General features: G+C 74.7%; 54 protein-coding genes and 1 pseudogene (1 of these 55 cut by a window edge). 21 read left to right on the top strand and 34 right to left on the bottom strand.

Annotation, left to right across the window (positions count from 1 at the left end):
- Positions 1 to 2394: the 5' portion of a BTAD domain-containing putative transcriptional regulator gene (locus ACWGJO_RS09790; protein ID WP_452182941.1), read on the bottom strand. The gene continues 93 nt to the left of window position 1, outside the view; 2394 of the gene's 2487 nt are visible here — the first part of the coding sequence; its start codon is at positions 2392 to 2394; its stop codon lies off the left edge, out of view.
- Positions 2391 to 3191, bottom strand: a complete 801-nt coding sequence (locus ACWGJO_RS09785; RefSeq protein ID WP_452182940.1) for an AfsR/SARP family transcriptional regulator — start codon at positions 3189 to 3191, stop codon at positions 2391 to 2393. The genes ACWGJO_RS09790 and ACWGJO_RS09785 overlap by 4 nt, the downstream gene beginning before the upstream one ends.
- 466 nt (positions 3192 to 3657) lie before the next feature.
- Between ACWGJO_RS09785 and ACWGJO_RS09780 the strand changes: the two genes are divergently transcribed.
- Entirely contained in the window at positions 3658 to 3858 is a 201-nt protein-coding gene (locus ACWGJO_RS09780) for a hypothetical protein (RefSeq protein WP_387692873.1), read from the top strand.
- 185 nt (positions 3859 to 4043) lie between these two features.
- Here the strand turns inward: ACWGJO_RS09780 and ACWGJO_RS09775 are convergent, their stop codons facing one another.
- The 3 genes from ACWGJO_RS09775 to ACWGJO_RS09765 form a co-directional block, all read right to left on the bottom strand.
- Entirely contained in the window at positions 4044 to 5087 is a 1044-nt protein-coding gene (locus tag ACWGJO_RS09775; protein ID WP_452182939.1) for an isopenicillin N synthase family dioxygenase, read from the bottom strand.
- A gap of 349 nt (positions 5088 to 5436) precedes the next feature.
- Complete coding sequence (locus ACWGJO_RS09770) at positions 5437 to 6084, bottom strand: response regulator (protein ID WP_380538753.1); 648 nt, start codon at positions 6082 to 6084, stop codon at positions 5437 to 5439.
- Positions 6036 to 7484: a histidine kinase gene (locus ACWGJO_RS09765; RefSeq protein ID WP_452182938.1), complete on the bottom strand. Its 1449-nt coding sequence runs from the start codon at positions 7482 to 7484 to the stop codon at positions 6036 to 6038. Before ACWGJO_RS09765 ends, ACWGJO_RS09770 begins: the two co-directional genes overlap by 49 nt.
- A 304-nt stretch (positions 7485 to 7788) precedes the next feature.
- Between ACWGJO_RS09765 and ACWGJO_RS09760 the strand changes: the two genes are divergently transcribed.
- Positions 7789 to 8502, top strand: coding sequence for an ABC transporter ATP-binding protein (locus tag ACWGJO_RS09760; RefSeq protein WP_452182937.1), 714 nt, complete (start codon positions 7789 to 7791; stop codon positions 8500 to 8502).
- Positions 8499 to 10892: an FtsX-like permease family protein gene (locus tag ACWGJO_RS09755; protein WP_452182936.1), complete on the top strand. Its 2394-nt coding sequence runs from the start codon at positions 8499 to 8501 to the stop codon at positions 10890 to 10892. The genes ACWGJO_RS09760 and ACWGJO_RS09755 overlap by 4 nt, the downstream gene beginning before the upstream one ends.
- 113 nt (positions 10893 to 11005) lie before the next feature.
- Here the strand turns inward: ACWGJO_RS09755 and ACWGJO_RS09750 are convergent, their stop codons facing one another.
- From ACWGJO_RS09750 to ACWGJO_RS09735, 4 genes are all read right to left on the bottom strand, one after another.
- A complete protein-coding gene (locus ACWGJO_RS09750) occupies positions 11006 to 11764 on the bottom strand; it encodes a MerR family transcriptional regulator (protein WP_452182935.1) in 759 nt (252 codons plus the stop codon).
- A 167-nt stretch (positions 11765 to 11931) separates the two neighbouring features.
- Positions 11932 to 12999, bottom strand: a complete 1068-nt coding sequence (locus ACWGJO_RS09745; RefSeq protein WP_452182934.1) for a DUF2332 domain-containing protein — start codon at positions 12997 to 12999, stop codon at positions 11932 to 11934.
- 188 nt (positions 13000 to 13187) lie between these two features.
- A complete protein-coding gene (locus tag ACWGJO_RS09740) occupies positions 13188 to 14339 on the bottom strand; it encodes an SUKH-4 family immunity protein (protein ID WP_452182933.1) in 1152 nt (383 codons plus the stop codon).
- 160 nt (positions 14340 to 14499) lie between these two features.
- A complete protein-coding gene (locus ACWGJO_RS09735; protein ID WP_452182932.1) occupies positions 14500 to 15519 on the bottom strand; it encodes a hypothetical protein in 1020 nt (339 codons plus the stop codon).
- Between the two features lie 58 nt (positions 15520 to 15577).
- Here ACWGJO_RS09735 and ACWGJO_RS09730 point away from each other — a divergent pair, with 58 nt between their 5' ends.
- On the top strand, positions 15578 to 16138 hold the full coding sequence (locus tag ACWGJO_RS09730; RefSeq protein WP_452182931.1) for an ATP/GTP-binding protein: 561 nt from the start codon (positions 15578 to 15580) through the stop codon (positions 16136 to 16138).
- Positions 16139 to 16142: 4 nt separating this feature from the next.
- On the opposite strand, the gene ACWGJO_RS09725 is transcribed toward ACWGJO_RS09730, so the two are convergent.
- Complete coding sequence (locus ACWGJO_RS09725) at positions 16143 to 16733, bottom strand: DinB family protein (protein ID WP_452182930.1); 591 nt, start codon at positions 16731 to 16733, stop codon at positions 16143 to 16145.
- Positions 16734 to 16905: 172 nt separating this feature from the next.
- On the opposite strand from ACWGJO_RS09725, the pseudogene ACWGJO_RS09720 reads away from it, so the two are divergent.
- Positions 16906 to 17369 (top strand): annotated as a pseudogene (locus ACWGJO_RS09720) (methyltransferase type 11).
- 157 nt (positions 17370 to 17526) lie between these two features.
- Here the strand turns inward: ACWGJO_RS09720 and ACWGJO_RS09715 are convergent.
- The 5 genes from ACWGJO_RS09715 to ACWGJO_RS09695 all read right to left on the bottom strand — a co-directional run bounded on the left by ACWGJO_RS09715 (position 17527) and on the right by ACWGJO_RS09695 (position 20864).
- Positions 17527 to 18099: a dihydrofolate reductase family protein gene (locus ACWGJO_RS09715; protein ID WP_452182929.1), complete on the bottom strand. Its 573-nt coding sequence runs from the start codon at positions 18097 to 18099 to the stop codon at positions 17527 to 17529.
- A gap of 55 nt (positions 18100 to 18154) precedes the next feature.
- Positions 18155 to 18970: an SRPBCC family protein gene (locus tag ACWGJO_RS09710; protein ID WP_452182928.1), complete on the bottom strand. Its 816-nt coding sequence runs from the start codon at positions 18968 to 18970 to the stop codon at positions 18155 to 18157.
- On the bottom strand, positions 18967 to 19686 hold the full coding sequence (locus ACWGJO_RS09705) for an ArsR/SmtB family transcription factor (protein ID WP_452182927.1): 720 nt from the start codon (positions 19684 to 19686) through the stop codon (positions 18967 to 18969). Before ACWGJO_RS09705 ends, ACWGJO_RS09710 begins: the two co-directional genes overlap by 4 nt.
- A 258-nt stretch (positions 19687 to 19944) precedes the next feature.
- Positions 19945 to 20301, bottom strand: coding sequence for a hypothetical protein (locus ACWGJO_RS09700; RefSeq protein WP_452182926.1), 357 nt, complete (start codon positions 20299 to 20301; stop codon positions 19945 to 19947).
- 20 nt (positions 20302 to 20321) lie between these two features.
- On the bottom strand, positions 20322 to 20864 hold the full coding sequence (locus ACWGJO_RS09695; protein ID WP_452182925.1) for an RNA polymerase sigma factor: 543 nt from the start codon (positions 20862 to 20864) through the stop codon (positions 20322 to 20324).
- A gap of 496 nt (positions 20865 to 21360) precedes the next feature.
- On the opposite strand from ACWGJO_RS09695, the gene ACWGJO_RS09690 reads away from it, so the two are divergent.
- Genes ACWGJO_RS09690 through ACWGJO_RS09680 form a run of 3 tightly spaced genes read left to right on the top strand, consistent with a single transcriptional unit; the run spans position 21361 to position 27126 of the window.
- Positions 21361 to 22089: a hypothetical protein gene (locus tag ACWGJO_RS09690; RefSeq protein WP_452182924.1), complete on the top strand. Its 729-nt coding sequence runs from the start codon at positions 21361 to 21363 to the stop codon at positions 22087 to 22089.
- Between the two features lies 1 nt (position 22090).
- A complete protein-coding gene (locus tag ACWGJO_RS09685) occupies positions 22091 to 23821 on the top strand; it encodes a DNA polymerase Y family protein (RefSeq protein ID WP_452182923.1) in 1731 nt (576 codons plus the stop codon).
- A 59-nt stretch (positions 23822 to 23880) separates the two neighbouring features.
- The gene (locus ACWGJO_RS09680) at positions 23881 to 27126 is read left to right on the top strand and encodes an error-prone DNA polymerase (RefSeq protein WP_452182922.1); all 3246 of its coding nucleotides are present in this window, start codon (positions 23881 to 23883) and stop codon (positions 27124 to 27126) included.
- Positions 27127 to 27138: 12 nt separating this feature from the next.
- Here ACWGJO_RS09680 and ACWGJO_RS09675 read toward each other — a convergent pair whose 3' ends face one another.
- Positions 27139 to 27963, bottom strand: a complete 825-nt coding sequence (locus ACWGJO_RS09675) for a TIGR03084 family metal-binding protein (RefSeq protein ID WP_452182921.1) — start codon at positions 27961 to 27963, stop codon at positions 27139 to 27141.
- A 161-nt stretch (positions 27964 to 28124) separates the two neighbouring features.
- Here ACWGJO_RS09675 and ACWGJO_RS09670 point away from each other — a divergent pair, with 161 nt between their 5' ends.
- On the top strand, positions 28125 to 28901 hold the full coding sequence (locus ACWGJO_RS09670; RefSeq protein ID WP_452182920.1) for a LuxR C-terminal-related transcriptional regulator: 777 nt from the start codon (positions 28125 to 28127) through the stop codon (positions 28899 to 28901).
- On the opposite strand, the gene ACWGJO_RS09665 is transcribed toward ACWGJO_RS09670, so the two are convergent.
- From ACWGJO_RS09665 to ACWGJO_RS09655, 3 genes are read right to left on the bottom strand one after another with little or no spacing between them, the layout of a single operon-like run.
- Complete coding sequence (locus tag ACWGJO_RS09665) at positions 28894 to 30429, bottom strand: AMP-binding protein (protein ID WP_359900140.1); 1536 nt, start codon at positions 30427 to 30429, stop codon at positions 28894 to 28896. The two genes, ACWGJO_RS09670 and ACWGJO_RS09665, sit on opposite strands and share 8 nt — an antisense overlap.
- A 51-nt stretch (positions 30430 to 30480) precedes the next feature.
- Positions 30481 to 30876 (bottom strand): MerR family transcriptional regulator, encoded by a 396-nt coding sequence (locus ACWGJO_RS09660; protein ID WP_387730683.1) that lies wholly within the window; start codon positions 30874 to 30876, stop codon positions 30481 to 30483.
- 20 nt (positions 30877 to 30896) lie between these two features.
- Positions 30897 to 31661 (bottom strand): SDR family NAD(P)-dependent oxidoreductase, encoded by a 765-nt coding sequence (locus ACWGJO_RS09655; RefSeq protein ID WP_452182919.1) that lies wholly within the window; start codon positions 31659 to 31661, stop codon positions 30897 to 30899.
- A gap of 134 nt (positions 31662 to 31795) precedes the next feature.
- On the opposite strand from ACWGJO_RS09655, the gene ACWGJO_RS09650 reads away from it, so the two are divergent.
- Genes ACWGJO_RS09650 through ACWGJO_RS09640 form a run of 3 tightly spaced genes read left to right on the top strand, consistent with a single transcriptional unit; the run spans position 31796 to position 33193 of the window.
- Positions 31796 to 32254 (top strand): group II truncated hemoglobin, encoded by a 459-nt coding sequence (locus ACWGJO_RS09650; protein WP_452182918.1) that lies wholly within the window; start codon positions 31796 to 31798, stop codon positions 32252 to 32254.
- Positions 32251 to 32796, top strand: coding sequence for a GNAT family N-acetyltransferase (locus tag ACWGJO_RS09645; RefSeq protein ID WP_452182917.1), 546 nt, complete (start codon positions 32251 to 32253; stop codon positions 32794 to 32796). Before ACWGJO_RS09650 ends, ACWGJO_RS09645 begins: the two co-directional genes overlap by 4 nt.
- A gap of 10 nt (positions 32797 to 32806) precedes the next feature.
- Complete coding sequence (locus ACWGJO_RS09640) at positions 32807 to 33193, top strand: VOC family protein (RefSeq protein ID WP_380538805.1); 387 nt, start codon at positions 32807 to 32809, stop codon at positions 33191 to 33193.
- A 10-nt stretch (positions 33194 to 33203) separates the two neighbouring features.
- Here the strand turns inward: ACWGJO_RS09640 and ACWGJO_RS09635 are convergent, their stop codons facing one another.
- Together ACWGJO_RS09635 and ACWGJO_RS09630 are read right to left on the bottom strand one after the other, a co-directional pair.
- Complete coding sequence (locus ACWGJO_RS09635) at positions 33204 to 33797, bottom strand: maleylpyruvate isomerase N-terminal domain-containing protein (protein ID WP_452182916.1); 594 nt, start codon at positions 33795 to 33797, stop codon at positions 33204 to 33206.
- A gap of 126 nt (positions 33798 to 33923) precedes the next feature.
- Positions 33924 to 34706, bottom strand: coding sequence for a dioxygenase family protein (locus ACWGJO_RS09630; protein ID WP_452182915.1), 783 nt, complete (start codon positions 34704 to 34706; stop codon positions 33924 to 33926).
- A gap of 118 nt (positions 34707 to 34824) precedes the next feature.
- Here ACWGJO_RS09630 and ACWGJO_RS09625 point away from each other — a divergent pair, with 118 nt between their 5' ends.
- Both ACWGJO_RS09625 and ACWGJO_RS09620 read left to right on the top strand, forming a co-directional pair.
- A complete protein-coding gene (locus tag ACWGJO_RS09625; protein WP_359900199.1) occupies positions 34825 to 35289 on the top strand; it encodes a MarR family winged helix-turn-helix transcriptional regulator in 465 nt (154 codons plus the stop codon).
- Between the two features lie 129 nt (positions 35290 to 35418).
- Positions 35419 to 35937 carry a GNAT family N-acetyltransferase gene (locus ACWGJO_RS09620; RefSeq protein WP_452182914.1) on the top strand — a complete coding sequence of 173 codons (519 nt, stop codon included), beginning with the start codon at positions 35419 to 35421 and terminating at the stop codon, positions 35935 to 35937.
- 36 nt (positions 35938 to 35973) lie between these two features.
- Here the strand turns inward: ACWGJO_RS09620 and ACWGJO_RS09615 are convergent, their stop codons facing one another.
- Positions 35974 to 36996, bottom strand: coding sequence for a LacI family DNA-binding transcriptional regulator (locus tag ACWGJO_RS09615; RefSeq protein WP_452182913.1), 1023 nt, complete (start codon positions 36994 to 36996; stop codon positions 35974 to 35976).
- A 168-nt stretch (positions 36997 to 37164) separates the two neighbouring features.
- On the opposite strand from ACWGJO_RS09615, the gene ACWGJO_RS09610 reads away from it, so the two are divergent.
- Together ACWGJO_RS09610 and ACWGJO_RS09605 are read left to right on the top strand one after the other, a co-directional pair.
- Complete coding sequence (locus ACWGJO_RS09610) at positions 37165 to 38124, top strand: DUF4436 family protein (protein WP_452182912.1); 960 nt, start codon at positions 37165 to 37167, stop codon at positions 38122 to 38124.
- A gap of 128 nt (positions 38125 to 38252) precedes the next feature.
- Complete coding sequence (locus tag ACWGJO_RS09605; RefSeq protein WP_452182968.1) at positions 38253 to 39017, top strand: GNAT family N-acetyltransferase; 765 nt, start codon at positions 38253 to 38255, stop codon at positions 39015 to 39017.
- Between the two features lie 50 nt (positions 39018 to 39067).
- On the opposite strand, the gene ACWGJO_RS09600 is transcribed toward ACWGJO_RS09605, so the two are convergent.
- From ACWGJO_RS09600 to ACWGJO_RS09580, 5 genes are all read right to left on the bottom strand, one after another.
- Entirely contained in the window at positions 39068 to 39313 is a 246-nt protein-coding gene (locus tag ACWGJO_RS09600) for a hypothetical protein (RefSeq protein ID WP_452182911.1), read from the bottom strand.
- 66 nt (positions 39314 to 39379) lie between these two features.
- Positions 39380 to 40132: a GNAT family N-acetyltransferase gene (locus tag ACWGJO_RS09595; protein ID WP_452182910.1), complete on the bottom strand. Its 753-nt coding sequence runs from the start codon at positions 40130 to 40132 to the stop codon at positions 39380 to 39382.
- A 77-nt stretch (positions 40133 to 40209) separates the two neighbouring features.
- Entirely contained in the window at positions 40210 to 41304 is a 1095-nt protein-coding gene (locus tag ACWGJO_RS09590) for a WD40/YVTN/BNR-like repeat-containing protein (RefSeq protein ID WP_452182909.1), read from the bottom strand.
- A 182-nt stretch (positions 41305 to 41486) separates the two neighbouring features.
- Positions 41487 to 42929, bottom strand: a complete 1443-nt coding sequence (locus ACWGJO_RS09585) for a dihydrolipoyl dehydrogenase family protein (RefSeq protein ID WP_452182908.1) — start codon at positions 42927 to 42929, stop codon at positions 41487 to 41489.
- Positions 42930 to 43155: 226 nt separating this feature from the next.
- A complete protein-coding gene (locus tag ACWGJO_RS09580) occupies positions 43156 to 43890 on the bottom strand; it encodes an alpha/beta fold hydrolase (RefSeq protein ID WP_452182907.1) in 735 nt (244 codons plus the stop codon).
- A gap of 329 nt (positions 43891 to 44219) precedes the next feature.
- Between ACWGJO_RS09580 and ACWGJO_RS09575 the strand changes: the two genes are divergently transcribed.
- On the top strand, positions 44220 to 45182 hold the full coding sequence (locus ACWGJO_RS09575; protein ID WP_452182906.1) for a helix-turn-helix transcriptional regulator: 963 nt from the start codon (positions 44220 to 44222) through the stop codon (positions 45180 to 45182).
- 108 nt (positions 45183 to 45290) lie between these two features.
- Here ACWGJO_RS09575 and ACWGJO_RS09570 read toward each other — a convergent pair whose 3' ends face one another.
- Entirely contained in the window at positions 45291 to 45680 is a 390-nt protein-coding gene (locus ACWGJO_RS09570; protein ID WP_387692801.1) for a thioredoxin family protein, read from the bottom strand.
- Between the two features lie 196 nt (positions 45681 to 45876).
- Here ACWGJO_RS09570 and ACWGJO_RS09565 point away from each other — a divergent pair, with 196 nt between their 5' ends.
- Genes ACWGJO_RS09565 through ACWGJO_RS09555 form a run of 3 tightly spaced genes read left to right on the top strand, consistent with a single transcriptional unit; the run spans position 45877 to position 47808 of the window.
- A complete protein-coding gene (locus ACWGJO_RS09565; protein ID WP_452182905.1) occupies positions 45877 to 46512 on the top strand; it encodes a hypothetical protein in 636 nt (211 codons plus the stop codon).
- Entirely contained in the window at positions 46499 to 47071 is a 573-nt protein-coding gene (locus ACWGJO_RS09560; protein ID WP_452182904.1) for a sigma-70 family RNA polymerase sigma factor, read from the top strand. Before ACWGJO_RS09565 ends, ACWGJO_RS09560 begins: the two co-directional genes overlap by 14 nt.
- On the top strand, positions 47068 to 47808 hold the full coding sequence (locus ACWGJO_RS09555; RefSeq protein ID WP_452182903.1) for a zf-HC2 domain-containing protein: 741 nt from the start codon (positions 47068 to 47070) through the stop codon (positions 47806 to 47808). The genes ACWGJO_RS09560 and ACWGJO_RS09555 overlap by 4 nt, the downstream gene beginning before the upstream one ends.
- Here ACWGJO_RS09555 and ACWGJO_RS09550 read toward each other — a convergent pair.
- From ACWGJO_RS09550 to ACWGJO_RS09535, 4 genes are all read right to left on the bottom strand, one after another.
- The gene (locus ACWGJO_RS09550; protein WP_452182901.1) at positions 47776 to 48507 is read right to left on the bottom strand and encodes a hypothetical protein; all 732 of its coding nucleotides are present in this window, start codon (positions 48505 to 48507) and stop codon (positions 47776 to 47778) included. The two genes, ACWGJO_RS09555 and ACWGJO_RS09550, sit on opposite strands and share 33 nt — an antisense overlap.
- On the bottom strand, positions 48504 to 49151 hold the full coding sequence (locus tag ACWGJO_RS09545; protein ID WP_452182900.1) for a hypothetical protein: 648 nt from the start codon (positions 49149 to 49151) through the stop codon (positions 48504 to 48506). The genes ACWGJO_RS09550 and ACWGJO_RS09545 overlap by 4 nt, the downstream gene beginning before the upstream one ends.
- Positions 49152 to 49314: 163 nt before the next feature.
- Positions 49315 to 49824, bottom strand: a complete 510-nt coding sequence (locus ACWGJO_RS09540; protein WP_452182899.1) for a DUF1990 family protein — start codon at positions 49822 to 49824, stop codon at positions 49315 to 49317.
- The gene (locus ACWGJO_RS09535; RefSeq protein ID WP_452182898.1) at positions 49821 to 50753 is read right to left on the bottom strand and encodes a YndJ family protein; all 933 of its coding nucleotides are present in this window, start codon (positions 50751 to 50753) and stop codon (positions 49821 to 49823) included. Before ACWGJO_RS09535 ends, ACWGJO_RS09540 begins: the two co-directional genes overlap by 4 nt.
- Before the next feature lie 168 nt (positions 50754 to 50921).
- Between ACWGJO_RS09535 and ACWGJO_RS09530 the strand changes: the two genes are divergently transcribed.
- Positions 50922 to 51191 (top strand): DUF1876 domain-containing protein, encoded by a 270-nt coding sequence (locus ACWGJO_RS09530; RefSeq protein ID WP_359900185.1) that lies wholly within the window; start codon positions 50922 to 50924, stop codon positions 51189 to 51191.
- Positions 51192 to 51362: 171 nt separating this feature from the next.
- Here ACWGJO_RS09530 and ACWGJO_RS09525 read toward each other — a convergent pair whose 3' ends face one another.
- Together ACWGJO_RS09525 and qcrB are read right to left on the bottom strand one after the other, a co-directional pair.
- Positions 51363 to 51803 (bottom strand): PPOX class F420-dependent oxidoreductase, encoded by a 441-nt coding sequence (locus tag ACWGJO_RS09525; RefSeq protein WP_452182897.1) that lies wholly within the window; start codon positions 51801 to 51803, stop codon positions 51363 to 51365.
- Positions 51804 to 51833: 30 nt separating this feature from the next.
- Positions 51834 to 53444: a cytochrome bc1 complex cytochrome b subunit gene (gene qcrB / locus ACWGJO_RS09520; protein ID WP_452182896.1), complete on the bottom strand. Its 1611-nt coding sequence runs from the start codon at positions 53442 to 53444 to the stop codon at positions 51834 to 51836.
- Between the last annotated feature and the right edge of the window lie 179 nt (positions 53445 to 53623).

Genomic DNA, 53623 nt, shown 5'->3' with positions numbered 1-53623 from the left:
GAGTAGTCCGACGTCCACCAGCGCTTCGGTGAGCTCGATCGTCTCCGCCTCGGGGCGCCGCAGGCGGGTAGCGGCGGCGGCCAGGGTGATCGGCGACTCCTCGACCAGGGCGAGCAGACGGAAGGCCTCGGCCTGGTCGGGCGGAAGCCGACGGTAGGAGGTGTCGAAGGCCGCGGCGAGGGCGTCCCCGGGCAGCCGGTCCGCGCCGGCCCGGGCGAACCGCCGAACCACCTCGGCCAGTGGCCGGGCCGGGTGCCGGACGAGCCAGGTGCCGAGGAGACGAAGAGCCAGCGGCAGGCCTCCGCAGGTTTCCACGAGTTCGACCGCCGCTTCCCGTTCGGCGTCGATGCGGCCCTGGCCGATGGACCCGGCCAGCAGCTCCAGCGACTCGACCGGGGACAGCGGGCCGACCGCCACATGTTCGGCGGCCGACAGGTGGGGGAGCCGGAAGCGGCTGGTCACCAGCACCGCGCACCCCGGTTCCGAGGGCACCAGGGACCAGAGTCGTTCGGCGTCGTGGGCGTCGTCCAGCAGGAGCAGGATGCGGCGTCCCGCCAGGGCGGACCGGAGCATCGCGGTGCGGGCGTCCAGATGCGGGGGGATCCGGTCCGGTGGCGTGCCCAGCTGCCGGAGCAGGTGAGCCGCGGCCTCGGTGGGGCCGTCCTCCTCGCCCCACCGGTAGAGCGGGATCCGGAGCATGCCGTCCGGAAAGAGCTCGCGGAGCCGGTTGGCGACCGTGAGTGCCAGCGCGCTCTTGCCGATGCCGGCGAGCCCGTGCAGGGCCAGGACGGTCGGCCCGTCCGTGCGGCCCGCCCGCAGCGCGGCCGTCAGGCGCCGGAGCAGGTCCTCGCGGCCGACGAAGTCCGCGGGCGGGGCGGGCAGTTGCGGCACCGCCGGGAGCTCGGCCGGCGGGGTGATCGCCCCGGCGGCGCGGAACGGAGGCAGGCCCTCGGCCAGGAAGCGGTGGTGCAGGGCGACGAGTTCCGGGCCCGGACCGATGCCGAGTTCGGTGGCGAGGAGCCGGCGCGTGCTCTGGAACACCCGCAGCGCCTCGGTGCGCTGCCCGCTGCGGTGCAGGGCCAGCATCAGCAGGGAACGGGGTCGTTCGCGCAGCGGATGCGCGGCCACCAGCTCGCGCAGCCCGGCCAGGGCCTCGGCGGGGCGGCCGAGTTCGACGAGTGCGCCGAAGCCGAGCTCTGCGAGGTCGGCGTGCTGTTCCACGAGTTGTCGGCGCCAGTGGGCGGCGAGCGGTCCCGGGATGCCGTGCAGCGGGTCGCCGTTCCACGACGCGGCCGCGGCCTTGACCGCGGCGAGGACCTCCTGGTGGGCGCCGGCCGCGTGCGCGGCCGTGGCCTCGGCCAACCGGTCGGCCAGCCGCCAGGCATCCACGTGGTCGTCGGGCACGTCCAGCCGGTAGGCGGAGCGGAATCGCCGGACGGTGGCGCTCGGTCCGGACCCGGGACGCATCCCGGCCAGGGCGGTGCCCAGCCGGGCGATGTACCCGCGGAGCATGGCGGTGGCCTGGGGCGGTGGCCGGTCGCCCCAGAGATCGTCCACGAGCGCGTCGGTCGGGACCATCCGGCCCCGGTAGTAGGCGAGGATCACCAGGACGGCGGTCTGCTGGGGGGAGCCGAGCGGGAGCCGGACGTCGCCGTCGAAGGCCTGGGGAACGCCGTCGAGGAAACGGAGCACCGGAGGGGCCGCCGCGCCGGCCGGCTGGAGGAGCGCGGGGACCTCCGGTGCGGACCGCACCCCCGGCCCGGGCTCCGCATGCCCGAGGCTGATGCTGAGCCGGTGACGGGTGTGCTCGTCCCGGTGGGTGGCCGTCCGGGAGAGCTCCGGCAGGGAGGTGGTGCGGTCACCGAGCCGGGACTCCAGGTCCAGGTGCAGGGTCACGGCCTCGATCCGGGCCTGTTCGAAGGCGCGCTGGGCCTCGCCGAGACGGCCGTGAGCGGGGACGCCGGCCAGTGCCGGGCCCTGCCAGAGGGCCAGGGCCCGGACCAGCCCGTCCCGGGACTCCTGGTCCCGCCCGGCGTCGGCGGACCGCCGGGCGGCATCGACCAGATCGGTGAACAGGCACGTGTCGACCCGCTGCTCGTCGATCTCGATCCGATACCCGCCGGGCAGCGCGACGAGCGCGGGCGCCTGCCCCGCCCCACCCAGCGAACGCAGCAGGACGCGCAGCCTGGAGACGTGCGTGTGCAGCTGCTGGCGCGCCCGGTCCGGGAGGTCCCGGCCCCAGACGTCGGCGGCCAACTGCTCGACGGGTACCGGCTCGTTGGGCGTGAGCAGCAGGGCGGCGAGCAGCGTGCGGGGCCGGACGCCCCGCGCGGTGGCCTCGACGCCGTCGCGGTGGAAGCCGACCGGGCCGAGCAGCCTGGCCCGGTAGCTCATCGGTGGGCCTCGCGGCCGTCCGACCGGAGCCGCTCGCGCAGGTGCAACAGCCGCTCGGGTGGCGCGGTGTGCTGCGGGGCCTGCTGCCGGGAGCGGTGGAGCGCGCCGTCCAGCAGGGGGAGGGCCTGGTCGGCGGCGCCGGCCCGGCCCAGCGCGGTGCAGAGCCGCAGGACCAGACCCTCGTCGCGGGGATGGTCGAGCAGGAGCTGCCGGACCAGGGGGAGCGCCGTTCCGACCGCGCCCAAGGACAGTTCGGTGGTGGCCAACTGCTCACGGGCATCCCGGTGGAGGTCGGCGAACCCCTGGCGGACGGCGGCCAGGTAGGGCGTGGTGGCGAGGTCGACCAGCGGTTCCCCGTGCCACAGCTCCACCGCTGCGCGCAGGGCCCGGCGGGCGCCCTCGGAATCCCCGGTGCGCCGCAGATCCCGGCCGAGGTCGGTGAGCCGCCGAACCTCGTGGACGTCCACCGCCCCGGGGTGGGTGTGCAAGGCGTAGCTGGCCTGGTCGCGCGAGTGCCCCGGGAAGGCGAGCACCCGGGGCGCGTCCGCCCCGGTGCCGGCGTGGGCGGCCAGGAATCGCCGCAGGTGGTGGACGTGCACCTGGATCGCGGTGACCGCGCTCGCCGGCGCGGCGCCCGCCCAGAGGCGCTCTCGCAGGACGGCGACCGGGACGGCCTGGCGCTGGGCCAGGAGCAGCACGGCCAGCAGGCAACGCCGCTGGGGAGGCCCGATGGTGACGATGTGTCCCCTTGCCCGGGCCGTCACCGGGCCGAGGAGGGCGAACGAGAGGTCGGTCATGGTGCTGTTCCCCACCGCTGGGTCTGGTGCCGGTCTGGTGCTGGTCTGTCGGGATGCCGGGCCGTCGCTCCGCTGGTTCGTTTCGTTGGTTCGTTGACGTGCGGGGCCCGAGGCCTGCAGACTAGCGAGGTGCTTAGCATCTGTTAAGTGGCTAGGCAGCCATGACGTTTCGCCGATGTTTATCGGTGGGAGCTTTCATGGCCCAAGCGGAGAATTGTGGACTGCCCAGTCCCGCAACGCTGCAGGTGGGGACCCCGGGGGTGGTAGCCCGGGGATCCCGCCGCTTTTCCTTGCCGATTTTCGGTCCGGTAACCCTGTCCTGGTGGACAGGAGTTGAGCTATCGTCAGCCTCAGGCCGAGGCTGTTCGAGCGATGGCACTGTCCCTCCTACCAAGGGACGCCTGTGAGTTGTCCTCGATCGCGCGCTTCGGTGGGGACTGGGCACGTCTATCCACAGGGATTCGCCATGCAACTTCAGCAGTCTGCGCTGCTCGCGGCCGGGGTCGTCACCCTGGCCTTCTTCGTACTCGTCGGTTATTTGGTCCGGCTGTTGCGCCACACGCGCCGTCCGGCCGTGGTGCTGGCAGCGGTCACCACGCTGCTCGGGGCGCTGCCGGCGATCCTCTACGTGATGTCGACCGTGTCGGTCGTGCCGCCGCTCCGATAGCGCCGGGGCGGCGGGTCCTCCGGCCCGGGCACCCCGAGTGGGGTACCCGGGCCGGAGGGCTGCCGGTGGGGAGCATCGCTGCGGTGCGGGCTCGGGACCGTCCGGCCCGGCGCCGCGTGGGCCCCGTGCGGTGTCGACCCCGTACGGTATCGAGTCCGCGCCATGCGGGCTCCGCGCCGCGTGGGTCAGGCGAGGGCGGCGTGGTGGCGGCGGGTGACTTCGGGGTGGGCCCTGGTGTAGCCCTTCCACTCGTTGAGGCCGAAGTCGGCGAAGAGCGGGTTGGCCGGGTCCTCGGTGGCGCCGGGGGCGTGGTGGGCGAGCGGGAAGTCGAGCGGCTCGATGTGGGCGTCGAGGCGGGGGTTGTAGAAGAACGGCACCGAGAAGCGCTCGCGGGCGCCGGGCGGGCTGACCACGCGGTGGCTGGTGGCCTTGAGGTAACCGTCCGTGGCCACCTCCAGCAGCTCGCCGAGGTTGACGACGAAGGCGCCGTCGAGCGGCGGGACATCCAGGAAGGTGCCGTCCGCGCGCTCGACCTGGAGGCCGCCGACGGTGTCCTGCAGCAGCAGGGTGATGAAGCCGTAGTCCTTGTGGGTGCCGACGCCCTGGCCGGTGCCGTCCGGGGCGCTGCCGGGGTAGCGGACCAGCTTGAGGCGCAGGTGGGGGTGGCCCGCGAAGGCCTCGTCGTAGAAGTCGGGGCGGGCGCCGATCGCGGTGAGCAGCTCGTGCAGCAGGCGGCGGGCGACCCCGCCGAGGTGGTCGATCCAGCCGAGCGCGGCGGTGCGCAGCTCGGGGAGCGCCTCGGGCCACTGGTTGGGCCCCTCCAGCCACCAGTACGGGGGCTCGCCGGTACCGGGGACGTGCGCGGGCAGCTCGGCGCCGATGTCCAGCTGGTCGCGCCAGTCCTGGCTGCCGCCGGTGCGCTCGTCGCCGGTGCGGGTGTAGCCCCGGTAGTGGGGGGAGTTGAGGTTGCTCACGGCGAGCCGGTCGGCCTCGGGGAGTGCGAAGAAGGCGCGCATGGCCCGGGCGAGTTCGGTGGTCTCGTCCGGGGTGACACCGTGGCCGATGAGCTGGAAGAAGCCGACGCCGGTGGCCGCGTCGCGGAGCTCGTCGTGCAGGCGGCGACGGTCCTCCGGGCTGCCGTCGGCGAGCGACAGGTCGATCACCGGGAGGGCGTCCGCCGGGGCGGAGTCGGTGCCGGTCTCGGATATGGGCGTGTACTGCTGCGTCATGTGTGACATCCGCTGGGTCTCGTCCCGGCTGGTCCCGGTGGTCGACCGGGGACGGCCGGAGCAGCGCCTGGTGCGGCGGGTGCTCGGGGAGCCGGGAGGTGGTGGCGGCCGGGCAGGGGCCGCCGGTGAGGGTGGGTGGCGCGAGGTTCAGCCGGAGCGTCGACAGGACATGGTCGTCACGCGGAGCAGGTCCACGTGGCGGCGGCGAACAAGGATGAGCACCTCACCAGCCTAATTGACCCGTTCTGCGGCAGGCGAGCCCCGTGCAGCGGAGGGCGACTCGCCACTTGTCGGTGATCTATCAAGTTGTGCGGGGTCGGTGCCGGAGCGCGGGCGATGGCGGCTCCTTTCAGGAGTTGTTGAGGTAGGCCAGGACGGCCAGGACCCGACGGTTGTCGTCGTCGGAGGGCTGGAGGTCGAGCCGGACGAAGATCGACGCGGTGTGCTTGGCGACCGCCCGCTCGGTGATCACCAGCTGCTGGGCGATCGCCGCGTTGGACCGGCCCTCCGCCATCAGCGCCAGCACCTGCCGCTCACGCGGCGAGAGGGTGGAGACCGGGCCGGCCGAGGAGTTGTGGGTGAGCAGTCGGGTGATCACCTCCGGATCCATGACGGTGCCGCCCTGGGCGACCCGCCGGACGGCGTCGATGAACTGCGTGCCGTCCATCACCCGGTCCTTGAGCAGGTAGCCGATCCCGCCGGTGCTGCCGGCGAGCAGCTCGCGCGCGTAGAGCTGCTCCACGAACTGCGACAGCACCAGGACGGGCAGGCCCGGGTGGGCCCGGCGGGCCGCGAGCGCGGCACGTAGCCCCTCGTCCGTGAAGCCCGGCGGCAGCCGGACGTCGACCACGGCGATGTCGGGGCGGTCCGCGGCCACCGCGGCGAGCAACTGCTCTCCGTCCTCCACCGCCGCGGTGACCTTCATGCCGTTGGCCTCCAGCAGCCGGGTCAGGCCGTCCCGGAGGAGGAAGAGGTCTTCGGCGATGACAACGCGCACGGGATCTCCAGGTTCACAATGGTCGGCCCACCGGACGGGCTGCTGATCGCGAGCACCCCGTCGAAGGCGGCCAGTCGGCGTTCGGTTCCGCTGAGGCCGGTTCCCCGGGACGGGTCGGCGCCGCCGCGCCCGTCGTCGGTGACCGATATCCGCAACAGCCCGTCACTGTGCCCTATCTCGATCCACACCTGCGAGGCCCCGGCGTGCTTGACCACGTTGGCCAGCAGCTCCGTCACCGCGAAGTAGGCCGCCGACTCCACCGGGGCGGATGCCCGGCCGGGCAGGTCGCCGCTGAAGCCGACCGGCAGCGGCATGTCCAGCGCCGTCGCCCGAACCGCGTCGGCCAGGCCGCGGTCGGCGAGCACCGGGGGGTGGATGCCGCGGACCAGGTCCCGCAGCTCTCCCAGCGCCTTCACCGAGGACAGCCGGGCCTCGGCCAGCAACGGCCCGAGGGCGTCCGGATCGTCCTTCAGCTGCTCGGCCACGGTCAGCAGCATGCCCAGGGCCACCAGCCGGGCCTGCGCCCCGTCGTGCAGGTCCCGTTCGATCCGGCGCAGCTCGGCCGCGCCGGCGTCGATGGTGTCCGCCCTGGTCCGCGCGAGGTGGCTGACCCGGCGGGCGAGCTCGGCCCGCCGGGAGGGCCCGAGCAGGGCCCGGGCGGCCTTCTCGTGGAACCGCAGGACCGGTGGGGCGGCCCACAGCAAGGCCAACGGGGCGACGGTCAGACCCATCGCGTAGACGACGCCCAGGGCGAAGAACCGTCCGTTCCGGCCGAAGACCTCCAGGGCGACCGGGGTCAGCAGGACGATCGCGGCGGTGAGCAGTACGGCGGCGCCGGTGAGCAGGGTCCAGGCGAAGTCCCGCCAGGTCGCCGGGTCGGTGAGCCAGCCGCCGGAGCGCAGCCGTCGCCAGGGCCCGGCCCCGACCGGCCGACGGTACGGCACCGGGATCGGCCGCCCGCTCCACTTCCCGACCGTCCGCCTGCTCTCCGTCGCGGCCCAGCGGGCCCCGAACAGCCCGAGCACCAGCAGCGAGGGCGCCAGCCAGAGCGAGCCGGACCGGCCGCCGGGCGCGGCACCCCCGTAGAGGTGCGTCGCCATCAGCGCTATCGCCCCCGGGGCGAACAGCGCGGCGCCGACCGCCCGGCCGCCGCCCCCGGTGGCCCAGCAGAGCGCCCAGAGGGCGACCGGCCCCATCGGCACCACCAGGATCAGCGGTCCGCCCGGGTGGAGGTCCAGGGGATCGTCCGGTCCGAACAGCGCGGAGGCCAGCAGGACCGGCCCCGCCAGCAGCGCGAGGAAGCCCGTCACGGCCAGCGTCGCCGCGTACCAGGCCCGCACCCCGTCCGCGCACGCCCGGCCGACCCTCAGGGCCAGTCCTTCCAGCACTTCCGCGTTCATGACGCGCCCCCTCTCCCATCCGCGGCCCCCGTCCGGGGACCTCGGAGCCGCGGGCCCGGGGCGGCGGCCCCGAAGCCGTCGCCCCGAAGCCCCCGCGGACCCCGGTTCCGATCTTTCGATGGGTCAGTCTGCCCGTCCGGGTCGCCCGGCGCTCTAGGCCTGAACACCCAGTTCGGGGTGTATCTGGATACACCCCGCAGAGGCCGTCCAGACGGCTGTCGGCACCCCGCTGCGGATTCGTAGCGTCATGTCCCGTCAGCCGGACCGGGGTTCCCGGGGCCGGACCCCGAACCGTGGAGGGCCCGTGAACGCGCCGATCATCCGGATCCGTGGCGTCAGCAAGACGTACGACCGATCCGACGCCGCCCGTCCCGCCCTGGCCGGGCTCGACCTGGAGGTCCGGGCGGGTGAGGCGCTGGCCGTGCTCGGCCGCTCGGGCAGCGGTAAGTCCACCCTGCTGAACCTGGTCGCCGGTCTCGACCGCCCGAGCGAGGGCGAGGTGGAGGTGGACGGCGTCGCCGTGCACCGGCTCGGCGAGGCCGCGCTGGCCGAGTACCGGCGGGCGCGGATCGGCATGGTGTTCCAGTTCTTCAACCTGCTGGACGACCTGACCGCGGAGGACAACGTGCTGCTCCCGGCCCAGCTCGCGGGGATGCGGCGGGAGCCGGCCCGGGCCCGGGCCGGGGAGCTGCTGGAGCGGCTGGGAGTGGCCCGGCACGCCAAGGCCTTCCCCGGCCGGCTCTCCGGCGGCGAGCGCCAGCGGGTCGCGGTGGCCCGGGCGCTGATGAACCGTCCGCCGCTGCTGCTGGCCGACGAACCCACCGGAGCGCTGGACACCGCCTCGGCCGCCGATGTCCGTGACCTGCTGCGCGGGCTCAACGCGGAGGGCCAGACGATCCTGCTGGTCACGCACGACACCGCGCTCGCCGACGCCTGTGCCGACCGGACGATCGAACTGCTCGACGGCCGGCTGGTCCGGGACACGGCGGCCGTGCCGGTGCCGGGCGGTGGCCGATGAGCGCGCTCGGCAAGGTGGTGCGCGCCGGGGTCGGCCGCCGGCGGGTGCAGACACTGGTGATGGTGCTCACCACGATGGTGTCCGTGACGGCGTGCATCCTCGCGCTCGGGCTGCTGGTCGCCGCCCAGGGCCCCTACCAGCGCTCCTTCGCGGACCAGCGTGGCGCCCACCTCAACGTGCTGTACGACGGGGAGAGAGCGAGCCCCGCCCAGCTCGCCGCGACGGCCCACGCGCCCGGCGTGACGGCCACGGCCGGCCCCTACCAGGCGGTGACCGTCCAGCCGCGCTCCGGCCCCGACACCCGGATCCCGCCGGCCGGGAGCCCGCTGCCGCCGATGACGCTGGTCGGCCGTGCCCAGGACGGCCCACTGGACGGCCTGCGGATCACCGATGGCCGCTGGATCGCGGGCCCCGGTGAGGTGGTGTTCCTGGACGGGCACTCCCCGCTGGCGGTCGGCGACAGCATGGAGTTCCCGGACCGGCCGGGGCACCCGACGCTCAAGGTCGTCGGCCTGGCGGCCTCGGTCTCCTGGAGCGCGGACGGCTGGGTCGCCCCGGAGCAGGTGGCCGGGCTGGCGGCGCCCGGCACGGTGCCCGCGGTCCAGTACCTTTACCGCTTCGCCCACGCCGACGACGACGCCGAGGTGGCCGCGGACCGCGCCGCGCTGGCTGCCGCCGTCCCCGGCGACGCGCTCGCCGGGGTCACCTCCTACCGGCCCGCCCGGGAGGAGGTGAACCGGACGGCCTCGACCTTCGTCCCGTTCGTCACGGCCTTCGGGGTGCTCGGGCTGGCCATGTCGGTGCTGATCATCGGTGTCGTGGTCAGCGGCGCCGTCAGTGCCGCCACCCGGCGGATCGGCATCCTCAAGTCCCTGGGCTTCACCCCCGCCCAGGTGGCACGCGCCTACGTCGGTCAGGCCCTGATCCCCGCCGGGCTCGGCACGGCGCTCGGCGTGCTCCTCGGAAACCTGCTCTCCGTACCGGTCCTCGGGCTGGCTCACAAGGCCCTGCGCGGCGGGCTTCTCGGCATCCCGGTCTGGGTGGACGCCGTGGTCGCGGTGGCGGCGCTGGCGGCCGTGGCGGGCACCGCGGTGGTACCGGCCCTGCGGGCCGGGCGGCTGCGGACGGTGGAGGCACTCGCAGTCGGCCGGACGGCTCCCGGCGCCAAGCGGGCGGCCGCCCGCCGTACGGCCGGCGGGGCGGGGGCGGCGGGTCCGCTGTCCCGGGCGCAGGACCTGATCGGCCGGCTGCCGGTGCCACGTGCGTTCAGCCTCGGGCTGGCCTCCCCGCTCAACCGGCCGGGCCGCTCGGCGACCACCGGTGCCGCCGTGGTGCTCGGCACGGTCGGGGTCACCCTCTGCGTCGGTCTGACGCTCTCGCTGAGCTCCATCCAGGAGGGCCTGACGGCCGACCGTGCGGGCAAGGTGGTGGTTCAGGTCCCGATCGAGGGCGCCGCGCAGCGCGTCGACCACGTGGACGAGGCGGCCGTGGCCAAGGCCGTCGAGTCCCGGCCGGGCACCCGCGCCTGGTACAGCACCGCTCCGGCCCCGGTCGCCCTGGCCGGGAACACCGGGCGCTCCGAGGTGGTCGCGTTCAGCGGCGACGCCTCCTGGAGCGGCTTCCAACTGGTCTCCGGCCGCTGGTTCCACGGCCCCGGCGAGGTGGTGGTGGCCGCCGCCTACCTGCGGGCCAACGAGGCGAAGGTCGGTGACACCGTCGCACTCACCGACCACGGCCGCAGCACCCCGGCGAAGATCACCGGCGAGGTCCTGACCACCAACGACGTGGTGTTCACGGACCGGGCCACGCTGGCGCCGCTCGGTGGCGCGATCCACGCCGAGGCGCTCACCTTCCACATCGACCTCACCCCAGGCACCGACGCGCAGTCCTACGCCGACGGGCTGGACCAGGCCGTGAAGCCGATGGGCCTGGGCGCCGAACCCGGCGGGGAGCACCTCAACATCGTGGTGCTGGCGATGAACACCCTGGCGGGCGTGCTCACACTGCTGCTCTCCGTGGTGGCGGGGCTCGGGGTGCTCAACACTGTGCTGCTGGACACCAGGGAACGGGTGCACGACCTCGGGGTGCTCAAGGCGCTCGGGATGGCGCCCCGACAGACGGTCGGCATGGTGCTCACCTCGGTCTGCGGCAGCGGGCTGGCGGCCGGATTGATCGGAGTCCCGATCGGTGTCCTGGTGCACCACCAGGTGATGCCCGCGATGGCCCGGGCCGCCGGAATCGGGGTGCCGGACGCCGACCTCGCCGTGTTCGCCCCGTCGGTGGCGGGGCCGCTGATACTCGGCGGCCTGGTGCTGGCCCTGCTCGGCGCCGCCCTCCCGGCCACCTGGGCGGCCCGCACCCGGACGGTTACGGCGCTGCGCACGGAGTGACAAGGAGGAAGGACCAGGAGCGGAGCCACCCGGCGTCCGGCCCGGTCCGGGAGCCCCCCGTAAGGCTCCCGGACCGGACCGGGGCGGGCCAGGCCGGTCCGGCCCAGCCCGGCTCAGGACAGCCGCGCTGCCGCGTACGCCTCCATGGCGGCACGCTGGTACGCGGCCAGGCCCGGGGCGATGGCCTCGTACGCGGCGCTCCACTGCTCGTTCTCGGTGCAGGAACGGGCGATCGCCAGGTACTCCTCGGTCGGAACCGAACGGATGGTGCGGAGCAGCTGGTACTCCTCGTCGATCGTGCTCTGCACAGGCTCGGCGTCGGCCGGGTGTCCGGCCGCCATCAGCTCCGCCAGGTGGATCATGCGGGCGGTCCGCTCGCGCTGTCCGGCCTCGATCTCGGCCGGAGACATCGCGGCGGTCGCGCGCCGGGCCGCCTCGGCGTGCTCGGGGAAGTCGCGCAGGCTCGCGTCGACGTCGTCGGGCTGAATACCCTCGAACAGGTTCTCGGGGCGGTTGATGGTCATGGGCGTGCCGTCCTTCCGGGAGCGTTCCAGGTCGGCGATCGTGCGGGAAACAGTGGTGGCCAGGGCGTCGAGCCGGTCGCGCTCGGCGACCAACCGGTGGCGGTGGCCCCGCAGGGCCTCCAGCTCGTCCACCTGATCGCCCAGGATCCGGGCGATCTCGGTCAGCCCCACGCCCAGTGCCCGCAGTACCAGGATCTGTTGCAGCTGGAGCAACTGCCGTTCCTCGTAGTAGCGGTGGCCGTTGGAACCGATCGAGGCCGGGGGCAGCAGCCCGATCTCGTCGTAGTGCCGCAGCGTCCTGGCGGTCACGCCGGACATCCGGGCCACATCGGCGATGGGCCAGGCCATGGCCGCCTCCCTCGTTCTCCACGTCCCCACGTTCGCGTGGACCGGGGCCGGTTCTCCGGCCCTGGTCGCGACGGTAGAAGCTGCCGCTGCGGCAGCTTCAAGTCGAGACTCCCGCCGGTTTGCCCGCTGCCGCCCGCTGCCGCCCGCCGCCCGTGCCTCGTCTGCCTCTATGCCCCGCCGGGCCACGCCTCGCCGAACCAGTCCAGGGACTGCCCGTGCGGCCCGGTGAAGGCCACCGGCCGCTCGTCCAGCGCGAGCGCGAACAGTCCGGAGTCGGCCGGGGCCGGACGGGGGAGGCGTCGGGCGACGGTCGGCAGTACGGAAACCGCCTCGTTGGAGATCCAGTGCCCGGGCAGTTCGCGCATCGTCGCCGCGAACTCCTCCCGCTCCTCCGGCGACAGGTACGCGAGCACCGCGCTGTGGAACACCACCGGAGTCGACCCCGCCGGGGCCCGAGCCACCAACTCGCCCACCGTCGCGTTGAGATCGCCGCGCACCAGCAGCGGCGGTTCGGCCCGGGCGACCCGGACGGCGCCGCGCAGCCGGTCCAGCCGGTGGGTCTGCTCGGGCCAGACCAGCGACTCCAGCCAGCGCACGTCCTCCTCGGCCCGCACATCCAGCGGATCGAGGTCGATCCCGGCCCGCCACGCCACCTCCGGCAGCCGCTCCCGCAGGGATCCGGGGAGCGGCACCGGACCGCTCACCGCGCAGTCCAGCGTCACCGGGCTCGCCTCGGCGCCGAACTCGGCGACCGGGGTACCGGCCCGGCTGCCGCTGCCGCTGCCGCTCTCGCTCCCGCCCTCACTCCTGCGCCCGTCTCCGGTCACGTACCGGTACCGGTACCGGTCCGGGTACAGGCAGAGTCCGGCCGAGGCACCGACCTCGATCAGGGCGAGCGGCTGCGGCAGCGCGGCCAGCAGCGGCAGCAGGGTGGCGCAGCGGCCCGCCTCGTTGGTCTGCGTCCGCCGCTCCAGCATCGTCGCCGAGACCCCGGCCCAGTGCTCCGCCGTCCAGCCGTGGAAGGCCGGCCAGCCCTCCGTCACCGGCCCGCCCAGGTGCCGGACCGCGCCGAACAGCAGGTTCGGCTGCCGCTTCGCGATGGGCAGCCCGTCCAGCAGGGCACACAACTGCCGGTCCTCGGCGACGCGTTCGGCCAGCTTCTGGTAGATCGGCGAGTTGCCGTGTGCCTCCCTCTCCGCGAACGCCCGGTAGAGCTCCCCCGTACCGCTGCGCATACCTCGCAGCTCCCTTCGACGCCTTCTCAAGTGATCGAATCGGCTCAGCCTACGCTCGGCCCGTCACCCCTCCCGCCGCGCGTCGCCCGGCCCGTCACGCCTCCCGTCGCCCGCCGCCCGCAGCGCGTCGACCGGCGCACCGGCCCGCCGGCCACCGCCCGTCACCAGAGCCTGGCCGGGCGAAGCGCTCAGCCGAGCAGGCCGCCCATGTGCCCGTCCTCGGCGAGCAGTCGCCAGGAGCAGCCGGGCGAGGCGAACGCCTCCGGGTCGACGGTTTCCACCAGTCGGTCCACCACCGCGCTCAGCAGCGCCTGCGGATCGAACACCGCCCAGGTGCCCCGGGCCCGGCCGTAGTCCCAGCGGTCCCACTCGGCGCGCAGCCGCTCGTACGTCCAGAGGGCGTAGAGCAGGGCGGACAGGTCGCGGTTCAGGTAGGCCTCGGGGTGGCCGTCGTCGTACCAGTCCGGCAGCTCCAGCCGGCCGGTGGCGCCGTCCAGGGCGATCGTGAGGTCGGTGGGCCAGTCCCCGAGGGCGAGGAAGTCCCGCTGGTACGGCCGTTCCTCCTCGCCGTCGAAGTACTCCGGGTACGCCTCGCCCATGGTGACCAGCGGTTCCTCGCACACCCCGAACATCGCCCCGCCCAGCGGCAGGCCGACCTCGGTCAGCAGCCGCCGGGTCGGCTCGTGCACGAGAGCGGCGGGCAGCTCCTCGGGCCGGAACCGGTGCACCCGGCCGGGGCCGCCGTCCTGGTCCGTCAGCTCCGCCAGCTCCGCCACCAGCTCCGGGGCCGTCTCGTACGCGGGCCCGCCCGGCCCGCCCGGCAGCGCGCCCCAGCCCAGCGCCCGCACCAGCAGCGCGGTGCCCCAGTGCGGGGGCGGCGCGGACCCGTCGTCGAACAGTCCGGGATCGATCTCCCGCATCCGCCGCTCGGCCCCCGCCAGCACCTCGGCCACCACGGTGGGCCCGCGCCGCCCGTCCAGCGCCTCCGGCCGCCGGGCGCCCTCGGCCACCGCGTCAACCTCGCGCACCAGGCCCGCCAGCGCGGCCACGCCGGAGGCCAGTAGGTCGCGCCGCGGGCCACCGTTGTCCAGGAACACCTCGCCGGTCACCCCGTCCAGCAGCACCAGGCTCCCGCCGGCGGCGAACGGTGTGCAGTACTCCGTCTCCCCGAGGACGAACAGCCGCTCCGCCTCCGCCGGGAAGGCCGTCAGCTCCCCGTCCCCGAGCGCCTCGAAGTCCAGGAACGCCCCGGTCGCCGGAAGCCCCTCCCGCACCAGGAACTCCCGACTCCCCGCGTGCACCACCTCACCCGGCAGCTCCGCCGCCCGCACAAACCCCACGTGCCCCAACCCTTTCCCTGCCTGCCCCGTGACCCATAGACCCTAGCGGCCCGGCCCGACAACACCGAGGACTCCCGATCGGGGGAGGGGTGTGGCGGCGGGTCGGTTGGTCGCCCGGGGCGCTCGCCGTGTGGGGGCGGAGGGGAGCGCCCCGGGCGGCTCACGGCAGCGCGGCCCCGTCGACGTTCCAGTGCTCGGGCAGGTCCGCCTCGCAGAAGACACAGGCGTAGTGCTCCTCGCGGACGAGGTTGCAACGGGCGCACCGGGGGCAGCGGCGGAAGACCACCGCGTGGGTGAAGGCGCCGGGGTGCGGCAGTCCGAGGCGGGCGAGGGCGGCGGCGACGGCGGGCCAGGACGTGGTGTCGGGGCAGTAGCCGGTGGAGTGGTTGCTGACCGTCTCGACCTCCCATCCGTCCGGTGACCGCCGGAACCCGATCTCCCCGGCGCTCAGCACCAACTCCCCGCCCGCACAGTCCACATGCTCGCTGCGGCGCGGAGCGAGTCGCAGCGCGCCGCCGAGGTCGGCCACGAAGGTGAACGGTTCCGCGAGCTCCTCGGCCGACCGCTCCTCCGCCCAGGCGGCGAACTCGCCTTCCGTCCGCAACCGTTGACCGCCGCCGCCGCCGCCGCCGCCGCCGCCGCCGCCGCCACCACCGCCACCGCCGCCCCCGCCCCCGCCGACGGTGCCGTCACCCGTCGCCCGCAGCTCCGGCGGCCCCACGTACCGGTACGCCCTCCCGAAGCCGTCCGCCACCTCCGCCTCGATTCCGCACCCGGCCAGCCGCGCCCGCCAGTACGCCATCTCGACGGCTGTCCCGCTGAGTCCGAAGTCCCGCAGCTCGTCAAGGAGTTCCCGCGCCTGCCGGAGTGTGATGCCCGCTCCTTCGCGGAGCGTCCGCAGCGCGGCCACCGGGTCGGTGAGCGGCCCGGTGAGTCGGAGCCGGGCCGGTCCGTGAGTGGTCAGCAGCGTCTCGCGGACGTCCTGCGGTGCGGCCTCCGGGCCCGCGTCCTCGCAGCAGGCGGCGCCGCACCGCGGGCAGAAACGCTCGGCGTCCCACCACAACTCCCGTCCGTGCAGCAGGAACTGCCCGAAGCTCCGGACCGCGTCGCCGCCGCAGTCCGCGCACCGGACGGTCACCTTCGCGCCCTGCTCGCTACCCGTCACGCCGGAGGTCCCCATGCCCGACACCCTAGGAAGCCGCTTCGCCGCCGCTCCACCCGGCCCGTAGAGTGCGGGGATGAAGCGCTACCTGCTGACCGGCACCCCGGGGGCCGGGAAGACGGCGATCCTGCGGTGGCTGGAGTGGGCGGGCCATCCGGTGGTCGAGGAGGCCGCGACGGACGTCATCGCGCTGCGGCAGGCCCAGGGCGAGCCGGAGCCGTGGACGGACCCGTCGTTCGTGGACGCGGTGGTCGACCTGCAGCGGCGGCGGCAGGAGGGGGCTGTCGGCCGACCGGGGGAGGTGCGGTTCTTCGACCGCTCGCCCGTGTGCACGTACGCCCTGGCGGTGTACCTCGGCCATCCGGTGACCCGAGCTCTCACCCGGGAGCTCGACCGCATCCGGGAGGCGGGGGTGTACGAGCGCCGGGTGTTCTTCGTGGAGAGCCCGGGCTTCGTCACCCCGTCCGAGGCCCGGCGCATCTCGTACGAGGAGTCGCTGCGGTTCGAGCGGATCCACCGGGGGGCCTATGCCGGGTTCGGGTACGTGTGCGTCCCGATCGCCCCGGGGCCCCTCGCCGACCGGGCGGCGGCCGTGGTGCGGCACGTCGGCGCGGACGCGACCCCGCACGGGAGCTGACGGTTCAGGCCGGGCCGCCGGCCTGCCGAGCCGCCTGCTCCACGCGGTCGTGGTGGGCCCGCCACCAGTCGGCGTCGCCGGGGGCGGTGTTGGCGCCGTCGGAACGCTGGCCGGTGGCGCCGTCCACGAGTTCGCGGACCAGGTCGGCGTGTCCCACGTGGCGGTGGGTCTCGGCGATCATGTGGACGAGTACCCGGTGCAGGGTCTGTTCGTGGCCGGCGCCGAACGGGACCTTGCCGACGGCGTCCAGCGGCAGGGCCTCGATGGTGGCGTCGGAGTGTGCCCAGACCCGCCGGTAGCGCCCGGTGATCTCCTCGGTGCTCTCGTCCGCCCGCGCCCACAGGTCGCCGTTCGGCTCGGTCCCACCGGTGATCCACACGGGGGCCGGTTCGGGGAAGGGGCGGCCGAAGGTGTCGCCGAAGTACAGGGCCTCGGCGCCGGTGACGTGCTTGACCAGGCCCAGCAGGTTGGTTCCGGAGGGGGTGAGCGGGCGGCGCAGGTCGTACTCGGAGAGGCCTTCGAGCTTCCAGAGCAGGGCGTCGCGGGCATCCTGGATGTAGATCCGGAGGTCGGTCTTGTCGTCTGTCACGGTCATGGGATCAGTCTGCTGATCACGGAATACCTGTCCATCGATTTCCCGCCCGCGAACGTCTGGCCAGGAGTCAACTCGTGCCAGGAACAACTCCGTTCGTCCGAGGCCGGATCCCTGGCCGAACCCCCGGCCGCCCCTGGCCGAACCCCCCGGTCGAACCCCTGGAGGAGCCGCCGTGGCAGACGGCCCCTGGTCCTGGGACGAGACGCTGTTCGCCGGAACAGCCGCCCACTGCACCCGCGGCAGGCTCCCGTACGCCCCCGGACTGGCGGAGGCGCTGGCCGAGGCGCTGGGGATCGCCGGGCGGGGGCGGCTGCTCGACGTGGGGTGCGGGCCGGGCAGGGGCTGCTGCCGCACGGCACACCGGACGGCGAGGCCGCCGTTCTCACCCGGGCGGGCTTCACCGGTCCGCAGCGGATCGTCGTCCCGGGCGGGCGACCGCTGGAGCGCACGGCCGACGAGGCGGTCGCGGGCGTCTTCTCGCTCTCCTCCTCGGCCCCGCACCTCTTCGCGGAGCGCCGCCCGGCCTTCGAGTCGGACCTCCGCGGCCTCCTCACCCGGACCTCGCCGTCGAGGCTCTTCTCGGAGCGGCAGCCGAGCAGCGAGGTGTTGATCCGGCGCACCGCAGAGGAGCGTTGACGGCCCGGCCCGGGGCGGGACGCAGAGCACGGCCGCACGGGACACCGGACATCGGGCACGGGACAGGAGGGCCGCCCCCGCCCCGACCCGGTCGACGCTCTCGCCACCGACGCAGGGGAAGCGGTCGGGGAGCAGCCGGGGAGCAGCCGGGGAGCGGTCAGCGGACGACGTCGAAGACCTGCTTCTGCAGGCCGTTCCCGTACACCTCGTGCTCGACCAGCTTCAGCTTCTGGGCGTCCTTGTCCGTCGTGCTGAACAGGCGCTTGCCGGCGCCGAGCAGCAGCGGGAAGACGAGCAGGTGGTAGCGGTCGATCAGACCGGCGTCCGAGAGGGCGCGGTTCAGGGCGGCGCTGCCGTGGACGATGATCGGGCCGCCCTCGGTCTCCTTCAGCGCGGCGACCTCGTCGAGCGAGCGCAGGATGGTGGTCCCGCCCCAGTTCGGCACCAGGTCGTCCTCGGTGAGGGTGGTGGAGACGACGTACTTCGGCAGCGTCCTGTAGCGGGCGAACTCCGGCATGTCCGGCCACACCGGGCTGAACGCCTGGTAGCTGACCCGGCCGAGCAGCATCGCGGTGGCCTCCTCCTGCTCCCGCCCCTTGATCTCGAACGCCTCGGGGAGGAACTCGATGTCCTTGAAGGTCCAGCCGGAGTTGCGGTAGCCGGGTTCGCCGCCGGGGCCCTCGACGACGCCGTCGAGCGAGATGAAGGCGGTGCTGATCAGGGTGCGCATGGGTGCTTCCTCGGTTCTCGTGCGGATCTGGAGCGGTCGGGCCGGGCAGGTCGGGTCAGGTAGGTCGGCCGTGTCGGTCAGGCTGGCTCGGGCCGGTCGGGCCGGGGAGGTCCGAACGGCCGGAAGGAGCAGGTCGGCCGAGGACCCCGGACAGCCACTGCTGCCAGGCGGCCTCGGCCCCGTCCGGAGCCGGGCCGAAGAGGTGGTGGAACATCAGCACCAGGCCGGAGCCGTGGTGGAAGGTGTAGAGCCCGTCGGCGGTGCGGACCTCGAAGCGTTCGTCGTCCGCCCAGGCCACCTCGCCGTCCAGCGGGGGCAGGCCCGCTGGTTCGCCGTGGACCCGCGTGCCCGCGGTGACCGGGAGCGGCAGCGACAGGGCGTGGGCGAGGAGGGCCCGGACCTCCGGTTCCGGCCGGCCGGCCGACGGCGCGGCGGCGAAGACGGGGACGGCGGTGCGCCCGGGGAAGTGGGTGAGGTACTCGCGCAGCGTGTGGAGGTGGAAGGGCCAGCCGCGGCGCAGCGCGTCGTACTCGTCCTGCCAGTCGTCGCCGAGCAGGCCGCTGTGGACGACGCGGAGCACGGTGGCACCGCCGTCCCGGCCCTCGATCAGGTACTCGAAGGCCATGAACCGGCCGTCCTCGCCGGCGGCCGTACGGGTGGCCAGGCGCTTGCCGGGCTCGTAGGCGGTGACGACCGCCTCCGCGCGGTGGCCCCCGGTCTCCATGACGGCGGTGCCGCCCTCGCGCGGGTCCAGTTCGTTGCGGCCCATGAACCAGGAGTCGATCCCCGGTCCGGTGGCGATCGCCTCCCAGACCTGTTCCGAGCTCGCCGGGAGGGAGGTCTCCAGCTCGATCTCGAACGGGTGGGTCATCGTGGGTTCTCCTGGTTCGGTGCGGTTCCGGCGCCTTCTGCCGCGCTGCCGGCGGCGTCGGTCTCCGGCGCGCTCCCGGCCGGTTCGGTCCCGGTCCCGGCCCCGGTCGCCCCTGCCCCCGCCTCCGCCCCGGGCTGTGCGGAGGGGATCTGGTGGAGTCCGACCACCACCCGGTGGCTGCGGCCCCCGGGGGCGGACTCGTCGTGGTAGCGGCTGACGAGGGCGGCCACGGACTGGGCCAACTCCTCGGCGAAGGCGGCCCGGTCGGCCGCGGAGGCGAACCGCACCTGCGCGTCGATGCCGAAGGTGGCGACCCGCCGCCGGGCCCGGGAGGCGCCGGTCAGCAGGGACCCGACCTCCTGCACCAGACGGGAGCCGAGCGCCAGCAGCCAGCGGGCGGAGAGCTGGTCGGGGGAGCGGGCGGGGTCCGGGCTCATGGCGGCCAGGACGCCGGGGGAGATCACGTAGGAGGCCGCGGTGGCGCGGTACACCCGTTCGGTGACGTTGCCCTTGCGGCGTTCCTCGGCGAGTTCGACGAGGCCGTGCCGCTCCAGTTCCTTCAGGTGGTAGTTGACCTTCTGCCGGGGCAGCCCCAGCCGGGCGGCCAGCATGGCGGCCGAGCCGGGCTCGGTCAGGGCGGCGAGGAGGCGTGACCGCATGGGGTCCAGCGAGGCCTCGGCCGCAGCGGGTTCTTCGATCACGGCGACTTCCAGCACCGTTCCAGCCTCCGACCGACAAAAAAATTTGTCAAGGAAAAAACGCTTGTCGGTACCCGGTCGGGCGAGTGCCGCCGCCCGGCCGGCGGAACACGGGGTCGCGGGGCGGAGGCCCGGACTTCGACGGGACGAGCCCTCCCGCCACCACCTCTCGGCCTCCGCCCTCCTGCCTCCGTCCTCCCGCCGCCGTCACCCCTCGGTGCCCGCCGCCCCTCGACCCGCGCCCTTCCGCCCCCGCCGCCCTCCGGTGGGAGCCGCTCAGACGGTGGAGCCCGTGAACGCCGACCGCGCCTCCTCCCCGTGCCCGTCGTGGTGGTCGGCGACGGCCGGCTTGCACCGGCCGTCCTCGCAGGAGCGCTGGAGGCGGCCCCGCGAGACGGTCTGCGCCAGGCCGATCGCCCAGCACGTCGGGCAGCCGCGCAGGGCGAGCAGGCCGACCGGCAGGAGGGCCAGGCCGACCGGCCCGACCGCCGGGACGAGGGCGACCGAGCCGATCAGCGAGCCGATGCCCACCACGCCGCGCACGACGTGTTCGGTCAGGGACTTGCTCGCGAAGTCGGGCCCCCCGGGGCCGGTGGCGGTTCCGGGCTTCGCTGCGGTCGTCGTTCCGGTCATCGTTTCCTCCACGGGCGGATTCAGGTGGTGGGCCGCAGCGTCCGGTGGACCGCCGAACGGGCCCGGTGCAGACGGGACTTCATCGCCGCCGTGCTGAGGCCCAGTGCGTCGGCGACCATCCGGCCGCTGTGGCCCTGGACGTCCCGCATGATCAGCACTCGGCGCTGGTCGGGGGGCAGGGCGGCGACCGCGGCCGCCACCGTGCCGGCTTCCAGGCGGCGCAGGGCGGCCTCCTCGGCGGAGTCCACGCAGACGTCCTGTCGCAGCAGCGGTGCGCCGTGGTCCCGCAGCCGGGTCCGTGCGCGCCGGAGGCACTCGTTGCGGACGATGCGGAACATCCAGGACGCCAGGGCGCCGGAGGCCCGCAGCATCCCGATCTTGCGGTACAGGATGATCAGGGCCTCCTGGGCCGCGTCCTCCGCGTCCTCGGGGGTGGCGCAGAGGGAGTGGGCGAACCGCTGCACATTGGGGTGCGATCCCGACACCAGCGCGGCGATCGAGTCGACGTCGCCGGCCTGCGCGGCGGCGATCAACTGCTCGCCGGGCCAGGTCGATTCAGCCACGCCCGGCTCGCTTGCGCTTCACGGCCAGCGTGCAGGTGCAGAGCAGCACCAGGGCGACGGCGATGCCGATTCCGATGATCATCACTACCTCCGGATCCCGTACCCGACGTTTGTCGGAACGTTTATAAGAGGCGCGGGCCACTCCAAAGGATTCGGCCCGCGCCGCAGAAAGTCGTCCGGGTTCCCGGCGGGGCGCCGACGGCCGTGCCGCGGCCCGTACGGCCTGCGCGAGCGGCCGGGCGCACGGAGAGTGACGGGTGGGTTGACCAGGTCGGACTTGAATCTTTGCGAACGAATGTTCGATCCTGGGGGTGTGCCCGTTTTCGAATCTGTTTTCGAATCCACCGCCGAGCAGCCCGCACGCCCCGTGCTCCGCCCGGTGGCGTCCCCGGCTGCCGCGCCGGGGGAGCGGGGTGAGCCGGGGGAACGGGGAGAGCGAGAGGGACGGGCGACACCGGCCACCGGGCGGACGGCGGAGCCCCGGGGGCTGCTGCCGGTGCCGTCCGCACTGCGGGAGGTGCTGCCCGACGCCGGGCTGCGCCGGGGGACGGCGGTGTCGGTGGCGGGCGGGGACACCGGGCTGCTGCTGGCGCTCGCCGCCGGGGTGAAGGAGACCGAGGGCGGCTGGGCCGCGGCGGTCGGACTGCCGGACCTGGGGCTGGCCGCCGCCGAGGGGTACGGACTGGACCTGCGGCGGCTGCTGGTCGCGGACGATCCGGGGCCGCACTGGGCCGAAGTGGTCTCGGTGCTGGCCGGCGCGGTCGAGCTGATCATGCTGCGCCCGGACGGGCCGGTGCCGCCGAAGCTGGCCGCCCGGCTGGCGGCGGTGCTGCGGCGCAGCGGCTGCGTGCTGCTGGTCGCCGGACCGTGGCCGGGCGCGGTGCTGCGGCTGGGGGTGCGCTCCGGGCGCTGGTTCGGGCTGGGCGACGGCCACGGGCAGCTCGTCGGCCGGCAGGTGGAGGTGGTGGCCGAGGGCCGCGGCTCGGCGGTGCGCGGCCGGACGGCCCGGCTCTGGCTGCCCGACGAGCACGGCGCGGTGCGCCCGCTCCAGGAACAGCCGCGACAGGGACGGCCGCAGCCGGTGGCGGAACCGGCGACGCCGGCACTACCGGCGCTACCGGCGCTACCGGCACTACCAGCGCTACCGGCACTACCAGCGCTACCGGCACTACCGGCGATACCGGTGGCGGAGCCGATGGCACCCCGTGTGGCGGCGGTGGTCTGAGATGGCGGACGACGGAACCCCCCGGGTGCTGGTGGTCTGGTGCCCGGACTGGCCGGTGGTGGCCGTGGCCGTCACCGGCGACGACCCGGTCGCGGTGACCGAGGGCGGGCGGATCCTCGCCTGCTCGGCGGGCGCCCGGGCGGCCGGGGTGCGGCAGGGACAGCGGCTCAAGCTGGCCCAGCGGCTCTGCCCGGAGCTGGAGCTGCGCGACCGCGACCCGGAGGCGGAGACCCGCCGCTTCGAGCCGGTGGTCGCGGCGGTGGAGGCGTTCACGCCCCGGGTGGAGGTGATCCGTCCGGGACTGTGCGCGATCCCGGTGAAGGGCCCGGGCCGCTACTTCGGCGGCGAGGAGGCGCTGGCCGGCAAGGTCGGCAGAGCGGTGGCGGACGCCCTCGGACGTCCCCTCGTCCCGGACGCCGTCCCGGGCGCGGTGGCCGTCGAGGCCCGACCGGCAGCCGCTTCCCGACCGGCAGCCGCTTCCCGACGGGCAGCCGCTTCCCGGCCCGAAACCGCCCCGCAGACCCGGGCGGCCCGGGACGCAGCAGCCGCCCCGCAAACCCGGACCGCTCCGGCCGAAGCCGCCCCGCAGGCCCGGGTCGGTGTCGCCGACGGCCTGTTCGCCGCCGTGCTCGCCGCCCGGGCCGGAGTGCTGGTCCCGGCCGGCCGGACGGCGGAGTTCCTCGCCCCGTACCCGGTGAGCGCGCTGGGCGACGAGACGCTGGCCGAACTGCTGGGGCGGCTCGGCCTGCCCACCGTCGGGGCCTTCGCCGCCCTGCCGGCCGAGTCGGTCGCGGACCGCTTCGGCCCGTCCGGGACGGTCGCGCACCGGCTGGCCCGCGGCTTGCAGCCGCGCCCGCTGGTGCCGCGCGACGAGGAGCCGGACCTTGCTGTCGAGCAGCGCTTCGACCCGCCGGAGCCGCTGGCGGAGCCGCTGGTGTTCGTCGCCCGCACGCTGGCCGAGCAGTTGCACCGGCGGCTGGCCGGGGCCGGGCTGACCTGCCGCCGGGTGGCCGTCGAGGTGGCCTGCGCGGACGGTCGGACGGCCTCCCGGCTGTGGCGGCACGAGGGCCGGCTGTCCGCGACGGCGCTGGCCGAGCGGGTCCGTTGGCAGCTGCAGGCCTGGCAGGGCGCGGGCACCTTCGCCGGCAACGGGGAAGGCGGGGAGGACACGGGCTTCACCCTGCTCCGGCTGGCCCCCGACGGCCTCTCCCCGGACCAGGGCCGCCAGCTCGCGCTGTGGGGCCAGGCCGTCGCGGACGACCGGGTGGAGCGCGCGGTCGCCCGGGTGCAGGCGGTGCTCGGCCACGCGGGGCTGCGCCGGATCGAGCCGGCCGGCGGGCGCGGCCCGGGCGAGCAGGCGGTCAAGGTGCCGTGGGGCGAGCCGTACGAGGCGGCGGTGGCGGCCGACGCGCCCTGGCCGGGGCGGCTGCCGGAGGTGTGGCCCGCCGTGGTGCTGCGGGAGCCCGCGCCGGTGCGGGTGCTGGACGGGGCCGGGCAGCCGGTCACGGTGGACGGCCGGGCGGGGGTGTCGGCCCGGCCGGCCCTGGTCGTGGTCCGGGGCCGGGAGGAGCGGGTGGACGGCTGGACCGGTCCCTGGCCGGCGGTCGAGTACTGGTGGGACCAGTCGCTGGCCCGGCGCCGGGCGCGGTTCCAGGTCGTGGTGGGCGGTGGCCGGGCGCTGCTGCTCACCGTGGAGGGGGGTGCCTGGTACCTGGAGGCCGGCTACGACTAGCGGTCGGCCCGGACCCGGGGGGAGTGGAACGAGCACGAGAACGACGAAGGCAACCCCCGATGGGCTTCACCAGCCACCCCACCCTCCCCTGGAGCGAGCTGCACCGCCGGCTGACCGGCGCGGCGCCGGACCGCACGGTCGTCCCGCTGCGCCGCCCCGCTCCCGAGCCTGCCCCCGCTCCGGCGGAGCCCGGGTGGGGTCCCGGCCCCGGCCCCGGGAGGGCCGCCGAGCCCTGGGCCGAGCTGCACGTCCACTCCGCCTTCAGCTTCCTGGACGGCGCCAGCGACCCGGAGGACCTGGTCGCCGAGGCGGTCCGGCTGGGCGTGGAGAGCCTCGCGATCACCGACCACGACGGCCTGTACGGGGCCGTCCGGCTCGCCGAGGCGGCCCGGGGCACGGGCCTGGCCACCGTGTTCGGCGCCGAGCTGACCGTCCGCGACGGCGGGGCGGAGGAGCACCTGCTGGTCCTCGCCCGCGACCCGGCCGGCTACCGCCGCCTCTCCGCCGCGATCGCCGCCGCCCAGCTGGCCGGCGGCGCCAAGGGCGATCCGGTGTACGACCTCGCGGCGCTCGCCGGGGCGCACGACGGCCACTGGGCGGTGCTCACCGGCTGCCGGCTCGGCCGGGTCCCCGCCGCGCTGCCCGACCGGGGCGAGGCCGAGCGCCGGCTCCGTACCCTCGCCGAGGCGTTCGGCCGCGAGAACGTCCACGTCGAGCTGATCGACCAGTGGCTGCCCGGCGACGACCGGCGCAACGACGCCCTCGCCGCCCTCGCGGCGACGGCGCGGCTTCCCGTCGTCGCCTCCACCAACGCCCACCACGCCGGCCCCGCCCAGGGCCGCCTCGCGCAGAGTCTCGCCGCGCTGCACGACCGCCGCACGCTCCAGGACGCGGTCGGCTGGACCAGGGCGGCCGGCAGCGCGCACCTGCGCTCGGGCCGCGAGATGGCCGGCCGGCTGGCCCGCTTCCCCGGGGTGCAGCGGGCCACCGCCGAACTCGGCCGGGCCTGCGCCTTCGACTTCGCCCGGCTGGATCCGGAGCTGCCCGGTTTCCCCGTGCCCGAGGGCGAGAGCGAGATCAGCCACCTGCGCGCCCTGGTCGCGGCCGGCGGCCCGGGCCGCTTCGGCCCCGGCAACGCCGCCGCCCGCCGCCAGCTCGGCCGGGAGCTGGACGTGATCGAGGACCTCGACCTGGCCGGCTACTTCCTGATCGTGCACGACATCGTGGACTTCTGCCGGAGCCGGGACATCTGGTGCCAGGGCCGCGGCTCGGCCGCCAACTCGGCGGTCTGCTACGCCCTCGGGATCACCGCCGTCGACCCGATCCACTACAAGCTGCTGTTCGAACGCTTCCTCTCCACAGCCCGGGACGGGCCGCCCGACATCGACCTGGACATCGAGAACCGCCGCCGCGAGGAGGTCATCCAGTACGTCTACGGCCGCTACGGGCGCGAGCACGCCGCCCAGGTCGCCAATGTGATCACCTACCGGCCCCGGCTGGCGATCCGCGACGCAGCCCGGGTGCTCGGCTACCCGCAGGGGCAGGTGGACGCGTTCAGCCGGCAGACCGACTTCCGCTCGGCCCCCGGCGCGGACGCCGTCATCCCCGCCGACGTGCTCCAGCTCGCCACCCAGCTGCACGGCCTGCCCCGGCACCTGGGCATCCACTCGGGCGGCATGGTGCTCACCCGGGAGCCGATCGGCGAGATCTGCCCCACCGAGTGGGCCCGGATGCCCGGGCGCTCCGTGCTCCAGTGGGACAAGGAGTCCACCGCCGGTGCCGGCCTGGTGAAGATCGACCTGCTCGGCCTCGGCATGCTGGCCGCCCTGCACGACGCCTGCGACCTGGTCGCGGAGCACCACGGTCTGCGCTACGACCTGGCCACCATCCCGGACGACGACAAGGGCGTGTACGCGATGCTGCGCCGGGCCGACACCGTCGGCGTGTTCCAGGTCGAGTCCCGGGCGCAGATGGCGACCCTGCCCCGGCTCAAGCCGGACCACTTCTACGACCTGGTGGTCGAGGTCGCGCTGATCCGCCCCGGACCGATCCAGGGCGGTTCCGTCCACCCGTACCTGCGCCGCCGCGCCGGGGCGGAGCCGGCCGGCTGCCCGCACCCGCTGATGGAGAACGCGCTCGGCAAGACCCTGGGGGTGCCGCTGTTCCAGGAGCAGATGATGCAACTCGCCATCGACTGCGCCGGGTTCACCCCGGCCGAGGCCGACCGGCTGCGGCAGGCGATGGGCGCCAAGCGCTCGCACGAGCGGGTCGCCCGGCTGCGCGACCGGCTGCTGGGCGGGATGGCCGAGCGCGGCATCCCGCCCGAGGTGGCGGAGGACGTCTACGGCAAGATCGAGGCCTTCTCCAACTACGGCTTCCCGGAGAGCCACGCGATCAGCTTCGCCTACCTGGTGTACGCCAGCGCCTGGCTGAAGCACCACTTCCCGGCGGCCTTCACCTGTGCCCTGCTGGCCAACCAGCCGATGGGCTTCTACTCGCCGCTCAGCCTGGTCGCGGACGTCCGCCGGCACGGCGTGCGGGTGCGCGGGGTGGACGTCAACGCCAGCGGGGCGCGGCCGACCCTGGAACCGTACCGGGGGCCGACCCCGAAGCCGCCACTGACGGCAGGGCGCCCGCAGCCGGCGATCCGGCTCGGCCTGGAGACGGTGCGCGGCATCGGCACCCCGCAGGCCGAGGCGATCGTGGCCGGGCAGCCGTACGCGGACCTGGAGGACTTCGCCCGCCGCACCGGCCTGCCCGGGCCCGCCCTGGAGGCGCTGGCGACGGCCGGGGCCTTCGACTGCCTCGGGTTGACGAGGCGTCAGGCACTTTGGGAGGCGGGGGCGTTCGCCGGGATCTCGGCCGATCTGATCCCCGGCACCACGCCCGGCGCCGAGGCGCCGGAGCTGCCCGGGATGAGCCCGGTCGAGGAGACCATCGCCGACCTGTGGGCCACCGGCACCTCCGCCACCAGCCACCCGCTCCAGCACCTGCGCGCCCGGCTGGAGCGCGGCGGCGCACTCTGCGCCGACCGGCTCCCGGACGTACCGCCGGGAACGGCGGTGGTGGTCGGCGGCCTGGTCACCCACCGGCAGCGGCCGCCGACGGCCGGCGGGGTGCTCTTCCTCAGCCTGGAGGACGAGACCGGGCTGATCAACGTGATCTGCAACCGCCCGGTCTGGGAGTCCCAGCGCCGCACCGCCCTGGACCGGGCCGGGCTGCTGGTCCACGGGCACATCGAGCGCGACCGGGGCGCCACCAACCTGATCGCCACCCGGCTCGCCCCGCTCCGGATCGGCCTCTGAGCGGATCGGCCCCTACGCCTGCGCCTCCGGCTGCCGCCCCTTGCCCGGTGCCCCGGCGAAGGCCTGGGCGATCGGGAGCCAGGCGGTGGCGACCGGCCCGGTGGCGGTGAGGGCGAGGTCGTCCCGGTGGCGGCGCTGGGTCACCAGCAGGCAGAGGTCCAGGGCGGGGCCGGACACCACGTCATCGGCCCCGGCCGGGCCGATGGACCAGGTCCCGCCGTCCGGCGCGGTCAGGTCGAGCCGGACCGGCTGCTCGGGCGCGGGCAGTCCGTGCAGGGTGAAGGCGAAGCCCAGGGTGCGCAGCCCCAGGTGGGCGATGTGCCGCAGCCGGTCGGTGGGCTCACGGGTGGCGCCGAGTGCGTCCGCGACGTCCTGGCCGTGCGCCCAGGTCTCCATCAGCCGGGCGGTGGCCATCGAGGCGGGCTTCATCGGCGGGCCGAACCAGGGCAGCCGGACGTCGGCCGGGGCGGCGGCGAGTGCGGCCAGCACCTGCGCCCGACCGGCCCGCCAGCGGGCGAGCAGTGCCGCGGGCTCGTCGGTCGCACCCGTGCGGGCGCCCTCCTCGACCGGGTCGGTGCCGGCCGCCACCAGCTCGGTGAAGCGTCCGCCGAGCGAGGCGCCGAAGCCCTCCGGGTCGCGTGCGGCCAGGGCCGTCCAGTCGTCGGTCCAGGCCAGGTGGGCGATCTGGTGCGCCACCGTCCAGCCCTCGGCGGGCGTCGGGCGGGCCCAGCCCCCGGCGGGCAGCCCGGCGACCAGGTCGTCCAGCACCGCGCTCTCGTCCCGCAGGTCCGTCAGCAGTCCACCCAGGACGTCGCCCGGGGCGTTCGGGTCGGTCATCGGTTTCCCTCCGGTCGAAGGCGGTTGCCGTCCGGCAGTTGCTACCCACCGGTAGCGTACGGGCGCACCCTATGCCCGCCCGGCCGCCGGTGTCCGCGACTCCACGAAACACGCATGTCAGGACTCTCGCCACCGGCCCCACCGCGTGTGACAATTCCGCGATGACCAGGGCTGCGGACCCCCACCTTGCGCAACCCGTCGCCGACGCTGCGCGACCCGACGACCCCGAACTGGCCGCGCGCGCCGCCGAGCTGGTGCGGGACGCCGTGCTCGGTGACCTCGCCCGCCGGGTGGTGGCCGAGTGCGGCGCCGACGTCGGCCTGGTCGGCGTGCCCGAGCCGCTGCCCGGCAGCCGCCCCGACGGCGAGGGCATGGTGCTGCGGCACTGGGCCGGCACCCGGGCCGACCTGCTGCACGACGTCCCCGTCCCGGCCGGACTCGGCCTCGGCGGCCGGGCGCTCGCCGAGCGCGCGCCGACCTGGGTGCCCGACTACCGTGCGGCGACGACGATTTCGCACCACTACGACGCGGCCGTGGCCGCCGAGGACCTGTACGCGATGCTCACCGTCCCGCTGATGGACGGCGGCACCGTGCACGGCGTGGTGTACGCCTCGCTGCGCACCGTCGTCCCGTTCGGGGACGTGCGGATCTCCGCGGTCGGCACGCTGGCGAGGGCGGCGGCCCGGGCGCTCGCCGGGGCCGCCGCCTGGAGTCGCGAGCGGCCCCGGAAGTCCGCCCCCGTACCGCCGTTGACCCCGCGCGAGCACGAGGTGCTGCGCTGGGCGGCGACCGGCCGGACCAACCCGGAGATCGCCGCCCGACTGGGCCTGACCTGCAACACGGTGACGGGCTACCTCAAGTCCGCGATGCACAAGCTCGGCGTCCGCAACCGGACCGAACTCGCCCTCGCGGCAAGGGAGTCGGGGCTCGTCAGTTGACCTGGCGCTCCCGCCCGGTCCAGTACGGCTCGCGCAGCCGGAACTTCTGCAGCTTCCCGGTGGCGGTGCGCGGCAGGGCGTCCCGGAACTCCACCGTGGTGGGCGACTTGTAGCCGGCCAGCCGCTGCTTGCAGTGCGCGATCAACTCGGCCTCGGTGACCGCCTCGTGGCCCTCCCGGAGCACCACCAGCGCCTTCACCGTCTCGCCCCACTTCTCGTGCGGCACGCCGATCACCGCCGTCTCGGCGACCGCCGGGTGGTCGTACAGGCAGTCCTCCACCTCGATCGAGGAGACGTTCTCCCCACCGCTGATGATGACGTCCTTCTTGCGGTCGGAGATGGTCAGCTGCCCGTCCGTGAGGGTGCCGCCGTCGCCGGTGTGGAACCAGCCGTCCCGCAGCGCCTCGGCCGAGGCCTCCGGCTGCTGCCAGTAGCCGTCCAGCACGGTGTTGGAGCGCACCAGCACCTCCCCGGAGGGATCCACCCGCAGCTGGGTGCCGAGCGCCGGGGCGCCCGCCTGCACCAGCTTCTCGGCCCGTTCGGCGGCCGGCAGCGCGTCCCACTCGGCCCGGGTGCGGTTGACCGTGACGGCGGGGGAGGTCTCGGTCAGGCCGTACAGCTGCATGAACTCCCAGCCCAGCTGCTCCTCGACCTGCTGCACCACCGAGGTCGGCGGCGGGGCGCCGGCCACGATCATCCGCACCCGGTCCCGGCCGGGCACCGGGCCGTCCAGGTCGGCGGCCGCGTCCAGCACCATCTGGACCACGGCCGGCGCGCCGGACAGGAAGGTCACCCCGTGCCGCTCGACCCGGCGCAGGATCTCCGCGCCGTCCACCTTGCGCAGCACGATGTGCCGGGCGCCCAGGCCGGTGAGCGAGAACGGCAGGCCCCAGCCGTTGGCGTGGAACATCGGCAGGGTGTGCAGGTAGACGTCCCGGTCGTTCGCGCCGTAGTGCAGGCCCATCAGCGTCGCGTTCAGCCAGATGTTGCGGTGGGTGAGCTGAACGCCCTTGGGGCGGGCGGTGGTTCCGCTGGTGTAGTTGATGGTGGCGGTGTCGTTCTCGTCCACCGCGTACCGCCGCGGGGTGCCGTCGAAGTCGTACAGCACGGCGTCGCTGTCCGCGCCCAGCACGAACTTGTGCTTGGCGACCACCCCGTGCAGGGAGTCGGCGACCTCGGGGTCGACCAGCAGCACCGAGGCGCCGCTCTGCTCGACGATGTACGACACCTCCTCGGCCTTCAGCCGGAAGTTCACCGGCACCAGCACCCGGCCGTGCCCGCTCACCCCGAAGAAGGAGGTCAGCAGCCGGGCCGAGTTGTGCGAGACGACCGCGACCCGCTCGCCCGGCCCGACGCCGAGCCGGTCCAGCCCGGCGGCCTGGGCGCGGGCCAGCTCGGCGACCCTGCGGTAGCTCAGCTCGCCCCAGGATTCGGCCGGCTGCACCGGCTCGTCGACGATGCCGACCCGGTCGCCGTAGACCAGCTCGGCCCGGTCGAGGAAGTCCATCACGGAGAGTGGAATCTGCATGCGCCCACTGTCCTCCCCCGTCCGCGCCCTGCACACCCCCGAACGGGGGTGTCACCCGCCCGTGGGCGCCGGGCCGGTGTCCACGGGCACCGGATCCGCCTCCCCGGCCGCCGTCAGCGCCGCCACCAGCCGGTCCCGGGCCTCCGTCTGGGCGGCGATCCGCCGCTCCAGCACCGCCAGCCGCTCCCGGGCGATCCCCAGCACCCGGGCGGACGGCCGGCCCGCCAGCACGTCCCCGTCCAGGCACCCCAGCAGCGGCCGGAGGTCCTCCAGGGTGAGCCCGGCGGCGACCAGCGCGCGGATGTTGCGCACCCGGACGACCGCCGACCCGCCGTACTCGCGGTAGCCGTTCGGCGCCCGCCCGGACTCGATCAGCCCGGCCTGCTCGTAGTGCCGCAGAGCGCGCGCGGTACTGCCCGTCCGGGCCGCCAGCTCGCCGATCCGCACCGTCACCCGTCCCCTCCCGGTCAGCCCACCAGCGCGCCGCCGTCCACCGAGAACACTACGCCGGTCACGAACGAGGCCTGCGGCGAGGCCAGTTGGGTGATCGCCCAGGCCACCTCCGCCGGGCGGCCGATCCGGCCCAGCGGGGTGTGCTCGATCTGCCACCGCCGGATCGCCGCCCGCTGCTCGGGGCCGTACCCGGAGTGCTCGCCGATCGGCGTGTCGATCGCCCCGGGCGCCACCGCCACCACCCGGACCCCGCGCGGCGCCAGCTCCACCGCCCAGCTGCGGGTGACCGTCTCCAGCGCCGCCTTGCTCGCCGCGTACACCGAGTTGCCCGGCCAGCCCCGCTGCCCGACGGCCGTGCTGATGTTGACCACCACGCCCCGGCTCCGCTCCAGCTCGGGCAGCGCGGCCTGCCCGAGCAGCACCGGGGCGACCAGGTTGGTGGCCAGCAGCGCCTCGACACCCGTCCGGTCGAAACCGCCGAGGCCCTGCCGGCTCCGCACGATCGCGGCATTGTTGACCAGCACGTCCAGCCGCCCGAACCGTTCCACGGCCACCCGGACGATCTCCTCCGGCGCGTCCGGCCCGGTCACGTCCGCGGTCAGCGGCTCGATCAGAGCCGGGTGCGCGGCCGCCGTCCCGGCCAGCGGTTCGAGCCGCCGTCCCACCGCCAGCACCCGCGCCCCCTCGGCCGCGAAGGCCCGCGCCGTCTCCCGCCCGATCCCCGTCCCGGCCCCGGTGACCACCACGACCCTGCCCCGCGTCCCGCTCTCGTCGTTCATGGCCCCACCCTGCGACCCTGCCGCCAACGTCAGGGTCAAGTGGGAGCCCCGTCCGCCGCTCGCCGAACCCGCCGTTCGCGCCCCGGCCTGCTAGGAAGGTCGCAACGCACGGTCCAACCACGGGGAGCACACCCATGAACGACCAACGGTCCGGCCCGCTCTACGAGGCCGTCGGCGGCATCGACGCCCTGCGCCGGCTCAGCCGCACCTTCTACCGGGGCGTCCTCGCCGACCCCCTGCTCGCCCCGGTCTTCGCCGACTTCACCCCCACCCACATCGAGCGCGTCGCGGTCTGGCTGGCCGAGGTCTTCGGCGGCCCGGCCGGTTTCACCGGTGAACTGGGCGGTCACCAGGCGCTGCTCCGCGCCCACCTGGGCCTGGCCATCACCGAGGAGCAGCGGCTGCGCTGGATGGAGCTGATGGCCGAGGCCGTCCGCGCGGAGCTGCCCGAGGACGAGCTGCTGCGCCGCCGGGTGCTGGAGTACTTCGACTGGGGCACCGGGATCGCCGAGGACGTCTCCGCCTCCCCGGTCGGCACCGACCTCGGCGATCCCGGCCCGACCCCGCGCTGGGGCTGGGAGGGCCTCAAGTGACCGTCGCCGCACTGCCGATGGCCGAAGGCCTGCTGCTGCGCCCCTTCGAGGACGCCGACGCGCCGGCCCTGATCGAGGCCTACCGGGACGAGACCCTGCGCCGCTTCCTCCGCACCCTGGTGGACGACGCCGACCAGGCCGCGCACTGGCTGCGCGCCCAGGAGGAGGGCCGGGCGGCCGGCACCCGGTACAGCTTCGCCGTCCTGGACGGCGGCGGGCTGGTCGGCAACGTCGCGCTCAAGTACCCCACCCCCGGCGGGGGGACGGCCGAGGTGGGGTACTGGACGACCGCCCCGGCCCGCGGCCGGGGCGTGGCCCCGCGCGCGGTGGAGGCCCTCACCACCTGGGCCTTCGCCGTCTTCGCCGGGGACGGCCTGCGCCGGATCGACCTGCTCCATGCGGGCGACAACCACGCCTCCTGCCGGGTCGCGGAGAAGAGCGGCTACGCCTTCACGGAGATCGTCCCGGCCTTCCCGCCGTACCCGCTGGACGGGCACCGGCACTCCCGGAAAAGGCTGGACGAAATCGAACGGTGCAGGTGAGAGTGGACACATGGCTTCTCTGGTACGACATGTGACGATCGACTGCGCCGACCCGCACGCCCTGGCCGTCTTCTGGGCCCGGGCGCTGGAGGGCACCCTGGGCGAGGACGACAACCCCGGCGACGACGAGGCGCTGGTGGACTCGGCCGGCGCCTCGCTGCTCTTCATCCGGGTGCCCGAGGGCAAGTCGGTGAAGAACCGGACCCACCTCGACCTCCAGCCGCAGGACCGCGGCCGGGACGAGGAGGTGGAGCGGCTGGTCGCCCTGGGCGCCACCGTGCTGGCCGACCACCGCACCCCGGACGGCAAGGGCTGGGTCACCCTGGCCGACCCCGAGGGGAACGAGTTCTGCGTCGAGCGCAGCCAGGCCGAGCGGGTCGCGACCGGGGCCGCCTGACCGGCCGGCCTCAGTCCGGCCAGTCGCCCACGGCCGCCCGCCAGATCCACGAGGACGTGCGCGGGCGGCCGTTCAGTTCCCCGCGCCCGGTGCACCAGAGCAGGACCTCCGCCGGGTGGGCGGCCGGCTCCTGCGGCGCGTGCGGGAAGAGCCGGTCGAGCACGAGGCGGCACAGCTCGGCGGGCGGCCGCCAGGGCAGTCCGAGGCCGCTGGTGATGTCGTGGGTGTGCAGCAGGGTCTCGGCGACGCCCATGGCGGCGAAGCCGGGCGGATCGCAGGGCCCGTGGTGGTAGGCGCGCAGCTCGGGCGGGGCGGCATCCAGGGCGGTGGCGAGGAGCTGTCCGGCGGCGGTGACCACGGTGAGCACCTGGGCCGGGTCGGCCTCGGGCCGGACGGTGAGGTCCAGCGGGAGGTAGCGGTCCCGGGGTCGGGCGGCGAGCTGGCCGGCGTAGGCGAGCAGGTCGTGGGCGATGTGGGCGGCGGTGTCGCGGCAGCTCCACTCCAGGAGCCCGGCGGGCAGGCCCCAGTCGCGGTCCGCGGTGTGCGGGGCGAGGACCGCCAGTGAGGCTTCCAGGGCGGTTCGTACGGCGTCGCCGTTGCGCATGATCACTCCTTCGACGGAGCGTCACACGATAGCCCGGGCGCTGGGGTCCGGGCAGTCCGGGTGCACCGGCGGGCGCCCCGCCCGCCGTTCCTCGTGCGGAATCCAGGGAGGTTCCGCACGAGGGGTTCAGCCCAGCTGGATCGAGCGCTTGGCCAGGCCCATCCAGAACCCGTCGATGACGCTGCGCTGGCTGTCCAGGTCGCTCTCGCCGGCGCCGAGGGTGACGAACAGCGGGGCGAAGTGCTCGGTGCGGGGGTGGGCGAGGCGTCCGGCCGGGGCCTTGTGCTCGAAGTCGAGCAGCGCGTCCAGGTCGTGGGCCTCCAGGGCGCGCCGGCCCCAGTCGTCGAACTCGGCCATCACCGAGGTGACCCGACCGTCGTTGCTGAGCGCCCGGAGGTTGTGGGTGAAGAAGCCGCTGCCGACGATCAGCACGCCCTCGTCGCGGAGCGGGGCGAGCTTGCGGCCGATCTCCATCAGCCGCTGCGGGTCGAGGGTGGGCAGCGAGACCTGGAGCACCGGGACGTCGGCGTCCGGGTACATCTCCACCAGCGGGACGTACGCGCCGTGGTCGAGTCCGCGCTCGGGGATGTCCTGGACGGGCGTGCCGGGGGCGCGCAGCAGCTTGCGCACGCGTTCGGCGAGTTCCGGTGCGCCGGGGGCGGCGTACTGGACCCGGTAGTAGTGCTCGGGGAAGCCCCAGAAGTCGTACACCAGCGGGACGGTGGTGACGGCGCCGAGGGCGAGCGGGGCCTCCTCCCAGTGGGCGGAGACCATGAGGACCGCCTTGGGCCGGGGCAGGTCGGCGGACCAGGCGGCCAGTTCGCCCGGCCAGACCGGGTCGTCGGCCAATGGCGGCGCGCCGTGCGACAGGTACAGGGCGGGCATGCGCTCGGGGGCCGCGGTGCTCATGGCGTCCTCCTCGGGACCGTTCGACAGGGGGTAGTTCAAATTTGAACCGTCTACGGGATCGACGGTACACCTTCGTTCGAATTTGAACAACAGGAGTAGGCTTCACCCCATGTCCTCACTGAACGAACCCCGCTGGCTGGACCCGGACGAGGCGGCCGCCTGGCGGGGCTTCGTCGTCGCGAGCAACCTGCTGAACCGGCGGCTGGAACGCCAGCTCAAGGAGGACTCCGGGCTCTCCCACCAGCAGTACGAGATCCTGGTGCACCTGTCCGCGGCCCCCGGCGGCTCGCTGCGGATGACCGAACTCGCCGACAAGCTGGTCACCTCCAAGAGCGGCCTGACCTACCAGGTCACCCAGCTGGAGCGGGCCGGCCTGGTCGCCCGCCGCTCCTGTCCCAGCGACGTGCGCGGCGTCATCGCCGAACTCACCGACCAGGGGCGGGAGGCGCTGCGCCAGGCCGCGCCCGGGCACGTCGCCCTGGTGCGCGAGCTGCTGATCGACGTGCTCACCCGCGAGCAGCTCGCCGTGCTCGCCGAGGGCCTCGGCACGGTCAGTGCCCGGCTGCGCCTGGAGGACGCCTAGCCTGCCGCGGGGCCCGGCCGTCCGCCCCGCGGGCCCTGCCGCCCCGGCCCGGCGGCCGCACGCCGGAAGGGCCGGACGGCGGTCCGAAAACACTCGCCGGAGCCGGGTTTCCGTGCCAACATGCCCCATATGGGGACGATTCTTCACGGCACCTTGGTCACGCTCCGCCCGGCCACCGGCGAGGACATCCCGGCGTTGGCGGCCATCCGCGGCACGCCCGAGGTGTTCTCCCGCTGGCGGGGCGGCGACGACCTGGCCGGCGAGGTCGCCAACGACCTCGAATCGCCCGGCACCGAGACCTTCGCGATCGACCTCGGCGGCAAGGTGGTCGGCGCCATCCAGTGGTACGCCAACAACGACGACGAGTACCGGCACGCCGGGATGGACCTCTACCTCGATCCGACGGTGCACGGCCTGGGCCTGGGCACCGACGCCGTGCGCACGATGGCCAGGCACCTGGTGCACGACCACCACTACCACCGGCTGGTGATCGACCCGGCGGAGGACAACCTCGCCGCGATCCGCTGCTACACCAAGGTCGGCTTCCGCGCCGTCGGCACCATGCGCCAGTACGAGCGCGGCCCGGACGGCACCTGGCACGACAACCTGCTGATGGACCTGCTCGCGGACGAACTGCTCGAAGGCTGAGCGGCCCCGGATCCTCTCGCCCCCGGTGCCCCGGGGTCAGGCCGCGGCCGGCGGGCAGCCGCAGGAGCGCCGGACCACCAGCTGGGCCGGGAAGGTGCGGGCGCCCCGGGCACGGCGCTCCGGCCCGCCGAGGACGAGTTCCAGCGCGGCCCGGGCCATCTCGTCCTGCGCCGTGGTGACGGTGGTCAGGGCGGGCCCGGCGATCACCGCCTCGGCGATGTCGTCGAAGCCGGCCACCGCGAGGTCCTCCGGCACGCGGATGCCGAGGTCGTCGGCGGCCCGCAGCAGGCCGATCGCCTGGTCGTCCGTCGTGCAGAACACGGCGGACGGCCGGTCGGGCCGGGCGAGCAGGGCGAGCGCCTCGGCGTGCGCCCGGACCCGGTCGAACGGGGCCGGGACGAGCCGCCCCTCGACGGGCAGCCCGGCCTCCTCCAGCGCGGCGGCCCAGCCGGCCGTCCGCCCGGTGACCGGGTCGTGCGGGCTGAGGGCGAGGGTGCCGCCGAAGCAGTGCACCTCGGCGTGGCCGTGCCCGAGCAGGTGGCGGACCACCTCGCGGGCGCCGCCCTCGTCGTCCGCGACCACGGCGACGCCGCCGGTGCTCTCCGCCCGGTGGTGCAGCAGTACGACGGGGGTGCCGTCGGCCACGTCGAAGCCGGTCAGCCCGGGGGTGGCCGGGTCCTGGGTGACCAGGATCAGACCGTCCACCTGCATCCCGAGGAAGGCGCGGATGTAGTGGGCCTCGCGTTCGTCGGCGTAGTCGGAGTTGCCGATCAGCAGCAGCCGGCCGTGCTCGGCGGCGGCCTGCTCGACGGCGTGCGCGAGCCCGGCGAAGAAGGGCTGGCGGGCGTCCGGCACGACCATCCCGAGCAGGTCGGTCCGCCGCCGGGCCATCGCCTGGGCGACCCGGTTCGGCCGGTAGCCGAGCTCCTCGACCGCCGCGAGCACCCGCGCCCGGGTCGCCGCCGCCACCGGCCTCGGCCCGTCGTTGATCACATAACTCACGACCGCCGTGGACGTCCCCGCCACCCGCGCCACATCGTCCCGTGTCACCCTCGCCATGACCGTTGAGCCTACACAGCCCCTGCGACCAGCCTGTTTGCCGAGTCTTCGGCCGGCGTCCGGCCGCCCCGATCGGCCCCGTGCGGTTGCGCCCCGGCCGCGGCCGCCCGGAGGGTGGCGGGACAGGCGGCACCCGGAGCCGCCACCGCCGACCGTGGGAGCAGGCCGATGAGCGCGCCGCCGCACCGGCGGGCCGTCCGGAGCACGCGCCCGGCGGCCCGGCCGCGGGTCCGCATCCACGCCCGGGTGCGGGCCACCCGGGCCGCGGCGCCGGTGCCCAGGGTCGCGCCCTGGCGCCCGTACGCGGTGCTGGCGGCGATCCTGCTGTTCTGCGCGGCCGGGCTGCTGCTCTACCTCAACGAGCGCTCCAGCCGCGGACACGCCCAGGTGGTGGGCACCGCGCCCGGGCCGGACTTCCTGGAGGTCGACGTGACGCTGCAGCGGGTGGACGCGGCCGCGCAGACGCTCACGGCGAAGGTCCTGGTCCAGCCGCACGGCGCCCTGGGGCAGGCGGACAGCCTGCTGGTCCCGGCGGGGGACGTGGTGCTGGAGACCACCTCGCTGGAACAGACCACGCTGAGGTACCCGGCCGGCCAGCAGGCCGGCTCCAGCGCGGTGTCCTTCAACCTCTTCGACGGGCGGCTCTCGGACTACCCGTTCGACCGCTACAACGCGATCGTCGGCTTCCAGGCCACCGTCGGCGGGCGTCCGGCCCCGGTGGTGATCGGCCTGACGGAGGCCGACCCCTTCTTCGTCTTCCGGCGGAGCGAGGAGGTGAGCGAGGGCTCCGGTGTCGCGGTGACCGAGCGGATCAGCCGTTCGCGCAGCACCTTCATCCTGGCCTGGTTCATGATGGCCGCGATGTGGGCGCTGGCGCTGTCCGTACTGGTGGCGGCCTGGCTGATCGTCCGGCAGCGGCGCGGCATCGTCTGGCCCGCCCTCGGCTGGATGGCGGCCACGCTGTTCGCCCTGGTCGGGATGCGCAACGCCGCGCCCGGCAACCCGCCGATCGGTTCGCTGCTGGACTACGCGGCGTTCTTCTGGGCGGAGCTGCTGGTCGCGGTCGGCCTGACCATGGTCGTGGTGCGCGGCGCCCGCGTCGAGGGCGGGCACAAGGACAGGGGCTAGGGCGTGTATCAAAAGTGCTGGTCACCGGTGTGACACTGCCGAAAATGGCGTGCGATCCTCACCTGGTTGTGCTGGGATCGATCACTATGAATGCCCATTTCTTGGCTGAAGCCGACTTGGCGGACAGGATGGAGCAGAACCTGGCGGAACACGCCTGTCATCTGCACCGGAGGACGTCCGGCGCGACCGTCACGGCGACAGGTGACGTCCTGGTGGCGGACAGCGGCCTGGACGACGACACGTTCAACATCGTCGCCGCGGCCCGCTTCGCCGACGCCGACGCCACGGCCCGCATCACCGAGACAGTCGGGGCACTGGCCGGCACCGGCCGCGGTTTCTCCTGGTGGGTGGGTCCTGCCTCGACACCGGCAGACCTCACGGCCCGCCTGACGGCAGCCGGCCTGCCGGAGTCCGAACGGGAGACGGCGATGTGGGCCGAACTGGACGACACCCTGGCGCCCGCCGACGTCCCGGGACTGGACATCCGGCCGGTGACCACGCCCGAGCAGCTCGCCGACTACGCGACGGTCCTCGCCGCGAACTGGAACCCACCCGCCGAAACCGTCCGCGAGTTCTTCGCCCTGGCCGCTCCGCAGGCGCTGGCCGCGACCTGCCCGGCCCAGTACCTGGTGGGCTACGTGGAGAACCGTCCGGTCTGCTCCGCCGAAGTGTTCCACCACGCGCAAGTCGCCGGCATCTACAACATCTCCACCCTGGCCGCCCACCGCCGACGCGGCTACGGCGGCGCCATCACGCTCGCGGCACTTCGCGCGGCCCGGGAGCGGGGCCGGCGCATCGCGGTCCTGCAGGCGTCGACCGACGGAGAACCGATCTACCGCCGCCTGGGGTTCCGCTCCTGCGGTCAGTTCGTCGAACATGCCTTCACCCCCTGAACGGCCGGCCCTGAACGGGCTGTCCGCCGGCCGGCTCTGAGCGGGTCCGGTCACAGCCACTCGTTGATGGCCGCTACGAGGACAACGGCCTCGTAGCGGCCCGCGAGCTTGTCGTACCTCGTGGACACAGCCCGTTTCCTCTTGAGGCGGTTGATGCCGCACTCGACGGCATGCCGGGCCTTGCAGTCCTCGGCGGCTGAACCGGGGCGGCCTGCCACCACGCGAACCGGGCTTCTTGCGGTGGTACGCCTGGCCGGCGAATCGCCGCGCTGCCCTGCCGTGATCACAATCGACATGGGCTTCTGGCCCTGCTCCACCGCCAGGTGCAACTTCGTGGTGAACCCGCCGTGTCAGACACGCCCCTAGGCCGCGTCGGGCACGACCACCGTGAGCGAGGTCTCCTGGAGCAGGAAGCCCAGCGACTCGTAGAGCCGGCGGGCCGGGTTGCCCTCGGACACCACGAGGGTCACGTCGGCGAGCCCGCGCGCGGCGGCGTCCCCGACGGCGCGGCGCAGCAGGTCCGCGCCGAGGCCGCGGTAGCCGCGCTCCGGGTGGCGGAAGACGTCGGCGATCCACGGCCGGCCGTCGCGGTCGGTGAGGATCAGCCCGGCGACCACGCGGTCCTCGGCGTCCACCGCCAGCAGGCTGGACGGCAGCACCGGGCCGATGACCTTCCCTGCGAGCAGCAGGCCGAGCCGCTCGGCCAGTACCTGGGCCTTCTCGCCCGGGTAGAAGTCGACGTGGCCGGGGTGGAACGCGCCCCTCCAGGCCTCGTACAGCTCCTCGGGCGCGCGGTCGCAGGGCACCGTCCGCAGGCCCTCGCGCAGCGGCGTCCCGGCCCAGTCGGCGGGCGGCGGATCGGCGCGCAGGTCGCGGCGGAAGGTGTGGGCGTGCCGCAGCACCCGCGCGCCGTGCGTCACCAGCTCCTGCCCGAGCGCGGGAGGGCCGGAGACCACCCAGCCGGGCAGCTCGGCCCGGATGAACCCGGCGGCGTCCACCGATCCGTCCAGGACCTCCAGCAGGTCGGCCCAGGGCCGTCCCTCCCGCTCGTCCAGCAGGTAGCGCAGCACCGGCTCGCCGTCGGCACCCCGCCTGACCACCCAGTCCTCGGCCATGGCCCACCCCACAATCGTGCGATCGTTCGTCGGCGGCCCATGCTCACCGAGGTCCTGCCGTACGGCAACCGGTTATTTCAGGCCACCACCGCGGCCCGGACGCAGAGCACGTCCGGCAGGTGGGAGAACAGCAGTGACCAGCTCTCGCCCTCGTCCCGGCTGCCGTACACGTCGCCGGTCCGGTTGCCGAAGTAGATGCCCGCCGGGTCGGCGTCGTCGGTGCGCAGGGCGTCGCGCAGCACGATGCCGTAGTGGTCCTCGCCGGGCAGGCCCTGGGCGAGCTGCTGCCAGCTGCTGCCGCCGTCGGTGGTGCGGAAGACCCGGCAGCGGCGGCCGGGCGGGATGCGGTCGTCCGAGCCGCCGAGCGGGAAGAGGTAGGCGGTGTCGGCCCGGCGGGGGTGGGCGGCCACGGCGAAGCCGAACTCGGCGGGCAGCCCGTCCACGATCGAGTGCCAGCCGGCGCCCCAGTCGTCGCTGCGGTAGACGCCGCCGTGGTTCTGGAGGTAGAGCCGGTCCGGGTGGACGGGGTCCTGGGCGATCTTGTGTACGCACTGGCCGAACTCGGGGTACTGGCCCTCCTCCGGGAGGAACTCGGCTCGCAGGCCGGTGTTGGAGGGCTGCCAGCTGTCGCCGCCGTCCTTGCTGCGGTAGACGCCGCCGCTGGAGACGGCGACCAGCAGCCGCTGCGGGTCGCGCGGGTCGGTCAGGATGGTGTGCAGGCCCTGGCCGCCGTACCCGGCGCCCCACTGCGACCGCTGTGGGTGGTTCCAGAGCGGCTCGACCAGCGCGAAGCTCTCGCCGCCGTCGGTGGAGCGGAACAGCGCGGCCGGTTCGGTGCCCGCGTAGACGACGCCGGGGGCCTCCGCCCCGGCGGGCTGGAGCTGCCAGACCCGGGTGAGCGAGGCGCCGGTGGACTCGGGGAAGCGGATGGCCGGCCGCGGCGGCTCGTACCAGCCGGCGCCGAGGTCGTCGGAGCGCCAGACCGAGGGCCCCCAGTGGCTGCTGTCGGCGCCGACCAGCACTCTGGTCCGGCCGTCGCGGCGGTCGATGGAGACCGAGTAGATCGCGTTCATCGGGAAGTGCGGCCCGCTGAACTCCCACGTCAGCCGGTCGCGGCTGCGGCCGAGAAAGAGGCCCTTCTCGGTTCCGACGGCCAACAGCACCTCGGTCATGCCTCACACCACCTGGTCATGTGAACGGCCCCCGGGACGGCCCCCGACTGCCAGTGTCCCGCCGACCACCGGTGGCCACATCTCGCCGCGCCGGTCACCCGGGAGGCCGACACGAACGAGGGCCGTCCGGGGGTCCGCGGGAGCGCCGCCCGCCCGGGTGCCCGCCCGCGGACCGTGCGTCGCTACCCCCGGCAGTCCTCCAGCAGCCGCAGCCAGACCTCACTGATCGTCGGGTAGGAGGGCACCGCGTGCCAGAGCCGGTCGATCGGCACCTCGCCGACCACCGCGACGGTGGCCGAGTGCAGCAGTTCGGCCACCCCGGGGCCGACCAGGCACGCGCCGACGAGCACCTTCCGGTCCAGGTCGAAGACCACCCGGGCCCGGCCGCGGTAGTCGTCGCCGTAGAGCGAGGCCCCGGCGACGGAGCCGATCTCGTGGTCGACGGTCTTCACCCGCAGCCCGGCCGCCTCGGCGGCGGCCCGGGTCAGACCGACGGCGGCGACCTCGGGCTGGGTGAACACCACCTGGGGCGCGCCCGCGAGGTCGGCGGACGCGGCGTGCGCGCCCCAGCGTGAGGTGTCCAGCGGGAGCCCCTGCGCGCGGGCGGCGATCGCCGCGCCGGTGATCCTGGCCTGGTACTTGCCCTGGTGGGTGAGCAGCGCCCGGTGGTTGACGTCCCCGGCGGCGTAGAGCCACTCGCCGTCCACGCCGAGCACCGTGCAGCTGTCGTCCACCTCCAGCCAGTCGCCCGGCTTCAGGCCGACCTGCTCCAGCCCGACGTCGGCGGTGCGCGGGGCCCGGCCGGTCGCGTACAGCACCTCGTCGACGGTCAGCGTGCCGCCGCCGTCGAGGGCGAGGGTCACCGGTCCGGAGCCGTCCGCCCGCTCCAGCGCGGTGACCTCGGTGCCGAAGCGGAGGTCCACCCCGGCGGCCCGCAGGCCCTCCGCGACCAGCTCGCCCGCGAACGGCTCCATCCTCGGCAGCAGCCCGTCACCGCGCACCAGCAGCGTCACGTCGGAGCCGAGCGCCCGCCAGGCGGCGGCCATCTCCACCCCGACCACCCCGCCGCCGACCACGGCCAGCCGCCCGGGGACGGTCTGCGAGCCGGTGGCCTCCCGGTTGGTCCACGGGTGGGCCTCGGCGAGCCCCGGCACGTGCGCGGGCAGCACCGGGCGGCTGCCGGTGCACACCACGACGGCGTGCCGGGCGGTGAGCACCCGCTCGCTGCCGTCCTCGGCCTCCACCGTCACCGTCCGCACCCCGGCCAGCCGGCCGTGGCCGCGGACCAGCTCGATGCCGGTGTCCCGCAGCCACCGCACCTGGCCGTCGTCCTTCCAGTCGGAGGCGAAGGAGTTCCGCCGGGCCAGCACCGCGGCCGGGTCCAGCCGCCGGCCGTCGACCGCCTCCCGGGAGCCGGCCACCGCGCGGGCGTCGGCCAGCGCGGCCACCGGCCGCAGCAGCGCCTTGCTGGGCATGCAGGCCCAGTACGAGCACTCGCCGCCGACCAGCTCGGCCTCCACGATCACGGTGCTCAGTCCGGCGGCGACCGTCCGGTCGGCCACGTTCTCGCCGGTCGGACCGGCTCCCAGGACGATGACGTCGTACTCCTCGGCGGTGCTGGTCATGCCCTGTCCTCCGTCGTCTCGATGGCCACCCCGGCCCGCACGGCGGGGGTGGCGGGCGTGTGCTCGTTCCTCGCTCGGGTACGGCGTGGGCCCCATCCTGCCGGTCCGGGCGCGGTTGCGCGACGGTCGGACACGCCGAGGGCGCCGTGGGGCACACCGTCGGGCGCGGACGGGACAGTCCGGCGGCCCGGCGCCGGACGGAACGGGCCGGGCCGGGCCGACGGGCTCAGAGCGCGGCCAGCTCCGCCAGCAGGGCCGCCGTGTCGGCCGGGCGGGAGAACATCGGCCAGTGCCCGGTGGGCAGTTCGCGCAGCTCCCAGTTCGGCCCGGACATCCCGGCGAAGTACGGGTGCCCGGCGGCGATCAGCTCGCGCACCTGGGAGAGCGGGAAGGAGCAGGAGACCAGCGCCTGCGGCAGCGCGGCCCCGGCGCCGGTCAGCCGCAGCCGGTCCCGGAACGCCCCGGCCGGCTGCGCGGTGGCGCGGGAGCGGATGCGCGCGAGGGCGGCCCCGTCCAGTCCCGCCACGCTGGCGCCGTGCTCGGCCAGGTACTCCCAGGACGGCATCGGGAGACGGTCGTCGACCAGCGAGGCCTCGGCCGTCCGCCGGTAGTCGGGCTCCCAGAGGTCCTGGACCGCGGAGCCGTCGATCAGCGGGCCGCTGTCCAGGTAGACCACCCGGCGGATCCGCTCCGGCATCCGGTCCGCGAGCCCGCCCACCGGGGCGCAGGCGCCGCTGTGCGCGACCAGGACGACGTCCGACAGGTCCTCCCGGACCAGCAGTGCGGCGAGGTCGGCGATGTGGTCCTCCAGCCCGAACTCGCCCGTCTCGACGGCACGTTCGGCCACTCCGGGCAGGCTGACGGCGTACACGCGGTGCCCGGCCGCGCGCAGCGGCTCGGCCACCTCGTCCCAGGCCCAGGCGCCGATCCAGAATCCGGGGACCAGTACGAACGTGCTCATGGCGGATCGCTCCTTCGTCGTTGGGAATGCCGGGGGAGGCCTCGACGGGCCGGAGGCGTCGAGAGGCCCGTGGGAGGGCTTCGCCCCGCTGGGGCCTCCTCCACCGCCGACTCTAGGATCGGATCCGGACAGAAGTCGCCCGCATTTCCTCCGCGTCGTCCCCGCGCGTCCGGAGGGTGTCCGGACGGCGTCCGGAAGGGGCCGGCGGAAGAGGCGTCCGCAAGGGCGGCCCGGAGGCGGCCCGGAGTCGGCCCGGAGTCGGTTCGGAGTCGGCGAGGAGTCAGTACGGAGTCGGTACGGAACCGGCGGGGAGACGGGAGGAACGCACGGTGGAGCACCCGGTCAGCCGTGTCCTCGCCATGCTGGAACTGCTCCAGGACCGCCCCGGCCTGACCGGCGCCGAACTGGCCGCCCGGCTCGACGTGGACGAGCGCACCGTCCGCCGCTACGCCTCCCGGCTGGCCGAGCTCGGCATCCCCGTCCAGGCCGACCGGGGCCGCTACGGGGGCTACCGCCTGCGGCCCGGCTACCGGCTGCCGCCGCTGATGCTCAACCCGGAGGAGGCCGTCTCCGTCGTGCTCGGCCTGCTGGCCGGCCGCAGCTCCGGCCTGTCGGTGGGGGAGGAGGCCACCGGGACCGCCCTCGCCAAGATCCAGCGGGTGCTCCCGCCCTCGCTGCGCGACCGGGTCTCCGCCGTCGAGCAGACCCTCGGCCTCACCGCCGTCCCGGCCACCGGCCCGGGCCCGGCCGCCGCCGCGCTGTTCACCCTGGCCGAGGCGGCCCGCCGGCGGCGCCGGGTGCGGCTCGCCTACCGGGACCGCGAGGACCGGCCCAGTGAGCGCGAGTTCGACCCGTACGGGCTGGTCTTCCACTCCGGGCGCTGGTACACCACCGGCCTCGACCACCGGAGCGGCGAGCCGCGCACCTTCCGGCTGGACCGGATCACCCGGGTCGAGCAGGGCGAGGAGGGCTTCGAGCCGCCCGAGGACTTCGACCCGGTCCAGCGGGTGGTGGAGTCACTGGCTGGTGCGCCCTGGCGGCACCGGGTGGAGGTGGAGCTGGCGGTCGGCCTCGCCGAGGCCCGCCGCCGGCTTCCGCCCGCGGTCGGCATGCTCACCGAACTCGCCGAGGACCGCGTGCTGCTGCGGGCCCGGGCGCAGAACCTCGACGGCGTCGCGGTGCTGCTGGCCGGCCTGGGGTGGCCGTTCACCGTCCGGGAGCCCGCCGCGCTGCGCGCCGAGGTGCGGGCGCTCGCGGACCGGCTCGCCGCCTGGGGCGCCGAGCCGGCCTGAGCGGCCGCGGCCGGGTACGGCGAGGGCCCGGGGAGACGGTGCTCCCCGGGCCCTCGGGCGTCCGGACCGGGCCCGGCCGGGTCGGGACCGGACCCGGCCGCGTCCGGATCAGGCCTGGCCGCCGGCCGCGCTCTCCTCGGCGACCTTGCGCTTCACATCGGCCATGTCCAGGTTGCGGGCCTGGTTGATCAGGTCCTCGAACACCGTCTCCGGCAGGGCGCCGGGCTGCGAGAAGACGAGTACGCCCTCGCGGATGATCGCCAGCGTCGGGATCGACTGGACCTCGAACGCTGCGGCCAGCTCGTGCTGCGCCTCGGTGTCCACCTTGGCGAAGACCAGGTCGGGGTGGCGCTCGGCCGCCTTCTCGAACACCGGGGCGAACTGGCGGCACGGCCCGCACCACCCGGCCCAGAAGTCGATGAAGACGAAGTCCTTGCCCTCCGGGCCCGGGACGATGTCGTCGAAGTTCTCCTTGGTCAGCTCGACCGTGCTGCTCATCTCGTGATTCCTTCCCTTCCGGAGGTGGCGGCTCAGACCGTCGCCCGGCACAACGGTGCCGGTCGGCGGCGTATTCCGGGGGAGTCGCGGGGGAGCGCGGAGAACTCCCGGCGCCGGGGTTGAGCACTCGGCGGCCACCACCCGTACAGAGGGGTGTCCGGTCCGTCCCGACCCCTTCCCCCGCGGGAGGCACCCCATGCCCACCACACTCCGCACCCGCCGGACCCTGGCCCTGACCGCCTCCGGCATCGCGGCCGCCGCCCTGATCGCCGGCTGCGGGTCGTCCGGCGGCTCGTCGCACCCGTCGAGCAGCCCGAGCGCCCCGGCGGGCGTCACCATGCAGACCGCCCAGGACCCGAAGCTGGGCACGATCGTCACCGACAGCGCCGGCTTCACGCTCTACCGCTTCGACCAGGACCGGAACAGCCCGCCGGAGTCCTCCTGCAACGGCAGCTGCGCCGTCATCTGGCCGCCCGAGCACGCCAACGGCAACGTCACGGTGAAGGGCATCGACAGCAAGCTGGTCGGCACCGTCACCCGCGCCGACGGCACCAAGCAGGTCACCCTGAACGGCTGGCCGGCCTACCGCTACTCGCCGGACACCAAGCCCGGAGACACCAAGGGCCAGGGCGTCGGCGGCACCTGGTTCGCGCTGACCCCGAGCGGCGGCAGGGCGGGCACCGCGGCCGGTTCCCCGCAGATGCCCGGCGCCCCGGCGCCCCGGCGCCCCGGCGCCCAGCACGCCGGCGCCCAGCAACCCGATGCCCAGCACCCCGGGCTACTGACCGGTCCCGACCGCCCTCGACCGGGAGGCCCGGGTGCGCAACGATGAAGTGGTGACCGAGGAGCACCCCGTCGGACGCACCGGCGGCCGCGGTACGGGGGCGCCGGACGAGGAGCTGATGCGCGTCCTCTACCGGGAGCACGCCGGTCCGCTGTTCGGGTTCGTGCTCCACCTGGTCGCCGGGGACCGGCAGCGGGCCGAGGACGTGGTGCAGGAGACGCTGGTCCGAGCCTGGCGCAACATCCACCGGCTCGACCCGGAGGCCGGCTCACTGCGGCCCTGGCTGGTCACGGTCGCCCGGCGGATCGTGATCGACGGCCACCGCAGCGCCATGGCCCGGCCGCGGAAGGTGGACGCCGCGGTGCTGGAGCAGCTGCCCGCCGAGGACGAGATCGACCGGGCCCTGCGGATGATGACCGTCGCGGACGCGCTGGCCGACCTCTCGCCCGCGCACCGGGAGATCATCGTCGAGACCTACCTGAAGGGCCGCACGGCAGTCGAGGCGGCCGCCGAACTCGGCATCCCGGCCGGGACGGTGCGCTCGCGGGTGTTCTACGTGCTGTGCTCGCTCAGGCTCGCGCTGGAGGAACGGGGAGTGACATCGTGACCGGACACTCCGACCCGGACCCCGACCGGAGCCCCGCCGGCGGCCCGGAGCACACGGACGTCGGCGCGTACGTCCTCGGTCTGCTGGAGCCCGCCGAGCACACCGCCTTCGAACAGCACCTCGCCGACTGCCCGCAGTGCGCCGAACAGGTGGCCGAACTCGGCCCCGTGGAGCCGATGTTGGCCGAATACGCGGCCACCGTGCGGGCGGCCGGAACGGACCCGGCAGGCCCCGCCCCGCAACCGGACCCGCAGCTGCTGGACCGCCTGGTCGCCGAGGTCGGCACCACCCGGCGGCGGGGCCGGATCCGGCGACTGGTGCTGGCCCTGGCCGCGACCGCGATGGTGGCGGCCGGCCCCGCCGTCACCGCCGCGGTGCTCACCGCCGAGCACACGCCCGCCGTGGTCGCGATGGCCGAGCAGTTCAGCGCCACCGACCCGAGCACCGGCGCGCACGTCACCGTCGGCCTGGACAGCGCCGCCCGGGGCACCCGGGTGAGCCTGCAACTCTCCGGCGTTCAAGGCCAGTTGACGTGCCGACTGGTCGCCGTCTCGCGCACCGGCGAGCAGCAGACGGTCACCAGCTGGTCCGTTCCCGCGAGCGGCTACGGGGGCGGGGACGGCACCGTGCGCACCACCGGCGGGGCGGCCCTCCAGCCCGGGGACATCGACCACTTCGAGGTCCGGGTCCAGGACAGCGGCGCGCTACTGGTCGCGGTCCCGGCGCATCACACCTGACTCCAGGTCGACCGTGTACGACTCCAGCCGTTCCACCCGGGCCGTGCTCCGCACACCCGGCCAGTGCGGGCTCGGCTCGCCGGTGCCGGTCATGTGCTCCCGCTGCCAGGTCCGGCTCCAGCCGACCCGCAGCGCGGGCTCGAAGCTGTGCCACCGCCCGCAGCCACAGGGGGTCAGCACCCGGGCGCAGCCGCGGCACAGCTCGGCGCGGCCGTGCCCGGTCGGGATCCCCACCGGCGGGCCCTGCTCCCCGCAGGCCGGGCAACCGGGCAGCTCGACGCCGTCCAGCAGCGCGTGCTGCCGTCGGACATAGTCGGGCAGCCGCAACGGCGGGTGCAGGAACGGGTCGTGCTCCCAGGCCGCGTTCGGTGATCCCCACCAGCGCTGGTGCCACCACGCCGTCTCCGGCGCCCGCCGCCGCCCGGCCCGCTTCTGCACCCGGCGCCGCGCCGCGTACTTCTCGGCCCGGGCCCGCCACAGCTCGCGCGCCTCGTGCAGCTCGTCCACCGCGCGGACCAGCGACTCCGGGTCGGCCTCCAGGAAGCGCGGCATCCGGGCGCTGACGGTGAGGTGGTGGTACGTCGCCCGCAGGCCGTAGGGCGCGAAGCGGGTCAGACAGGTGCGCAGCGCGCTGTGCCGCCGGTACGGCGGGAGCGCGGCGTCGTGCACCCGGGCCCGGTGGGTGTGGAAGCTGGTCATGACGGAAGCCCCGGGGCCGGTTCCAGGTCCAGCGCCCGGGCGAGCGCGGCGGTGACGGCGGCGGCGTGCTCGGGCAGCTGCTGCCCGGCCCAGCCGGTGGCCAGGGCGAGGAAGTCCCGCAGGTCCCGTTCGGCCCCGGCGAGCAGCCGGCGCAGCTCGTCCACCGGCAGCTCGATCACCGGGTCCTCTCCGTTCTCGGCGTTCCGGGTCAGCCGGACGACCCGGCCGACGCACTCGGCCCGGGCGTCGGGGTCGTGCCCGAACCAGGCCGTGCCGGAGCCGTCCGTGACGTTCAGCCACTCGCGCCAGTCCTCCAGGCCGTTGCAGCAGCCCGGTTCGAAGACGGCGCCGGTGACGGAGTCGGTCACCACCAGGCCGCCGGGGGCGTACGGGTGCGACTCGGTGAGCAGCCCGTGCAGGAAGCCGCCCAGTGGGTCCGCCGGGCGCGGCCCGTGCTCCTCGGCCTGCTCGGACTCGGGCTCGACGTCGTTGCAGTCGGCCAGCCGCCACACCGCCGTACCGACCTCGGCCGCCGTCAGCCGCCCGTTCAGCGTGAGACTCCCGTACGGCTCGTGGCTGCCCGTCGGCCAGAGCACGAAGCTGTCGGGGGCGAAGATCTCCAGGACCGGTCGTATCGACATCATCCGCCGATCATCCCGAACGGACCACCGCCCCGACGAGCGGATTTACGCCCCCACCGACCACCGACCCACCCGACCACCGTCCGGCCGGCCCGCGCCGTGCTCCGGGTCGGTGCGCGTGCGCAGTGGTGGGTGACGGTGTCGGGTGAGTGGGGGCGGCCGGTGCTCAGCCGGCCCGGGCCGCGATCCGGGTCAGGACGCGGCCGCAGTGGCGGGCGAAGGCGCGTTGGGCGAGGGGGAGCAGGGGGCCGGCGAGCCGGGCGTACCGGGCGACCGGTCGGCTGAAGGCGGTGACGGAGAACCGGACCCCGCCGTCCGGGGTCAGCTCGACCAGGAAGGTCTCCTCGCCCCGGGCCAGGTGCCCGGTCCTGGTCCCGTAGGTGAAGCCGTACCGGTCCGGGCCGTCGACCGCGGCCAGCACCCGGTTGGGGGCGCCGGCCCGCAGCGGGCCGAGGCCGATGGCGCACCGCACGGCGACGCCGGGGGCGGCCCGGTCGGCCGCGTCGATCCGGACGCCCGCGAGCCGGTGCATCCGCCAGTCGAGCAGGGCGGCGCCGGCGGCCTCCAGCGCGGGGCGGCCGTGGCCGATGAGTGCGCTGTGCCGCAGGTGGTTGTAGCCGGCGGGCAGCTCGCCGGTGCGGCTGGCGCCCTGCTCGGGGTAGCTGTAGTCGTTCATCGAGCGCTCTCCGTCGCGTCGGTCCAAGCCGCGTCGGTCCGGTCCATGGCGGTCCGTTCCGCGGCAGTGCGGTCCACGGCGGTCCGGCCCGCGGCAGTCCGATCAGCCGCGATCCGGCGCCAGGCGAGCAGGGCGCAGAGTGCGAAGCCGAGCGCGTTGCCGACGCCGTGGGTGGCGGCCATCCAGGTCAGGGTCGGGTGGGGGAGTCCGGCGGCCCGGCCGAGTGCCCACCAGAGGGCGAGCAGCATGGTGAGCGCGAGGACGGCCGAGGAGGCGGCGAGCAGCCGGGCGGTGACGGGATCGCCGCCGCGGGGCCGCAGTTCGCGCCAGGTGACCAGGCCGACCAGCCACATTCCGGTGGTCAGTACGGCGGCCCCGGCGAACTGCCACCAGTTGCCGAGGAAGTATCCGGCCAGCACCAGCAGGGTGCCCGCGGGGACGCTGAGCGCCGCGCGGCGGGCCGCGGCCGAGTCCGGGCGGGCGGCGCGGCAGACCAGTCCGGCGACCAGGGCGGCGGTGAACCCGGCGTAGTGGAAGTGCGGCACGGTGAGCGCCAGGATGTGCGGTTCGAAGCCGAACAGCGGGTAGCCGGAGCGTTCGGCGACGAGGGCGATCCCGGCCACCGCGGGCGCGGCGAGCGCGGTGAGCACCGCGATCTCGGCGGGCGCGAGCGAGCGGGTGCGGGCCAGCCGCAGCGGCGCGTGCAGGGCGACGGCCAGGGTGCCGAGCGCGTAGAGCAGGGCGCAGCCGGTGGCCGGACCGCCGCGGGGCAGCCAGAGCGAGAGCGCGCCGGGTACGGCGGCGAGCGGCCAGAGCCGGCGGACCCGGGTGAGCCCGGGCTCGTCGACGAGGGCGAGGCCGAGCGGGACGACGGCGCCCATGCCGAGCAGGATCAGCAGGTCGACCAGCTCCGTGGTGCCCTGTCCCATCGCGGGCACACCTCCTTGAACGTGTTCAAATGGCTTGCGTCGCCGACTCTACGCGGCCGAGTTGAACGCGTTCAACTCGGCCCCGGATGTTGCCCCCCGTCGGGCTGGCCTGGTGTTCACGGTGGGTGCGGCGCACTCTGGAGGAGTAACCGATGGAGGTGATCCGCCATGCAGACTCTGGTCGGTTGGCACATCGAGATGGAGTTCCGTGAAGAGGGGCCGCGGACCAGCGCCGCCGCACTGCTGCGGCTCGGCGACGGGAGCGAACTGCGCGCCCACGGCTACAGCAGCCGCCACCCCTCCGACCCGGAACAGCTGAGGGTCGGTGAGGAGATCGCGGGGGCCCGCGCGCTCAACGAGCTCGCCTCGCAGCTGCTCACCAAGGCCCACGGCGAGATCCAGGAGGTCAGCCCGGTCCCGACGCACCCGCTGTCCTGACGTCGGGCCCTCGGGCCCGGGGCCCGTCCCGGCGTCCCCGACGACCTGCCCGCCGCCGAAACCTCCCACCCGCCGTCCTGAACGGCTTCGGAAGCGTCGAGCGCCGGGGCCGCCTTTCCGGGGCCCCGGCACTCCGTGGGGGTTCGGCGGCCCGTCGGCCGACGCGGTCCGTCAGTTGACGCAGTAGCCGCTCGGTGGCCGCCAGTCCGGACCGACCAGCCGCTGTTCCAGTTCGTTCAGCGTGATCCGGATGCCGACCGTCCCGGCCAGCCCCACCCGGAACCGGCTGCGGGCCAGTACGACCAGCGCCGTCAGGCCGTACTTGTTGATCAGCGAGGTGCGGTAGCGGGCGGTGTCGTCGGCGTCGCAGAGCCGCGCCCGGGCGGGGACCGGGCGGCCGGTGGGGCGCCCGTGGGCGTCGCAGGGGCCGATCAGCACCCGGGGGTGGCGGCGGATCCGTTCGGCCTCGCCCGAGTGGGCCGGGGCCCAGACCCCGAGGGCCGTGCCGTCGGGCACCACCCAGAGCTGCGATTCCATCCGGCTGCCGTCCTCGTCGAAGGTGGTGAGCAGGAGGTACTTGCTGTCGGCGAGCCGGTCGGTTCGGTGGTGCACCTGTCCTCCCTGTGCCATCGGGGGTGCGGGTCAGTGCCCGTGGCCCTCGGTGATCTCGCGGAACTCCTCGGCGGTGGGCTTGGGGATCCGGCTGCCCTCGCCGTGGAACCCGCGGGAGAGCCGGGTCCGGGTGCGGGTGAGCACACCGGCCGGGCGGGCCACTCCATTCTCGTCCACCGGGGCGGGCAGTTCGAGGGGGCGGCGCTGTTCGTGTGCCGTGAGCCGGTGCATTTCCCGCGGCGAGAGCAGGGCGTGCACCTCGGCGAACTCGCCGTGCGGCAGGCGCTCGATGACGCCGGTCTCGCGGCCGTGCAGCACCTTGTCGCGGTCCCGGCGCTGGAGGCCCAGGCACCAGCGCTTGGCGATGACGAAAACGGCGACCGGGACGGCGAAGAAGCCGACGCGGGCGGCGTAGGTGATGGAGTTGAGCGACAGGTGCAGGTGGGTGGCGATCAGGTCGTTGCCGCCGGCCACCAGCGCCACCAGGTAGACGCTGATCCAGGCGGCACCGAGCGCGGTGCGGACGGGCGCGTTGCGCGGCCGGTCGAGCAGGTGGTGCTCCCGCTTGTCGTCGGTCACCCAACCCTCCAGGAACGGGTAGGCGGCGATGGCGCCCAGGACCAGCGGGAACAGCGCGAACGGGATGAGCACTCCGAGATTGAGGGTGTGCCCCCACAGCCCGACCTCCCAGCCGGGCATGATCCGGATCAGGCCTTCTGCGAAGCCCATGTACCAGTCGGGCTGGGCGTCGGTGGAGACCTGGTCCGGCCGGTACGGGCCGTACGCCCAGATCGGGTTGACGGTCGCGAGCGCGGCCACCAGCGCGATGATGCCGAAGACCAGGAAGAAGAACCCGCCGGCCTTGGCCAGGTAGACCGGCATCAGCGGCATGCCGACGACGTTCTTCTCGGTCCTGCCGGGGCCCGCCCACTGGGTGTGTTTGTGGAAGAAGACCAGGATCAGGTGCGCCACCAGAAGGCCGAGCATGATGCCCGGGATCAGCAGCACATGGATGGTGAAGAAGCGCGGCACGATGTCGTGGCCGGGGAACTCGCCCCCGAACAGGAACATCTGGATGTACGTGCCGACCAGCGGGACGGCGAGGATCGATCCCTCGATGAACCGGATGCCGGTGCCGGAGAGCAGGTCGTCCGGGAGCGAGTAGCCGAAGAAGCCGTCCAGCATGCCGAGGAAGAGCAGCAGGAAGCCGAAGACCCAGTTGATCTCGCGCGGCTTGCGGAACGCGCCGGTGAAGAACACCCGCATCATGTGGACGAACATGGCGGCGACGAAGACGATCGCCGCCCAGTGGTGGATCTGGCGGATCAGCAGTCCGCCGCGGACCTCGAAGCTGATGTCCACCGTGGAGGCGTAGGCCTCCGACACCGGGACGCCCTTGAGCGGGACGTACGAGCCCGCGTAGACCACCTCGCCCATGCTGGGCTTGAAGAACAGCGTCAGCCAGACACCGGTCAGGATGATGATCAGGAAGGTGTAGAGGCAGATCTCGCCCAGCATGAAGGACCAGTGGTCCGGGAAGATCTTCCGCAGGTTCGCCCTGGCCAGGGAGTGGATCCCCAGCCGGCTGTCCGCCCAGTCGGCGGCCCGCTGCCCCCGCCCAGGGCTCTGATTCCGGGTCATGTGCACGCACCTCGGTCCGAAGGAAACGGGGAGGAGTCCCCGATTCGCACTGAGGGTCACCATAATCGGGGAGTGATCCCCACTTCTACCCCGGGGTCCTTGGCGGCTCCCCGGACCCTTTCGGGGCCCCGGCCCCGCGGCCCCGAACGGCGAGCGGCCCGTCCGGTGTCCTCCAGGAC

The sequence above is a fragment of the Kitasatospora sp. NPDC054795 genome, assembly GCF_053611565.1.
Note: the sequence above shows the minus strand (reverse complement) of the source record. Positions and strands in the feature narration are given on the sequence as shown.

What these genes read in the sequence shown, in the direction of transcription:
- ACWGJO_RS09675 (WP_452182921.1), bottom strand. Translation starts at nt 27,963, where the DNA reads ATGACCGACCCGAACGCCCCGGGCGACGTCCTGGGTGGACTGCTGACG.
- ACWGJO_RS09580 (WP_452182907.1), bottom strand. Translation starts at nt 43,890, where the DNA reads ATGAGCACGTTCGTACTGGTCCCCGGATTCTGGATCGGCGCCTGGGCC.
- ACWGJO_RS09540 (WP_452182899.1), bottom strand. Translation starts at nt 49,824, where the DNA reads ATGAACGACTACAGCTACCCCGAGCAGGGCGCCAGCCGCACCGGCGAG.
- ACWGJO_RS09605 (WP_452182968.1), top strand. Translation starts at nt 38,253, where the DNA reads ATGGAGCAGAACCTGGCGGAACACGCCTGTCATCTGCACCGGAGGACG.
- ACWGJO_RS09685 (WP_452182923.1), top strand. Translation starts at nt 22,091, where the DNA reads ATGGCGGACGACGGAACCCCCCGGGTGCTGGTGGTCTGGTGCCCGGAC.
- ACWGJO_RS09565 (WP_452182905.1), top strand. Translation starts at nt 45,877, where the DNA reads ATGCCCACCACACTCCGCACCCGCCGGACCCTGGCCCTGACCGCCTCC.
- ACWGJO_RS09750 (WP_452182935.1), bottom strand. Translation starts at nt 11,764, where the DNA reads ATGGCCTGGCCCATCGCCGATGTGGCCCGGATGTCCGGCGTGACCGCC.
- ACWGJO_RS09715 (WP_452182929.1), bottom strand. Translation starts at nt 18,099, where the DNA reads ATGCGCACCCTGATCAGCACCGCCTTCATCTCGCTCGACGGCGTCGTC.
- ACWGJO_RS09650 (WP_452182918.1), top strand. Translation starts at nt 31,796, where the DNA reads ATGAACGACCAACGGTCCGGCCCGCTCTACGAGGCCGTCGGCGGCATC.
- ACWGJO_RS09640 (WP_380538805.1), top strand. Translation starts at nt 32,807, where the DNA reads ATGGCTTCTCTGGTACGACATGTGACGATCGACTGCGCCGACCCGCAC.
- ACWGJO_RS09700 (WP_452182926.1), bottom strand. Translation starts at nt 20,301, where the DNA reads ATGACCGGAACGACGACCGCAGCGAAGCCCGGAACCGCCACCGGCCCC.
- ACWGJO_RS09595 (WP_452182910.1), bottom strand. Translation starts at nt 40,132, where the DNA reads ATGGCCGAGGACTGGGTGGTCAGGCGGGGTGCCGACGGCGAGCCGGTG.
- ACWGJO_RS09780 (WP_387692873.1), top strand. Translation starts at nt 3,658, where the DNA reads ATGCAACTTCAGCAGTCTGCGCTGCTCGCGGCCGGGGTCGTCACCCTG.
- ACWGJO_RS09615 (WP_452182913.1), bottom strand. Translation starts at nt 36,996, where the DNA reads ATGGCGAGGGTGACACGGGACGATGTGGCGCGGGTGGCGGGGACGTCC.
- ACWGJO_RS09570 (WP_387692801.1), bottom strand. Translation starts at nt 45,680, where the DNA reads ATGAGCAGCACGGTCGAGCTGACCAAGGAGAACTTCGACGACATCGTC.
- qcrB (WP_452182896.1), bottom strand. Translation starts at nt 53,444, where the DNA reads ATGACCCGGAATCAGAGCCCTGGGCGGGGGCAGCGGGCCGCCGACTGG.
- ACWGJO_RS09670 (WP_452182920.1), top strand. Translation starts at nt 28,125, where the DNA reads ATGACCAGGGCTGCGGACCCCCACCTTGCGCAACCCGTCGCCGACGCT.
- ACWGJO_RS09590 (WP_452182909.1), bottom strand. Translation starts at nt 41,304, where the DNA reads ATGACCGAGGTGCTGTTGGCCGTCGGAACCGAGAAGGGCCTCTTTCTC.
- ACWGJO_RS09730 (WP_452182931.1), top strand. Translation starts at nt 15,578, where the DNA reads ATGAAGCGCTACCTGCTGACCGGCACCCCGGGGGCCGGGAAGACGGCG.
- ACWGJO_RS09745 (WP_452182934.1), bottom strand. Translation starts at nt 12,999, where the DNA reads ATGCGCAGCGGTACGGGGGAGCTCTACCGGGCGTTCGCGGAGAGGGAG.
- ACWGJO_RS09785 (WP_452182940.1), bottom strand. Translation starts at nt 3,191, where the DNA reads ATGACCGACCTCTCGTTCGCCCTCCTCGGCCCGGTGACGGCCCGGGCA.
- ACWGJO_RS09655 (WP_452182919.1), bottom strand. Translation starts at nt 31,661, where the DNA reads ATGAACGACGAGAGCGGGACGCGGGGCAGGGTCGTGGTGGTCACCGGG.
- ACWGJO_RS09635 (WP_452182916.1), bottom strand. Translation starts at nt 33,797, where the DNA reads ATGCGCAACGGCGACGCCGTACGAACCGCCCTGGAAGCCTCACTGGCG.
- ACWGJO_RS09665 (WP_359900140.1), bottom strand. Translation starts at nt 30,429, where the DNA reads ATGCAGATTCCACTCTCCGTGATGGACTTCCTCGACCGGGCCGAGCTG.
- ACWGJO_RS09545 (WP_452182900.1), bottom strand. Translation starts at nt 49,151, where the DNA reads ATGATGTCGATACGACCGGTCCTGGAGATCTTCGCCCCCGACAGCTTC.
- ACWGJO_RS09585 (WP_452182908.1), bottom strand. Translation starts at nt 42,929, where the DNA reads ATGACCAGCACCGCCGAGGAGTACGACGTCATCGTCCTGGGAGCCGGT.
- ACWGJO_RS09680 (WP_452182922.1), top strand. Translation starts at nt 23,881, where the DNA reads ATGGGCTTCACCAGCCACCCCACCCTCCCCTGGAGCGAGCTGCACCGC.
- ACWGJO_RS09735 (WP_452182932.1), bottom strand. Translation starts at nt 15,519, where the DNA reads ATGGGGACCTCCGGCGTGACGGGTAGCGAGCAGGGCGCGAAGGTGACC.
- ACWGJO_RS09550 (WP_452182901.1), bottom strand. Translation starts at nt 48,507, where the DNA reads ATGACCAGCTTCCACACCCACCGGGCCCGGGTGCACGACGCCGCGCTC.
- ACWGJO_RS09710 (WP_452182928.1), bottom strand. Translation starts at nt 18,970, where the DNA reads ATGACCCACCCGTTCGAGATCGAGCTGGAGACCTCCCTCCCGGCGAGC.
- ACWGJO_RS09535 (WP_452182898.1), bottom strand. Translation starts at nt 50,753, where the DNA reads ATGGGACAGGGCACCACGGAGCTGGTCGACCTGCTGATCCTGCTCGGC.
- ACWGJO_RS09600 (WP_452182911.1), bottom strand. Translation starts at nt 39,313, where the DNA reads ATGTCGATTGTGATCACGGCAGGGCAGCGCGGCGATTCGCCGGCCAGG.
- ACWGJO_RS09630 (WP_452182915.1), bottom strand. Translation starts at nt 34,706, where the DNA reads ATGAGCACCGCGGCCCCCGAGCGCATGCCCGCCCTGTACCTGTCGCAC.
- ACWGJO_RS09765 (WP_452182938.1), bottom strand. Translation starts at nt 7,484, where the DNA reads ATGAACGCGGAAGTGCTGGAAGGACTGGCCCTGAGGGTCGGCCGGGCG.
- ACWGJO_RS09530 (WP_359900185.1), top strand. Translation starts at nt 50,922, where the DNA reads ATGCAGACTCTGGTCGGTTGGCACATCGAGATGGAGTTCCGTGAAGAG.
- ACWGJO_RS09610 (WP_452182912.1), top strand. Translation starts at nt 37,165, where the DNA reads ATGAGCGCGCCGCCGCACCGGCGGGCCGTCCGGAGCACGCGCCCGGCG.
- ACWGJO_RS09725 (WP_452182930.1), bottom strand. Translation starts at nt 16,733, where the DNA reads ATGACCGTGACAGACGACAAGACCGACCTCCGGATCTACATCCAGGAT.
- ACWGJO_RS09620 (WP_452182914.1), top strand. Translation starts at nt 35,419, where the DNA reads ATGGGGACGATTCTTCACGGCACCTTGGTCACGCTCCGCCCGGCCACC.
- ACWGJO_RS09775 (WP_452182939.1), bottom strand. Translation starts at nt 5,087, where the DNA reads ATGACGCAGCAGTACACGCCCATATCCGAGACCGGCACCGACTCCGCC.
- ACWGJO_RS09755 (WP_452182936.1), top strand. Translation starts at nt 8,499, where the DNA reads ATGAGCGCGCTCGGCAAGGTGGTGCGCGCCGGGGTCGGCCGCCGGCGG.